This is a genomic window from Microbacterium sp. NPDC019599 (assembly GCF_040632175.1).
Classification (GTDB): domain Bacteria; phylum Actinomycetota; class Actinomycetes; order Actinomycetales; family Microbacteriaceae; genus Microbacterium.
In genome coordinates this window covers 127,213-184,154 of record NZ_JBEYBL010000006.1, presented here as the reverse complement: position 1 = coordinate 184,154, position 56,942 = coordinate 127,213, and the positions used below count along the sequence as shown (strand labels likewise).

At 71.8% G+C, this 56,942-nt stretch carries 49 protein-coding genes (1 of these 49 running past the window's edge); 29 read left to right on the top strand and 20 right to left on the bottom strand.

Features of this window, described 5'->3' with window-relative positions; translation table 11 throughout:
- On the top strand, positions 1-1,032 hold the 3' end of the coding sequence (gene katG, locus ABZ477_RS12510; RefSeq protein WP_360133196.1) for a catalase/peroxidase HPI. 1,236 nt of this gene lie to the left of the window's left edge; 1,032 of the gene's 2,268 nt are visible here — the last part of the coding sequence; the start codon falls outside the window, past its left edge; the stop codon is at positions 1,030-1,032.
- Between the two features lie 92 nt (positions 1,033-1,124).
- On the opposite strand, the gene aqpZ is transcribed toward katG, so the two are convergent.
- From aqpZ to ABZ477_RS12480, 6 genes are all read right to left on the bottom strand, one after another.
- Positions 1,125-1,922, bottom strand: coding sequence for an aquaporin Z (gene aqpZ, locus ABZ477_RS12505; RefSeq protein ID WP_360133193.1), 798 nt, complete (start codon positions 1,920-1,922; stop codon positions 1,125-1,127).
- Positions 1,923-2,023: 101 nt separating this feature from the next.
- A complete protein-coding gene (locus ABZ477_RS12500; protein ID WP_360133190.1) occupies positions 2,024-3,325 on the bottom strand; it encodes a DUF58 domain-containing protein in 1,302 nt (433 codons plus the stop codon).
- A gap of 114 nt (positions 3,326-3,439) precedes the next feature.
- Positions 3,440-4,429, bottom strand: coding sequence for a MoxR family ATPase (locus ABZ477_RS12495; protein ID WP_360133187.1), 990 nt, complete (start codon positions 4,427-4,429; stop codon positions 3,440-3,442).
- Positions 4,426-5,619, bottom strand: coding sequence for a DUF4350 domain-containing protein (locus tag ABZ477_RS12490; RefSeq protein WP_360133184.1), 1,194 nt, complete (start codon positions 5,617-5,619; stop codon positions 4,426-4,428). Before ABZ477_RS12490 ends, ABZ477_RS12495 begins: the two co-directional genes overlap by 4 nt.
- On the bottom strand, positions 5,616-6,290 hold the full coding sequence (locus ABZ477_RS12485) for a DUF4129 domain-containing protein (RefSeq protein WP_360133181.1): 675 nt from the start codon (positions 6,288-6,290) through the stop codon (positions 5,616-5,618). Before ABZ477_RS12485 ends, ABZ477_RS12490 begins: the two co-directional genes overlap by 4 nt.
- Positions 6,281-7,738 carry a glycerophosphoryl diester phosphodiesterase membrane domain-containing protein gene (locus ABZ477_RS12480; protein ID WP_360133178.1) on the bottom strand — a complete coding sequence of 486 codons (1,458 nt, stop codon included), beginning with the start codon at positions 7,736-7,738 and terminating at the stop codon, positions 6,281-6,283. Before ABZ477_RS12480 ends, ABZ477_RS12485 begins: the two co-directional genes overlap by 10 nt.
- Positions 7,739-7,950: 212 nt before the next feature.
- On the opposite strand from ABZ477_RS12480, the gene mtrA reads away from it, so the two are divergent.
- The 5 genes from mtrA (at position 7,951) to raiA (ending at position 13,550) form a co-directional block, all read left to right on the top strand.
- Positions 7,951-8,631, top strand: coding sequence for an MtrAB system response regulator MtrA (gene mtrA / locus ABZ477_RS12475; protein ID WP_360133175.1), 681 nt, complete (start codon positions 7,951-7,953; stop codon positions 8,629-8,631).
- A 7-nt stretch (positions 8,632-8,638) separates the two neighbouring features.
- The gene (gene mtrB, locus ABZ477_RS12470) at positions 8,639-10,327 is read left to right on the top strand and encodes an MtrAB system histidine kinase MtrB (RefSeq protein ID WP_360133172.1); all 1,689 of its coding nucleotides are present in this window, start codon (positions 8,639-8,641) and stop codon (positions 10,325-10,327) included.
- The gene (locus tag ABZ477_RS12465) at positions 10,324-11,994 is read left to right on the top strand and encodes a hypothetical protein (RefSeq protein WP_360133169.1); all 1,671 of its coding nucleotides are present in this window, start codon (positions 10,324-10,326) and stop codon (positions 11,992-11,994) included. The genes mtrB and ABZ477_RS12465 overlap by 4 nt, the downstream gene beginning before the upstream one ends.
- Before the next feature lie 133 nt (positions 11,995-12,127).
- Positions 12,128-12,802, top strand: coding sequence for a phosphoribosyltransferase family protein (locus ABZ477_RS12460; RefSeq protein WP_360133166.1), 675 nt, complete (start codon positions 12,128-12,130; stop codon positions 12,800-12,802).
- A gap of 88 nt (positions 12,803-12,890) precedes the next feature.
- Complete coding sequence (gene raiA / locus ABZ477_RS12455; RefSeq protein WP_360133163.1) at positions 12,891-13,550, top strand: ribosome-associated translation inhibitor RaiA; 660 nt, start codon at positions 12,891-12,893, stop codon at positions 13,548-13,550.
- A 92-nt stretch (positions 13,551-13,642) separates the two neighbouring features.
- On the opposite strand, the gene ABZ477_RS12450 is transcribed toward raiA, so the two are convergent.
- Positions 13,643-15,013 carry a hypothetical protein gene (locus tag ABZ477_RS12450; protein WP_360133160.1) on the bottom strand — a complete coding sequence of 457 codons (1,371 nt, stop codon included), beginning with the start codon at positions 15,011-15,013 and terminating at the stop codon, positions 13,643-13,645.
- A 191-nt stretch (positions 15,014-15,204) separates the two neighbouring features.
- Between ABZ477_RS12450 and ABZ477_RS12445 the strand changes: the two genes are divergently transcribed.
- On the top strand, positions 15,205-16,890 hold the full coding sequence (locus ABZ477_RS12445) for a SulP family inorganic anion transporter (RefSeq protein ID WP_360133157.1): 1,686 nt from the start codon (positions 15,205-15,207) through the stop codon (positions 16,888-16,890).
- Here ABZ477_RS12445 and ABZ477_RS12440 read toward each other — a convergent pair whose 3' ends face one another.
- Complete coding sequence (locus tag ABZ477_RS12440; RefSeq protein WP_360133154.1) at positions 16,891-17,490, bottom strand: PadR family transcriptional regulator; 600 nt, start codon at positions 17,488-17,490, stop codon at positions 16,891-16,893.
- A 233-nt stretch (positions 17,491-17,723) separates the two neighbouring features.
- Between ABZ477_RS12440 and secA the strand changes: the two genes are divergently transcribed.
- From secA to ABZ477_RS12425, 3 genes are all read left to right on the top strand, one after another.
- Positions 17,724-20,561 (top strand): preprotein translocase subunit SecA, encoded by a 2,838-nt coding sequence (secA, locus tag ABZ477_RS12435; protein ID WP_360133151.1) that lies wholly within the window; start codon positions 17,724-17,726, stop codon positions 20,559-20,561.
- A 247-nt stretch (positions 20,562-20,808) separates the two neighbouring features.
- A complete protein-coding gene (locus ABZ477_RS12430) occupies positions 20,809-22,044 on the top strand; it encodes a pyridoxal phosphate-dependent aminotransferase (RefSeq protein WP_360133148.1) in 1,236 nt (411 codons plus the stop codon).
- Between the two features lie 74 nt (positions 22,045-22,118).
- Positions 22,119-22,472 (top strand): hypothetical protein, encoded by a 354-nt coding sequence (locus ABZ477_RS12425; protein ID WP_360133145.1) that lies wholly within the window; start codon positions 22,119-22,121, stop codon positions 22,470-22,472.
- Between the two features lie 44 nt (positions 22,473-22,516).
- Here ABZ477_RS12425 and ABZ477_RS12420 read toward each other — a convergent pair whose 3' ends face one another.
- On the bottom strand, positions 22,517-22,945 hold the full coding sequence (locus ABZ477_RS12420; protein ID WP_360133142.1) for an Rv3235 family protein: 429 nt from the start codon (positions 22,943-22,945) through the stop codon (positions 22,517-22,519).
- A gap of 127 nt (positions 22,946-23,072) precedes the next feature.
- On the opposite strand from ABZ477_RS12420, the gene ABZ477_RS12415 reads away from it, so the two are divergent.
- Positions 23,073-23,672, top strand: a complete 600-nt coding sequence (locus ABZ477_RS12415; RefSeq protein WP_360133139.1) for a hypothetical protein — start codon at positions 23,073-23,075, stop codon at positions 23,670-23,672.
- A gap of 39 nt (positions 23,673-23,711) precedes the next feature.
- Here ABZ477_RS12415 and ABZ477_RS12410 read toward each other — a convergent pair whose 3' ends face one another.
- Positions 23,712-23,993: a helix-turn-helix domain-containing protein gene (locus ABZ477_RS12410; protein WP_360133136.1), complete on the bottom strand. Its 282-nt coding sequence runs from the start codon at positions 23,991-23,993 to the stop codon at positions 23,712-23,714.
- Positions 23,994-24,092: 99 nt separating this feature from the next.
- Between ABZ477_RS12410 and ABZ477_RS12405 the strand changes: the two genes are divergently transcribed.
- The 3 genes from ABZ477_RS12405 to ABZ477_RS12395 all read left to right on the top strand — a co-directional run bounded on the left by ABZ477_RS12405 (position 24,093) and on the right by ABZ477_RS12395 (position 27,623).
- Positions 24,093-24,722, top strand: coding sequence for an SAF domain-containing protein (locus tag ABZ477_RS12405; protein WP_360133133.1), 630 nt, complete (start codon positions 24,093-24,095; stop codon positions 24,720-24,722).
- Complete coding sequence (locus ABZ477_RS12400) at positions 24,719-26,032, top strand: hypothetical protein (RefSeq protein ID WP_360133130.1); 1,314 nt, start codon at positions 24,719-24,721, stop codon at positions 26,030-26,032. Before ABZ477_RS12405 ends, ABZ477_RS12400 begins: the two co-directional genes overlap by 4 nt.
- 103 nt (positions 26,033-26,135) lie before the next feature.
- Positions 26,136-27,623 (top strand): histidine kinase N-terminal domain-containing protein, encoded by a 1,488-nt coding sequence (locus ABZ477_RS12395; RefSeq protein ID WP_360133127.1) that lies wholly within the window; start codon positions 26,136-26,138, stop codon positions 27,621-27,623.
- A 76-nt stretch (positions 27,624-27,699) separates the two neighbouring features.
- Here the strand turns inward: ABZ477_RS12395 and ABZ477_RS12390 are convergent, their stop codons facing one another.
- The gene (locus ABZ477_RS12390) at positions 27,700-27,948 is read right to left on the bottom strand and encodes a WhiB family transcriptional regulator (RefSeq protein WP_360133124.1); all 249 of its coding nucleotides are present in this window, start codon (positions 27,946-27,948) and stop codon (positions 27,700-27,702) included.
- 254 nt (positions 27,949-28,202) lie between these two features.
- Between ABZ477_RS12390 and ABZ477_RS12385 the strand changes: the two genes are divergently transcribed.
- On the top strand, positions 28,203-28,604 hold the full coding sequence (locus tag ABZ477_RS12385) for a histidine kinase (RefSeq protein WP_360133121.1): 402 nt from the start codon (positions 28,203-28,205) through the stop codon (positions 28,602-28,604).
- A 6-nt stretch (positions 28,605-28,610) separates the two neighbouring features.
- Here the strand turns inward: ABZ477_RS12385 and bcp are convergent, their stop codons facing one another.
- The 3 genes from bcp to aroA are packed head-to-tail and all read right to left on the bottom strand — an operon-like array spanning position 28,611 to position 31,517.
- Positions 28,611-29,084, bottom strand: coding sequence for a thioredoxin-dependent thiol peroxidase (gene bcp / locus ABZ477_RS12380; RefSeq protein WP_360133118.1), 474 nt, complete (start codon positions 29,082-29,084; stop codon positions 28,611-28,613).
- A 16-nt stretch (positions 29,085-29,100) separates the two neighbouring features.
- Complete coding sequence (gene rsgA, locus ABZ477_RS12375) at positions 29,101-30,144, bottom strand: ribosome small subunit-dependent GTPase A (protein WP_360133116.1); 1,044 nt, start codon at positions 30,142-30,144, stop codon at positions 29,101-29,103.
- Entirely contained in the window at positions 30,141-31,517 is a 1,377-nt protein-coding gene (aroA, locus tag ABZ477_RS12370; RefSeq protein ID WP_360133113.1) for a 3-phosphoshikimate 1-carboxyvinyltransferase, read from the bottom strand. Before aroA ends, rsgA begins: the two co-directional genes overlap by 4 nt.
- 48 nt (positions 31,518-31,565) lie before the next feature.
- Between aroA and ABZ477_RS12365 the strand changes: the two genes are divergently transcribed.
- Both ABZ477_RS12365 and ABZ477_RS12360 read left to right on the top strand, forming a co-directional pair.
- The gene (locus ABZ477_RS12365) at positions 31,566-32,270 is read left to right on the top strand and encodes a sigma-70 family RNA polymerase sigma factor (protein WP_360133110.1); all 705 of its coding nucleotides are present in this window, start codon (positions 31,566-31,568) and stop codon (positions 32,268-32,270) included.
- Positions 32,267-32,509, top strand: coding sequence for an alpha-ketoglutarate decarboxylase (locus tag ABZ477_RS12360; protein ID WP_360133107.1), 243 nt, complete (start codon positions 32,267-32,269; stop codon positions 32,507-32,509). The genes ABZ477_RS12365 and ABZ477_RS12360 overlap by 4 nt, the downstream gene beginning before the upstream one ends.
- Before the next feature lie 10 nt (positions 32,510-32,519).
- On the opposite strand, the gene ABZ477_RS12355 is transcribed toward ABZ477_RS12360, so the two are convergent.
- Positions 32,520-33,425 (bottom strand): diacylglycerol kinase, encoded by a 906-nt coding sequence (locus ABZ477_RS12355; RefSeq protein ID WP_360133104.1) that lies wholly within the window; start codon positions 33,423-33,425, stop codon positions 32,520-32,522.
- Positions 33,422-35,038, bottom strand: coding sequence for an FAD-binding oxidoreductase (locus ABZ477_RS12350; protein WP_360133101.1), 1,617 nt, complete (start codon positions 35,036-35,038; stop codon positions 33,422-33,424). The genes ABZ477_RS12355 and ABZ477_RS12350 overlap by 4 nt, the downstream gene beginning before the upstream one ends.
- Positions 35,039-35,073: 35 nt before the next feature.
- Here ABZ477_RS12350 and ABZ477_RS12345 point away from each other — a divergent pair, with 35 nt between their 5' ends.
- From ABZ477_RS12345 to ABZ477_RS12335, 3 genes are all read left to right on the top strand, one after another.
- A complete protein-coding gene (locus ABZ477_RS12345; RefSeq protein WP_360133098.1) occupies positions 35,074-35,673 on the top strand; it encodes a TetR/AcrR family transcriptional regulator in 600 nt (199 codons plus the stop codon).
- Positions 35,670-37,226, top strand: a complete 1,557-nt coding sequence (locus ABZ477_RS12340; RefSeq protein WP_360133095.1) for a glycerol-3-phosphate dehydrogenase/oxidase — start codon at positions 35,670-35,672, stop codon at positions 37,224-37,226. Before ABZ477_RS12345 ends, ABZ477_RS12340 begins: the two co-directional genes overlap by 4 nt.
- Positions 37,227-37,437: 211 nt before the next feature.
- Complete coding sequence (locus ABZ477_RS12335) at positions 37,438-38,790, top strand: amino acid permease (protein ID WP_360133092.1); 1,353 nt, start codon at positions 37,438-37,440, stop codon at positions 38,788-38,790.
- Here the strand turns inward: ABZ477_RS12335 and ABZ477_RS12330 are convergent.
- Entirely contained in the window at positions 38,765-42,484 is a 3,720-nt protein-coding gene (locus ABZ477_RS12330) for a multifunctional oxoglutarate decarboxylase/oxoglutarate dehydrogenase thiamine pyrophosphate-binding subunit/dihydrolipoyllysine-residue succinyltransferase subunit (RefSeq protein WP_360133089.1), read from the bottom strand. The two genes, ABZ477_RS12335 and ABZ477_RS12330, sit on opposite strands and share 26 nt — an antisense overlap.
- Positions 42,485-42,661: 177 nt before the next feature.
- On the opposite strand from ABZ477_RS12330, the gene ABZ477_RS12325 reads away from it, so the two are divergent.
- Positions 42,662-44,122, top strand: a complete 1,461-nt coding sequence (locus ABZ477_RS12325) for a GuaB1 family IMP dehydrogenase-related protein (protein ID WP_360133086.1) — start codon at positions 42,662-42,664, stop codon at positions 44,120-44,122.
- A gap of 52 nt (positions 44,123-44,174) precedes the next feature.
- Here ABZ477_RS12325 and ABZ477_RS12320 read toward each other — a convergent pair whose 3' ends face one another.
- A complete protein-coding gene (locus ABZ477_RS12320) occupies positions 44,175-46,295 on the bottom strand; it encodes a M1 family metallopeptidase (RefSeq protein WP_360133083.1) in 2,121 nt (706 codons plus the stop codon).
- Between the two features lie 204 nt (positions 46,296-46,499).
- Between ABZ477_RS12320 and ABZ477_RS12315 the strand changes: the two genes are divergently transcribed.
- Positions 46,500-47,825 (top strand): hemolysin family protein, encoded by a 1,326-nt coding sequence (locus ABZ477_RS12315; protein WP_360133080.1) that lies wholly within the window; start codon positions 46,500-46,502, stop codon positions 47,823-47,825.
- Positions 47,822-48,904 carry a hemolysin family protein gene (locus tag ABZ477_RS12310; RefSeq protein WP_360133077.1) on the top strand — a complete coding sequence of 361 codons (1,083 nt, stop codon included), beginning with the start codon at positions 47,822-47,824 and terminating at the stop codon, positions 48,902-48,904. The genes ABZ477_RS12315 and ABZ477_RS12310 overlap by 4 nt, the downstream gene beginning before the upstream one ends.
- Positions 48,905-49,008: 104 nt before the next feature.
- Here ABZ477_RS12310 and ABZ477_RS12305 read toward each other — a convergent pair whose 3' ends face one another.
- Positions 49,009-50,082 (bottom strand): NADH:flavin oxidoreductase/NADH oxidase, encoded by a 1,074-nt coding sequence (locus ABZ477_RS12305; RefSeq protein WP_360133074.1) that lies wholly within the window; start codon positions 50,080-50,082, stop codon positions 49,009-49,011.
- A gap of 27 nt (positions 50,083-50,109) precedes the next feature.
- On the opposite strand from ABZ477_RS12305, the gene ABZ477_RS12300 reads away from it, so the two are divergent.
- The 5 genes from ABZ477_RS12300 to ABZ477_RS12280 all read left to right on the top strand — a co-directional run bounded on the left by ABZ477_RS12300 (position 50,110) and on the right by ABZ477_RS12280 (position 55,088).
- The gene (locus tag ABZ477_RS12300) at positions 50,110-50,940 is read left to right on the top strand and encodes an ADP/ATP-dependent (S)-NAD(P)H-hydrate dehydratase (protein ID WP_360133071.1); all 831 of its coding nucleotides are present in this window, start codon (positions 50,110-50,112) and stop codon (positions 50,938-50,940) included.
- A 198-nt stretch (positions 50,941-51,138) separates the two neighbouring features.
- On the top strand, positions 51,139-52,353 hold the full coding sequence (locus ABZ477_RS12295) for a hypothetical protein (protein ID WP_360133068.1): 1,215 nt from the start codon (positions 51,139-51,141) through the stop codon (positions 52,351-52,353).
- A 17-nt stretch (positions 52,354-52,370) separates the two neighbouring features.
- Positions 52,371-52,679 (top strand): thiamine-binding protein, encoded by a 309-nt coding sequence (locus tag ABZ477_RS12290; protein WP_360133065.1) that lies wholly within the window; start codon positions 52,371-52,373, stop codon positions 52,677-52,679.
- Positions 52,680-52,763: 84 nt separating this feature from the next.
- Positions 52,764-53,984 carry an MFS transporter gene (locus ABZ477_RS12285; protein ID WP_360133062.1) on the top strand — a complete coding sequence of 407 codons (1,221 nt, stop codon included), beginning with the start codon at positions 52,764-52,766 and terminating at the stop codon, positions 53,982-53,984.
- Between the two features lie 264 nt (positions 53,985-54,248).
- Positions 54,249-55,088: an NUDIX domain-containing protein gene (locus tag ABZ477_RS12280; protein WP_360133059.1), complete on the top strand. Its 840-nt coding sequence runs from the start codon at positions 54,249-54,251 to the stop codon at positions 55,086-55,088.
- A 1-nt stretch (position 55,089) separates the two neighbouring features.
- Here the strand turns inward: ABZ477_RS12280 and ABZ477_RS12275 are convergent, their stop codons facing one another.
- Positions 55,090-56,295: a homoserine O-acetyltransferase gene (locus tag ABZ477_RS12275; protein WP_360133056.1), complete on the bottom strand. Its 1,206-nt coding sequence runs from the start codon at positions 56,293-56,295 to the stop codon at positions 55,090-55,092.
- 82 nt (positions 56,296-56,377) lie between these two features.
- Between ABZ477_RS12275 and ABZ477_RS12270 the strand changes: the two genes are divergently transcribed.
- Positions 56,378-56,632: a hypothetical protein gene (locus tag ABZ477_RS12270; RefSeq protein WP_360133053.1), complete on the top strand. Its 255-nt coding sequence runs from the start codon at positions 56,378-56,380 to the stop codon at positions 56,630-56,632.
- Positions 56,633-56,942: the final 310 nt, after the last annotated feature.

Below are 56,942 nucleotides of genomic sequence, written 5' to 3'. Positions count from 1 at the left end.
GCGGACGACCCGGACGCCTTCGCCGACGCGTTCGCCCGCGCGTGGTTCAAGCTGACCCACCGCGACATGGGGCCCATCGAGCGCTACCTCGGTCCCGAGGTGCCCGCCGAGGAGCTCATCTGGCAGGACCGCGTGCCGGCCGTCGACCACGAGCTCATCGACGCGGCCGACGCGGCGGAGCTCAAGGCTCGCATCCTCGCCTCGGAGCTCACGGTCGCCGAGCTCGTCTCGACGACGTGGGCCGCGGCATCCTCGTTCCGCGGAAGCGACAAGCGCGGCGGCGTCAACGGCGCGCGCATCCGGCTCGCCCCGCAGAAGGACTTCGAGGCCAACAACCCCGCGCAGCTCGCGAAGGTCCTCGAGGTGCTCGAGCGCGTGCAGGAGGCGTTCAACGCCGACCGCACGGACGCCAAGAAGGTCTCGCTGGCCGACCTCATCGTCCTCGCTGGCAACGCCGCGGTCGAGAAGGCTGCGAAGGATGCCGGCGTCGACGTCGAGGTGACGTTCCACCCCGGCCGCACCGACGCCTCGCAGGAGCAGACGGACGTCGAGTCCTTCCACTACCTCGAGCCCGTCGCCGACGGCTTCCGCAACTACTACGGCCCGCTCGCGGAGCTGCCCGCCGAGTACCTCCTGCTCGACAAGGCCAACCTCCTGACGCTGAGCGCTCCGGAGCTCACGGTCCTCGTCGGCGGCCTGCGCGTCCTCGGCGCGAACTGGGACGGCTCGCAGCTCGGCGTCTTCACGGAGCGCCCGGGCTTCCTCACGAACGACTTCTTCGTGAACCTCCTCGACCTCGGCACGACGTGGAAGCCGCTCGACCCCGGCTCGCACGCGTTCCTCGGCACGAAGGACGGCTCGGGCGAGCAGGTCGGCATCGGGACGCGCTCGGACCTCGTCTTCGGCTCGAACTCGGAGCTGCGCGCCGTGGCCGAGGTCTACGCCTCGGACGACGCCCGCGAGAAGTTCGTGCGCGACTTCGTCAAGGCGTGGGGCAAGGTCACCGAGCTCGACCGCTTCGACCTCGTCTGAGCGCCTGACACGCAAGAGGCCCGCTCCCCGTGTGGGGAGCGGGCCTCTTCCGTCGTTGCGGCGCTTGCTCGGCGCGTGTCGTCGTCCCGCGCCTACTTCACGCGAGCCTCGGCCTTCGCCGGCGGCAGGGCACCCTTGGGCTCGAAGAGAGCTCGGTGCAGGACTCCTGCGAGGAGGCCGCCCACGATCGGGAAGACGATGAAGACCCAGAGCTGCAGCAGGGCGTCGGGGCCGCCGTAGATGGCCGTCGCGATCGAGCGCGCGGGGTTGACCGACGTGTTGTCGATCGGAATCGAGATGAGGTGGATGAGCGTCAGCGTCAAGCCGATCGCGAGCGGCGCGAGCGCCGCCGTGCCCCGCGAGGAGCTGGTGACGCCGAGGATGACGAGCACGAAGAACGCCGTGAGGAGGACCTCCGCGACGATCGCGGCGCCGAGGCCGAAGCCGCCGGGCGAGCCGAAGCTGCCGGTGCCGTACCCGTTGGAGGCGAAGCCGCTGTCCTGCGCGTTCTGGAGCCAGCCCTCGGGGCCGAAGAGCCCGATGAGGACGATGAAGGTCGTCGCCAGTGCGCCGCCGAGGATCTGCGCGACGATGTAGCCGGTCGCGTTGCGCCATTCGAAGCGACCGGATGCTGCCAGCCCGAGTGTGATGGCGGGATTGAAGTGACCGCCCGAGATGGGGCCCCACGCGTAGGCGCCTGCGACGACCGTGAGGCCGAAGGCGAGCGCGACGCCGACGAAGCCGACGCCGAGCGGGTTGTCTGCGGCGTCCGCGGGGAAGTTGGCCGCGAACAGCGCGGTGCCGACGCCGCCGAAGACGAGCAGGAACGTTCCGAGCGCCTCCGCGACGAGCTTGTTGGAGGTGCTCGGGGGCGAGGTGTTGTCCGACATGACGTGCTCCTTTCCTCGTCGCGAGGCTACCGGCGCCCGTATCCGACCGCGAGGGAGCAGTCGCGGAGTGTCCGCGCATTGCACGACGGCGCGTCGAAGCCTCAGAGCCGTCCTGCGGCCTTGAGCGCGAGGTAGCGGTCCGCGATCCGGGGCGGGAGCGCGTCGGGGGTGTCGGCGATCGCCTCAGCCCCGGCGCGCCCGATCGCGGCGGCGACGGCGGCTGCATCCCGCTCCGTGCGCGCCGCGGCGGCCTCGCGATACACGTCGGCGGCATCGGGCCGCGGCTCGGACTCCAGCGGAGCGTCCGTGACGGTGCCGACCAGGACATGCGCGCGATGGGCGAGAGCCGGCAGCGATCCGAGGAAGCCGCGCGCCGCGTCGGGCGCGTCCTGCGCCGTCAGCAGCACGACGAGCGAGGGGCGGGACGTGAGGGAGCGCACCTGGGCGAACGCGGCATCCCAATCCGTGTCGATGAGCTGCGGTTCGACGGGCGCCATCGCGTCCACGAGGCTCGGCAGCAGCGCGGGGCCGTCGACGCGCGTGACGCGCGCGCGGATGACGCGGTCGAACATCAGGAGGTGCGTGTGGTCGCCCGCGCGGGATGCGAGGGCGGCGAGCAGGAGTGCCGCCTCCATCGCGGCGTCGAGGCGCACGCCGTCTCCGACTCGGGCGGCGGCCGTGCGGCCCGTGTCGATCACGATCACGACATGGCGATCGCGCTCGGGACGCCACGTGCGCAGCATCGTCGTGCCGGCGCGTGCCGTCGCGCGCCAGTCGATCGAGCGGACGTCGTCACCGCGGACGTACTCGCGAAGGCTGTCGAACTCGGTTCCCTGCCCGCGCACCTGGACGCTCGTCGATCCGTCCAGCTCGCGCAGCCGAGCCAGGCGCGAGGGCAGGTGGCGGCGCGCCGTGAAGGGCGGGAGGACCCGGATCGCGCCCGGGGCGTCCAGCCGCGCCTGCCGGCCCGCGAGGCGCAGCGGTCCGTCCGAGCGGACGACGACGAACTCCGAGCGCAGCTCTCCGCGCCTTCGGGGCAGCAGCGGCACGACGAGCCGGCGGCCCTCGCCGCCGGGGAGGTCGAGTGCAAACCGGTCGGCGGGCGCCCCGGCCGTCGGCTGCCACGCGTCGCGCACGCGTCCGCGGATCCGTCGCGCGACGACGCTGCGCAGCACGAGCTCGGTCTCCACGCGCTGGCCGAGGAGGACGCGGCCCGGCACGCGCCGTTCGACGCGGATGCCGCGCGGCGACGGTGCGGCCGCGGCATCCCCTCCCGCCGCCAGGGCGCACAGCGCGATCCAGGCCGCCGCCGCGGCCCACGCGTCGACGCCCGCGAGCGAGAGCAGCACGACAGGCACGACGCCGAGGGCGACGAGGAGCGGAAGGCGGCCGGTCACGTACATGGCGGGGTCTCTTCGTTGGTTCGGGAAGGTTTCGATACGCGTCGCTTCGCGAGGCTGCTCAACCTGACCCGAGCCGCATCAACGCGGGCTTCGCTCGCATTGATCCGGCTCGCGTCAGATCGGGACGCGGGTCTGCTGCAGTACCGAGCCGAGCACGGCGTCGACCGAGACGCCCTCGAGCTCGGCGTCTGCGCGCAGCCGGATGCGGTGGCGCCACGTCGGCACGAGCATCGTCTGCACGTGGTCGGGCGTGATGGCCGGGTAGCCGCCGAGCCACGCCCACGCCTTGCTCGCCGCGAGGAGGGCCGTGGCAGCGCGGGGGCTCACGCCCAGCTGCACCGAGGGGCTGCGCCGCGTCGCCTGCGCGAGGTCCACGACGTAGCCGAGCACGTCGTCCGCGACCGTGACGGATGCCGCGGCCCGCTGCGCCGCGCGGATCTCGTCGGCCGTCACGACCTGCGCGAGGCCCGCCCCGGCCAGATCCCGCGGGTCGAATCCGCTCGCGTGGCGGCGCAGCACCGCGAGCTCGGCATCCCGAGGCGGGATGTCGACGATGAGCTTGAGCAGGAAGCGGTCGAGCTGCGCCTCGGGGAGCGTATAGGTGCCCTCGTGCTCGATGGGGTTCTGCGTCGCTGCGACGAGGAACGGGTCGGGCAGCGCCCGCGTCACGCCGTCGGTCGAGACCTGGCGCTCCTCCATCGCCTCGAGGAGGGCCGCCTGCGTCTTGGGAGGAGTGCGGTTGATCTCGTCGGCCAGCACGATGTTCGTGAAGACCGGACCCTCGCGGAACTCGAACTCGCCCGTCTTCGCGTCGTAGACGAGCGATCCCGACACGTCGCCGGGCATGAGGTCGGGCGTGAACTGGATGCGCTTCGTGTCGAGGCCGAGCGCCGTCGAGAAGGCGCGCACCAGGAGCGTCTTCGCAACCCCGGGCACGCCCTCGAGCAGCACGTGCCCGCGCGACAGCAGTGCGATGAGCAGCCCCGTCACGGTGCCGTCCTGACCGACGACTGCCTTGCCCACCTCGCTGCGGACGCGGGTCATGGCGTCGCGCAGCTGGTCGGGGGAGGGGGATGCCGCGGCGCCGGGCGTCGGGTCGGTCATGGGGTGTTCCTTTCCGGGCGGACGGCCTGGCGTACCGCCTCCTCGAGATGGCGGAGCCGGTCGCGCAGCGCGACGAGTTCGGCGTCGTTCGGGGGGAGATCGTCGATGAGGATGCCGCGGACCGCGCGGCGGTCCCAGCCGAGGCGGTCGGCGGCGGCGTCCGCGATCTCGTAGGCGCTCGCGGCGGGGCCGAGCCCCAACACGCGGCCGACCCGGCCGAGCGCCGACATCCGCAGCTGGTCGGCGGCGTGCAGGGCGTCGCGCGAGCGAGCGTAGAGGCGGGCGCGGCCCTCCGTCGTCTCCGAGGCGCGGACCGTGACGGGCAGTCGCTCGGCGACGAGGGGACCGAACCGCCGACCCTGCCACACTCCGGCCGCGATGCCCGCGACGAGCAGGACGACGATGACGGGGCTCACCCAGGGCGGCGTGAGGTCGGCGAGGGTCGGGCTGCCGGCGAGATCGGACTCGCCGAGGCCCGGGACGTACCAGACGACGAGCGGATGCCGTCCCATGAGGTTGACGCCGAGGGCCGCGTTGCCGCCCTCGGCGAGCGACTCGTTGGCGAACAGGGTACGGCCGTCGACGGCGCTCACGCGGTGGTCGCCGTCCTCTGCGACGAGCAGGCCGTAGGAGTCGGCGGAGGGGTAGCAGGCGAGGACGCCGGCACCCGGGTCGTACACGGCGCCGGGGGCTATGGCACCCGCGCGGTGCGCCTCGGCGAGGTCGCAGTCCGGGTCGACGGCGATGTCCGCCGCGAAGCCGGCGGGGACCGAGCCGTCCAGCAGCAGGCGCAGCGTCCGGGCGCGGGGCTCGATGAGGACGACCTCGGCGGCGGTGTCCGTGAGGGTCGTCACCGCCGCGTCGGACAGGGCGGGCATGTCCGGCAGCACGAGCGTCGCGTCGGGGGTGAGCGCGTCGCGCGCCGCGTCCCGATCGCGCACGACGAGGACCTCGACGCCGTTGTCCCGCAGGATCTCGGCGAGCGCGAGCGCGCCCCCGGGCGCCGGCGAGTCGGGATCGAGCGCACCCCGATCGGCCCACTGCGAGAGGCTTGCGAGCACGGCGCCCACCCCGCCGACCGCGAGCAGCACGACGGCGATCGCGATCCACACGCCGATCCGGCGCCCCCGTGTCCGTCCGTCCGCGGAGGTGGGGACGGATGCCGCCTCCCGCACGTCCTGCGCCGTCACCGCGCCGCCTCCGCGAGGACGAGCGGCCGAGCGGCGGCGACGGCGTCGTCGACGTCCGCAACCCGCCGGTAGAGCTCGGCCGTCCCGGGACGTCGGAGGTACCGCACGTCGTCGAACGCGCCCGCCGCATGCTCGAGGGCGTCGGCGTGCGCGGGGAAGGCGCGCGCCGCGCGTCGCGCGAAGCCGTGGACCGTCGCTCCGGGCGGCGTCTCGACGACGCCCCGCTCGGCGAGTCCGCGGGCGAGCGCCCGGAACCTGAGGACGATCGCGGCATCCCACTCCTGTAGCGACGCGTGCTTGGCCGCGGCGGCGCGCAGCTCGGAGGCGGCGCGCGACTCGGCCTCGCCGAAGAGCTCCGCGACCGCGACCCGCGAGCGCCTCGTCGCGCGGGGCATGCCCCACACGAGGAACGCAGCCACGATGAGCACGACCACGACGACGGCGGCGATGACGGCGAGGGTCGGGGCCCACGGCCCCTCGAGCTCGGTGTCGAACAGGCTCGCGATGAAGTCGCCGATCGTGCGCGCGATGCGGTCGAAGAGCGTCGGCTCGGCCTCGGCGTAGACGGGCTTGGACAGCTCGCGCTCCGCCCACTCGCGCGCTTCGTCGCCGTCCGGCGTGAGCGGCGGCGCGGCGGCGAGAGCCGCCTGCACGACGGCGGTCAAGCCCACGGCGACTCGCGGTCCGTCCCGTCGGCGGGCTGCCCGGGAGCCGTCCAGCCCTTCGGGGCGGCGGGCTCCTCGGCCGGCGGGGCGGCTTCGGGGGTGGGGGATGCCGACGGGTGCGCGGGAGCCGCCGGGTAGGCGGGCGCGGCCTCCGCGTAGGCCGGCGTCTGGGTGGGCTGGTCGTACGAAGGCTCGTTCTGCCCGTATGCCGGGCCGGCGGCGTACGCCGGCGCCTGCCCATGGGCCGGTGCCTGTCCGTACCCGGGGTTCTGAACGTGCGCCGGTGCCTGCCCGTACGGCGAGCCCTGCGCGTACGCGCCAGGTCCGCCCGGGTAGGCGCCGGCATAGGCGCGTGCCTGCCCGTACGGATATCCGGGGGCGGGGTAGGGCTGGGGATAGGCGCCGCGCGGTGCGATCTCGCGGCCGATGTGCTCGAGGTAGGGGTCCGGGAGAGGCGTGATGCCGGCATCCCGCCGTTCGACATATGCGAGGAGATCGAGGTCGAGCCCCTCGTGGCGCATGCGGCAGTCGATGTAGATGAGCGCCGCGGCCGTCGCCTGCACGACGCTCGCGACGGCTTGGATGAGCAGCACCACGGCCTGCGTGAGCAGTGCCGAGATGACGAGTGCGATGAGGCTCGAGACGTTCGGATCGCCCGTGGGGGCGATGACGGTCGTCAGTCCCGCCGAGACGAACGAGAACGGCAGGCTCACGACCTGTGCGATGCCGCTGAAGATGAGGTTCAGCAGGACCAGGATGCCGAGCGTCGACCAGAACCGCCCGCGCGTGAGCCGCCAGGACCGCGCGATCGCGTCGCCGATCCGCGCCCTCTCGAGGATGATCGCCGAGGGCACGGCGACGAGCTTGACCGAGATCCACAGCACGAGGGGGATCGCGGCGAGGAAGGCGAGGACGGCGACGGCGACGGCGGCGGGAGGCGCGCTGACCCCGAGTCCGAAGATCGCGACGCCGACGACGGCGAAGCCGACGATCATGACGGCGATGAGGAGCAGCGAATAGCCGATGAGTCGCCAGGCGACGGGCTTGATCTGCTGCCACAGCGCGCGGAGCGTGAGCTTCTCGGCGACCGCCGCGTGGGCGACCTCGGCGACGACGACGCCCTGGACGATGACGCTCAACGCCATCGCAGCGATTCCCAGCACGATGCCCGCGACGGCGGTGATCGCGATCGAGCCGGCCAGGATCGCCTGGTAATCGTCGGTTCCGGGCTGGAGCGTCCCCAGCCGCGAGAACGACGCCCACGCGATGCCGCCGAGGGCGACGATCATGACGACGTAGGCGAGCGACTGCACGCAGAGTGCGAATCCCAGCAGGACACGCGGGTTCTGCCGCAGCGCCGCGAACGACCGGCCCAGGATCGTCCCGAACGTCAGCGGGTGCAGCGGGATGATCCCCGGGCGGGACGCCGGTGTCCAGGCCGGATACGCGGTCACAGCTCCTCCTCATGCCCTCGACCCGCGCCCCACGGCAGGCGTTCGGCAGATCCCTATCGTGTCACACACGGCACGGCGCGTTCGGCGGCTCCCCAGGCGGCTTCAGCGCTCTGCCCAGGGAGTGTCGACTAGTCTGTCGGCAGTGCGCCTCGGGGAAGGCGGCGGCCGGCGGCCGCGGCGTCCGGGGCCGGACGTAAGGACGACAACGCGCGATGACTTCCCGCATCCTGGTGGTCGATGACGACACCGCTCTCGCCGAGATGATCGGCATCGTGCTGCGCACGGAGGGCTTCGAGACCGCCTTCTGCGCCGACGGCGCGAAGGCCGTCGACGCGTGGCGCGCGGAACGGCCGGACCTCGTGCTGCTGGACCTCATGCTTCCGGGCATCGACGGCATCGAGGTGTGTACGCGGATCCGCGAGGAGAGCGGCATCCCGATCATCATGCTCACGGCCCGCACCGACACGGCGGACGTCGTGAAGGGGCTCGAGTCCGGCGCCGACGACTACATCGTGAAGCCCTTCAATCCGAAGGAGCTTGTGGCCCGCATCCGCACGCGTCTGCGGCCGGCCTCCCAGCCCGCCAACGACACGCTGCGCATCGGCGACCTGACGGTCGACGTCGCCGCGCACGAGGTGCGCCGCGGCGACGACCCGATCGCGCTCACGCCCCTCGAGTTCGAGCTCCTCGTCGCCCTCGCGTCCAAGCCGCAGCAGGTCTACTCCCGCGAGATGCTCCTCGAGCAGGTCTGGGGCTACCACTACAAGGCCGACACGCGGCTCGTGAACGTGCACGTGCAGCGCCTGCGGGCCAAGGTCGAGCTCGACCCCGACAACCCCAAGATCGTCACGACGGTCCGCGGAGTGGGCTACCGGGCCGGCGCGGTGGTGTGAGGCGTCCGTGACGACGGCGCGCACCGCGACCGTCACGCCGACAGGACGGGCGTTCGGCAGCTGGCGTGAGTGGCGCGGCTGGCCCGACGACCTGACCCGGCTGTGGCGGAGGTCGCTGCGCTTCCGCATCGTCCTCGTGACGCTCGGGCTCACCGCCGTCGCGGTCCTGATCGCGTGCGTCTGGATGGCTCTGGTCATCCAGAACGACCTGTTCGTCTCGCGCAAGGAGCAGGTGCTCGGCGACGCGCGCCGCGCGACGACCGCGGCGCAGGAGACCCTCGACAACGCCGCCGTGCAGAGCGGCGACAGCGTGCAGCTGCAGAGCCTCATGAACAGCGTGCGCGCGATCCTGATCCAGCAGTCCTCGACGGACATGATCGCCGCGTTCCGCGTCGACCGGGCCGCGACCCAGGCGCCGCAGGACTTCACGGTCGGCGGCTTCGACGAGTCGCTCATCACGGACGGGATGCGCGCGGCCGTGCAGTCCAATGCCGAGCCGCAGTGGTGGCAGTCCGTCGCGCTGCCCGCGCCGAACGGCGGCACGATGCCGGGCATCCTCGTGGGCCAGCAGCTCGTGCTGCCCGAAGTGGGCGCCTACGAGCTGTACTTCGAGTACGACCTCGGCAGCGCCGCGCAGACGCTCGGCTTCATCCAGGGCATCCTGTGGGTCGTCGGGATCGGGCTGATCCTCCTCATCGGCGGCATCGCCTGGTTCGTCCTGCGCTCCGTCACGACGCCCATCAGCGAGGCGGCCGAGACGAGCGAGAGGCTCGCGGCGGGCGAGCTCACGGTGCGCCTCCCCGTCCACGGCGAGGACGAGCTCGCGACGCTCGGGCGCTCCTTCAACGCCATGGCCGACAGCATCGAGTCGCAGATCAAGGAGCTCGCGGAGCTCTCGCTGGTCCAGCAGCGATTCGTGTCGGACGTCTCGCACGAGCTGCGGACGCCGCTCACGACGATCCGCCTCGCGGCCGACATGATCAACGACCAGCGCGACGAGTTCGACCCCGCGACGGCGCGCGCCGCGGAGCTCCTCAACGCGCAGGTCCAGCGGTTCGAGACGCTCCTGACGGACCTGCTCGAGATCAGCCGCTACGACGCCGGCTCGGTCCAGCTCGAGCTCGAGGCGACGAGCCTCGCGCATCTCGCGGAGGACGTCATCGCTTCCATGCACCAGCTGGCGGAGCAGCACGGGACGGATGTGCGCCTCGTCGCGCCCGGCGGCTACACGCCCGTCGACATGGACCCGCGGCGAATCCGGCGCATCGTCCGCAATCTGCTCGGCAACGCCATCGAGCACGGCGAAGGGCGCCCGATCGTCGTGACCGTCGACAGCGATCAGCAGGCGGTGGCGCTCGGCGTGCGCGACTTCGGCCTGGGCATGCGGCCGGGCGAGGTCGAGCACGTCTTCGACAGGTTCTGGCGCGCCGACCCCTCCCGCACACGCACGATCGGCGGCACGGGGCTCGGCCTCTCGATCGCGCTGGGGGACGCGCGGCTGCACGGCGGCGAGCTCGCCGTGTGGTCCGAGCTCGGTCGCGGCTCCAACTTCGTGCTGACCCTGCCGCGCAGCGGCGGCCGGCTCGCGACCCCCTCGCCGATCCGCCTCGAGCCCACCGATGAGTCGCCGGACGAGCTCGGCCGGACGCAGCCGATCCCACTCCCGGACGCCGCAGCACAGGGAGGTGCGTCGTGAGCCGCCGTCGGGGGATCGTCGCCGCGCTCGTCGCGGGCGCTCTGCTGCTCGCGGGCTGCGCCGGGCTGCCGACAGCCGGTCCCGTCACGCCGGGACTGCCCGCGGATGCCGAGGCCGGAAGCCCCGACTTCGCCTTCAAGCCCGACAGCCCGCAGCCCGGGATGAGCCCCGAGGAGATCGTCGACGGCTTCATCCGCGCCGGCACGGGACCGGGCGTGGACGGCACGTGGTCCGTCGCGAAGGAGTACCTCGCACCCGACACGCCGTGGGACCCGCGGGCCGGAGTGACGATCGACCGACCCGGCGACCGCGTCTTCTCGACTCCCGCCGAGGACGAGGTCGTGCTGACGGTCGCCCCCGTGGCGAACATCGACGACATCGGCGCCTACGCGCCCTCGGAGGAGCAGTCCACGCCGCTGCCGTTCCGGCTCGCGCTGCAGAGCGATGGCGAGTGGCGTATCACCGAGGCGCCGGACGGGCTCGTCCTGGACACGTCGCAGTTCTCGACCGTCTTCCGCCGCGCCTCGCTCATGTACTTCGACGCGACGTGGGAGTTCCTCGTCCCCGACGTCCGGTGGTTCCCGGCGATCAACGCCGCGACCTACGTCGCGGACGCGCTCGTCGACGGGCCCCGTGCACCGTGGCTCGCGGCATCCGTCGGCTCGGCGTTCCCCGACTCGGTCTCGATGCGCCCGTCGGTGCCGGTCGACGAGGGCGTCGCCCAGGTCGTGCTCGACAGCGCCGCGATCGAGCTGAGCCCCGACACGCTGTCGCGCATGCAGGCGCAGCTCACGGCGAGCCTGCGGTCGGTGGGGGTCACCGCCGTCGAGATGTCGGCCGGAACGACGCCGCTGGACGTCGAGCCGGCCTCCACCCGGTCGACCCGCGTCAACTCGCTCCCGCTGGTCCTCACCGAGGAAGGCTTCGGGTTCCTCAGCGGCGACCAGCTCGAGCCGATCGAAGGGCTTTCGGAGGCGATCGAGGGGACCGACCCCGTCGCCATCCAGGTCTCTCCCGACCGCGACTTCGCCGCGGTGAGGCTCGTGGGCGGATCGGTCGCGCGCGTCGAAGCCGGCGGCGACGTCCTCGAGTTCGACCAGCGCCAGGGGCTCATCGACCCGACGGTCGATCCGTCCGGCTACAGCTGGAGCGTCCCGCGCGACCGGCCCAGCGCCCTGTCGGCCTTCGCGGCCGGCAGCGAGGAGTTCCCGATCGACGGCGCCTGGCCGGAGGCGTCGCAGGTGACCGCCATGTCGATCTCGCGCGACGGCTCGCGGCTGGCCGCGATCCTCGTGTCCGGCGGGCGCACATCAGTATGGGTCTCCGGCGTCGTGCGGGACACCGAGGGCGTCCCTTCTGCACTGGGCGAGCCCTCGCTCGTGCTGGCGAACCTCGACAGTCCCGGCACGGCGATCGGGTGGCTCGACGACGTCACGGTCGGCGTGCTCGACGGAACCGGCAGCGACGCCGAGATGATCGAGTTCCTCGTGGGCGGCCCGGCCGTGGCGACGGCGGCCCCCGCATCCTCGGTCCAGCTCGCGGGCGCGCAAGGCGCGGTCCGGGTCAAGGACGCCGACGGCCGTCTCTACGCCAAGCGGGGCGCCACCTGGCCGCAGATGGCGTCCGGCATCCTCGTCCTCGCGACGCAGCAGGGGTCGCCCCAGTGAGGTCGGATCGCCTCTAGAACGAGGGATGCCGCTCCCGTGGCATCCCTTCCTCCACGGCGCGGCCGGCACGGCGTCGCTGCACAGCCTCGCGCCTGTCAGGCCTCCGGCCGCGCCCCGCGAGGGAGAGTGGGGCATGCCCGCACTTCTCGCCGATGTCCGCACAGCCCTCGCCGACGCCCTCGCCCTGCTGCTCCCCGTCGACTGCGCCGGGTGCGATGAGCCCGACACCGTCCTGTGCGAGCTTTGCCGCGACCGCCTCCGTCCTTCGCCGCAGTCGCGGGTCGTCGACGGAGTGACGATCTGGAGCGGGCTCGCGTTCGACGGCGTCCCGGCCCGCGCCATCCGCGCGCTGAAGGAGGAGGGGCGGACGGGTCTGGCTCGCGAGCTGGGGCCCGCGCTCGCGGCAGCCGTCCGTGCGGCCTCGGCCGGCGCGCCCGTCGTCGCGGTGCCCGTGCCGACGTCGCGTGCCGCATTCCGCCGGCGGGGCTTCCGCGCGCCCGATCTCATCGCGGCCCGGGCGGGACTCCGCGTCGCGCGCCTCCTCGTGCCGGCCCGCCGGACGGCGGATCAGCGGGGTCTGGACCGCGACGGCCGGCGTCGCAATGTCGAGGGCGCGTACCGCGTCCGCAGCCTGTCAGCGCAACCCCTCCGGGCGGTCGTCGTGGACGACGTCGTGACGACGGGCGCGACCCTCGTCGAGGCCGTGCAGGTCCTTCGGCGCGCCGGCGTCGACGTCGTGGGGTGCGCCACCGTCGCCGCAACGCCCAAGCGCGGAAGTCATCGAATAATCATGGCGACACACACGTGACATGTCGGAGGGGCGGGGCTACCTTTGGTTGGACAAGGCGACTGAAGGTCCGCCCTTGACCGGGAGGACCGGAACAAGGAGGTCAAGGATGGAAACCAGCATCGTCGGCGTGGGAGTGGGGATCACTGATCGCTTCCGCAGCGTCCTCGAGGAGAAGGCCCTCCGGATCGAACACCTCGCGCCGCGCGCCCAGCGTGTCGACGTCAAGGTCACCCATCGCGCCTATCACAACGGGCGCGTCGAAGACGACACGGTCGAGCTGACGCTCACCGGCAAGGGGCCCGTCGTGCGGGCCGAGGCCACCGACGGCGACAAGTTCGCCGCCCTCGACCTCGCGGTCGACAAGCTGTGCGAGCAGCTGCGCCGCGCGAAGGACAAGCGCGTCGACTCGCGCAACCACCCGCGGGGTGCGAAGTTCGAGAAGGAGAGCGGCGCCATCCAGGGCATCGATCTCCAGCCCGCTTCGCTGGAGGTGATCCGGTCCGTCGCGACCGGCGCGATCCCCGTCATCAACGGCGAGGCGGAGGACGAGGCGTACACGCCCGTCGTCATCCGCCAGAAGAGCTTCGACGCGGAGTGGATGACGGTCGAGGAGGCCGTCGACCGCATGGAGCTCGTCGGACACGACTTCTTCCTCTTCATCGACGCCCGCAGCGACCACCCGAGCGTCGTCTACCGACGCAAGGGCTGGGACTACGGCGTCATCGCGCTGACGACGCAGGCGGCGCCCGCCGAGCTGGCTTCGTAGCAGACCACGAAGAAGAGACGGGATGCCGCGCTCGCGGCATCCCGTCTCTTCTTGTCCCGAAGGCCGCTGCCGGGTGGGCGGCGGCATAGACGTCAGTCGAAGATGCCGTCCAGGATGCTGCCGATCACGAGACCGCCCATGATGCCGCCCATGAGGTCGCCCGCGCCGCTGCCGCGTCCGCGACCGCCCCAGCCGCTCTGGCCCTGACCCCACGACCCGGTGTTCGGATCGCCCCAGCCCTGCGGGCGATACGCCTCGATGTCGCGCTGGGCCAGCTGCAGCCCCTCGCTCGCGAGGAACGCCGCGCGGCGCGCGATCGCGAGCGCCTGCTCGCGCTGCTCCTCGGGGATGCCGGTCGCGGCGGCTGCGGACGTGCCGAGGAAGCGGTCGAGGTCGATCCGGATGCGCTCGGCCTCCGCGAGCCGCGTGCGCGCGTCGGCGCCGATCCAGCCGCGGTGCCCCGCGATGACGTCGCGCGCGACGGCGAGCTGCCTGTCGGCGTCGTCGATGGCGTGGCGCACGTGCGCGAAGTCGGGGACGGGGTGCGCCTCGCGCTCACGGGCGGCGGCGATCGCGGCATCCAGTCCCGCATTCGCCTCGCGCAGGCGTGTCAGGAGCGAGAACGGGTCGGTGTTGACGCCCGCGGCCGGCAGCGCCACGAGAGCGGCCTCGAGCTCGCGTGCCGCGGTGAGGACGGCGGGCGCCTGAGGCGCCTGGCGCGCGGCGACGAGATCGCCCCGCGAGTCCTCGACGACGGCCGCGAGCGTCGACTCGGCGCGCAGCGCCTCGACCTCGAACGTCTCGACGGCCTCGATGAGCGTCCCGGCACGGCGCACGGCCTCCGTCGCGGCTTCGAGGGCGAGGTTCGCCTGCTCGCGCTGGCCCGCATCGCGGCGGCGCTCCGAGACCGCGGCGCTGTGCTCGGCGAATCCGATGAGCTGCTCGGCCTCGGCGGGGTTCGCGTCGATCTGACGCAGCGCCTCGGCCGAGTAGCGCGCGCTCAGGCGGCCCAGGGTCTCGCGCGCTTGGGGGAGGAGGGCGCGCTGGCGCACAGCATCCGCCCGCACCCCGGCGACGATCTCGGGCGCCCGCCGAGCGCGCGCGATGCGCTCCGCGAGCGACTCCGTGCGGTCGTCGAGCAGATCCTCGGCCCACTCGCACAGCTGCACGATGCGGGCGTTGCGGGTGCGCAGCTCCTCCGCCGTGTCGGGGATCTCGTCGTGGTTGAGCTGGTGGAGCTGGAACGCCTCGCCGAGATGCTGGCGCACGGCGTCGAGCGCTTCGCGGAGGTCCTTCGTGGCATCGGGCCCGAGCTCGGCGTCGGCGAAGACGAGCTCGTCGGTCGTGACCCGGATGCGCTCGTCCGCCGCCACGAGCGCTGCGCGCGCGCGGCGGGCGAGGTCCGCGTCCTGCGCCTCGAGCTTGTCGCGGTCGCGCTTTCTCTTTCCCCAGAATCCGGCCATGGATCGATCCTATGATTCGGCGCGACGGCCCGGCCGGGAGTCCTCCCAGAGCGCGCCTCTGGCGGCCGGTGCGCACGATGCAACAGAATGAGCCATCGTCGCCCGTCGCGGGGTGCGGACGGCGGCGAGCCCCTCGTCCACGAGGCCGCCTGCGGGCGAGCCGTGCGCCGCGCCCCGTGAACGGAGGCGTCATGCCCTTCCCGAAAGCACTCGTGCCCGTCTCGCTGCGGGGCTACCAGGCGTCCTGGCTCGGACGAGACGTCATCGCGGGCGTGACGCTCGCGGCGGTGGCGATCCCCGAGGTCATGGGGTACACGTCGATCGCGCAGACGCCCATCGTGACGGGCCTCTACACGATCCTCCTGCCCCTGCTGGCCTTCGCCCTCCTCGGAGCCTCGAAGCTCCTCGTGGTGGGCGGCGATTCGGCGACGGCGGCGATCCTGGCGGGCGGCCTCATCGCCGCCGGCATCCCGGGGCTCACGCCCGGGTCGCCGCAGTGGGTCGCGCTGTGCGGTCTCACGGCGCTCGTGTGCGGCGTGCTGCTCATCATCGCGCGGGTGCTGCGCCTCGGGTTCATCGGCGACTTCCTCTCGGCATCCGTCCTCATCGGCTTCCTGACCGGCGTCGGCATCCAGGTCGCGACGGGCCAGATCCCCGACCTGCTCGGCGTGCCGAAGGGCTCGGGCAACTGGTTCCAGCAGCAGTGGGCCTGGATGACGTCGCTCGGCGAGGTGTCGTGGCCGACCATCGCGTACGGCGCCGCGACGATCGGGATCATCCTGGGCTTCAAGTACCTGCTGCCGAAGGTGCCGGGGGCGATCGTCGCGGTCGTGGGCCTGCTCGCACTCGCGACCTTCACGGACGCTCCGAGCTACGGCGTCGAAGTCGTCGGCGCGATCCAGGGCGGGCTGCCGCCGATCGGATTCCCGACGGGCATCTCGTGGTCCGACATCCCCGCCGTCGTCTCGACCGCGTTCGCGTGCTTCATCATCATCATCGCGCAGAGCGCCGCGACCTCCCGCGGTTTCGCGATGAAGCACGGCGACCGCGCCGACGTGAACCGCGACATCGTGGGTCTGTCCGCCGCGAACCTCGCGGCCGGTCTGAGCGGAACCTTCGTCGTCAACGGCTCGCCCACCAAGACGCAGATCCTCGACGGCCAGAAGGGGCGAACGCAGGTGGCCAACCTCGTCGTCGTGGTCGTCGTGCTCATCGTCCTGCTGTTCCTGACGGGGCTGCTGACCGACCTCCCCAAGGCGGTCCTCGGCGGTGTCGTGTTCGTGATCGGACTCGAGCTCATCGACGTCAAAGGCCTCGTCCGCGTCTCCCGCGAGCGCCGGCGCGAGTTCTTCATCGCGGCGGCCACGGCTCTCACGGTGTTCATCGTGGGAGTCGGGCAGGGCGTCATCCTCGCGATCGTGCTGTCGCTGCTGGACGTCATCGAGCGCCAGTACCGCGCGCGGGACTTCGTGCTGGGCGTGCGGGCGAAGACCGGCTACACGTACGACTCCGCGGCGGCGGGCCTGCAGTCCGAGCCCGGGCTCATCGTCTTCCGCTACGACGCCGACCTCTTCTACGCCAACGCCTCCCGCTTCGTCGACGAGGTGCAGACGCTCGTCCAGGCAGCCCCTGACAAGGTCCGCTGGCTCATCCTCGACAGCGCCGGCATCTCCGACATCGACTATTCGGCGGCCCAGAACCTCGCCGGTCTCCTCGACTGGCTCGACGCCCGGGGGACCAAGCTCGTCCTGGCGCGGCCCGAGCCCGACATCCTGGCGAGCCTGCAGCGCTACGGCCTTCGCGGACGCTTCCCGGACGAGGCGGTCTTCGACGACCTCAGCACCGCCGTGAAGGCGTTCCCCGCGTCGACCGCCTGATCAGGCCGCGGTCGCCGCGGCGCGCACGGGCCGTCCGCGCTTGGGGCGCTCGTCCGACAGTTCGAGGGCGAGGGAGTCGGCGGGATGCTGTGCGAGGCGGTCGGCTGTGCGGTCGAGCCAGCGGAGCTCCGCCTCAGCGGCGCACACGAGCGCATCCAGGACGAGGGCGCGGGCCATGCCCTGCGCGCTCGACGCCTCCGGGTCGGCGGCGCTGCGCGTCAGCGCCTCCAGGCGGGCGGCGGATGCCTCGCGCTCGGCGGCCACGAGGCCTCGGGCGTCAACGCCGGGGAGGGTCGCCGCGACCGCGAGCTTCACCGCGAGCTCGTCGCGGGCTGCCGCGGGGCGCTGGACGGGCGAGCGGAGCCAGCGCCGCACCTCGGCGCGTCCGGCATCCGTGATCTCCCAGTAGACGTGCCCATGCTCGTCCTGATCGCCCTTGGCCGCGAACCCGTCCCGCTCGAGCCGGTCGAGAGTGTTGTAGATCTGCCCGACGTTGAGGGCCCACGTCCCGCCGGTCCGGCGCTCGAACTCCGCTCGCAGCTGATAGCCGTAGCACGGGCCCCGGTCGAGGATCGCGAGCAGGCTCTGGCGCACCGCCATGGTCGTCTCCTTCTGCATACCCGGTATGCAGTTCGACCCTAGGCAGACCCGTCGACAGGGGAGTGGATGCCTCGCCGTCAGCCCGGGGATCCCTGCGAGCGCGCCGAGAGCCGTGGCATCCCCAGCCCGTTTCAAGGTCACGGACGGGTAACATGGGCGGGTATGCCTGCGCGCTGGGGCGCCGGGCTGCATCGGTGCCGTTCTGCACCGAAACCGACAGATGGAGACACTCCGTGGCCAATCCTCTCGAGAAACTGCTTCGTGCCGGCGAGGGACGCATCCTCCGCCGCCTTCAGCAGGTCGTGAAGGCCGTCAATGCCCTCGAAGAGGACTACGCGCACCTGACCGACGAGGAGCTGCGCGGCGAGACCGCCGAGCTGCGTGCACGGTATGAGGCCGGCGCGACTCTCGACCAGCTCATGCCCGAGGCCTTCGCAGCCGTCCGCGAGGCCGCCAAGCGCACGCTCGGACAGCGGCACTACGACGTCCAGATCATGGGCGGCGCGGCCCTGCACCTCGGCAACATCGCCGAGATGCGCACGGGTGAGGGCAAGACGCTCGTCGCGACGCTGCCCGCGTACCTCAACGCGATCGCGGGCAAGGGCGTCCACGTCATCACGGTCAACGACTTCCTCGCGTCGTACCAGGCCGACCTCATGGGGCGCATCTACCGCACCCTCGGCATGACGACGGGCACCATCGTCGCCGGCCAGACGCCCGCCGTGCGCCGCGAGCAGTACAACGCCGACATCACGTACGGCACGAACAACGAGTTCGGCTTCGACTACCTGCGCGACAACATGGCGTGGCGCAAGGAGGACCTCGTCCAGCGGGGTCACTTCTTCGCGATCGTCGACGAGGTCGACTCGATCCTCATCGACGAGGCCCGCACGCCGCTCATCATCTCGGGCCCGTCGTCTGGCGAGGCGAACCGGTGGTTCATGGAGTTCGCGAAGATCGCGCGGACGCTCGAGGTCGGCGTCGACTACGAGGTCGACGAGAAGAAGCGCACGATCGGCGTGCTCGAGCCCGGCATCGAGAAGGTCGAGGACTACCTCGGCATCGACAACCTGTACGAGTCCGCGAACACGCCGCTCATCTCGTTCCTCAACAACTCGATCAAGGCGCTCGCGCTGTTCAAGCGCGACACGGACTACGTCGTCATGAACGACGAGGTCATGATCGTCGATGAGCACACCGGCCGCATCCTCGTCGGGCGCCGCTACAACGAGGGCATCCACCAGGCGATCGAGGCCAAGGAGGCCGTGCCGGTCAAGGCTGAGAACCAGACCCTCGCGACCGTCACGCTGCAGAACTACTTCCGCCTCTACGACAAGCTCTCGGGCATGACGGGCACCGCCGAGACCGAGGCGGCCGAGTTCATGTCGACGTACGAGCTCGGCGTCGTCCCGATCCCGACCAACAAGCCGATGATCCGCAAGGACCAGCCGGACCTCGTCTACAAGAACGAGCAGGCGAAGTTCGTCCAGGTCGTCGAGGACATCGCCAAGCGCCACGCGACGGGACAGCCCGTCCTCGTCGGCACGGTGAGCGTCGAGAAGAGCGAGTACCTGTCGCGCCTGCTCGCCAAGAAGGGCATCAAGCACGAGGTCCTCAACGCGAAGAACCACGCTCGCGAGGCCGAGATCGTCGCCCGCGCCGGACGCCTGGGCGCCGTCACGGTCGCGACGAACATGGCCGGTCGAGGCACCGACATCATGCTCGGCGGCAACGCCGAGTTCCTCGCTGTGCAGGAGATGAAGGCCAAGGGCCTCGACCCCGTCGAGACGCCCGACGAGTACGAGGCCGAATGGGATGCCGTGTACGAGTCCACGCGCGACTACGTCGCGAAGGAGGGCGCCACGGTCGTCGAGGCCGGCGGCCTGTACGTCCTCGGCACGGAGCGCCACGAGTCGCGTCGCATCGACAACCAGCTGCGCGGCCGCTCGGGCCGTCAGGGCGACCCCGGCGAGAGCCGCTTCTACTTGTCGCTGACCGACGACCTCATGCGCCTGTTCCAGTCCGGCGCGGCCGAGGCGATCCTCGCGCGCACGAACTTCCCGGACGACGTCGCGATCGAGTCGTCGATGGTCTCGCGCGCCATCAAGAGCGCGCAGTCGCAGGTCGAGGCGCGCAACGCCGAGATCCGCAAGAACGTCCTCAAGTACGACGACGTCCTCAACCGCCAGCGCGAGGCGATCTACTCCGACCGCCGGCACATGCTGCAGGGCGACGACATCGCCGACCGCGTGCAGCACTTCATCGAGGACGCGATCGAGGCCGTCGTCGAGGACCACACGGCGACGGGCCACACCGAGAGCTGGGACTTCGACGCCCTCTGGACCGAGCTCAAGACCCTCTACCCCGTCTCCGTCACGATCGACGAGGTCGTCGCCGAGGCCGGCACGAAGGGCCGCATCACGGCAGACGGCCTCAAGCGCGAGCTGCTGTCGGACGCCCGCATCGCGTACGGCAAGCGCGAGGAGACGCTCGGCACCCCCGCGACGCGCGAGCTCGAGCGCCGCGTCGTGCTCCAGGTGCTCGACCGCCGCTGGCGCGACCACCTCTACGAGATGGACTACCTCAAGGACGGCATCGGCCTGCGTGCCATGGCCCAGCGCGACCCGCTCATCGAGTACCAGCGCGAGGGGTATCAGATGTTCCAGGCGATGATGGGGCAGATCAAGGAGGAGTCGGTCGGCTACCTCTACAACCTCGAGGTCGAGGTCCGTCGCGCCGACGGCGAGGCCGCCGAGGTCGACGCGAAGGGCCTGGGCGCCCAGCCGATCGAAGGCCAGCGCCTCCAGTACTCCGCCGCGAACGACGCCGGCGAGGTCGAGGTGCGCAACGAGCGCGGTCAGGTGCAGCAGTCGGAGACGACGCGCCTGCGCCAGGCGGCCGCCGCAGCCGCGGCATCCGATCCCGGGCAGGCGGCGCCCGCCGCACAGCCCACGCGGCAGGCGGAAGCGCCCCGCGGAGCCTTCGGGCAGAAGACGGATGCTGCTCCCCCCGCAGGTCAGTCGGCTCCCCTGAACCGCGCACAGCGCCGCGCCGCCGAGAAGAACAAGTGACGCGTGACGGGTCAATGCGAGCGAAGCACGCGTTGACGCGTCACGGGTCAGGTTGAGTAGCCCCGCGAAGCGGCGCGTATCGAAACCCTGCAATCCCGCTCGTTGAGCGGAGGAGCGAAAGCACCACGACGAAACGCCCGAGCCTCCGTTATGGAGCTCGGGCGTTTCGTCTCGATGGCTCGCTGGGCGGCCGTCCGGGGCCACCCGTGGGCGATTGGCTCGGACGCGCCCCGGCTATTCTGATCCGATGAGCACGACCGCGAACCTCCGAACGCTCGATCAGTCGAGCAAGCTGAAGAACGTCCTCTACGAGATCCGCGGTCAGGCACTCGTCGAGGCGGACCGGCTGGAGTCCGAGGGTCACACGATCCTCAAGCTCAACACGGGGAACCCGGCGGTCTTCGGGTTCGAGGCGCCGTTCCAGATCGTCCGCGACATGATCGAGGCCATGCCGTACGCGCACGGCTACAGCGACAGCCGCGGCATCGCCTCGGCTCGACGCGCCGTCGTGTACCGCTACGAGCAGGTGCCCGGCTTCCCCAAGGTCGACCCCGACCACGTCTACCTCGGCAACGGGGTCTCCGAGCTCATCACGATGACGATGCAGGCGCTCCTCGACGAGGGCGACGAAGTCCTCATCCCCGCCCCGGACTATCCGCTGTGGACGGCCATGACGAGCCTCGGCGGGGGTACGCCCGTCCATTACGTGTGCGACGGGAACGACGACTGGCAGCCCGACCTCGAGGACATCCGCTCCAAGGTGACGCCGCGCACGAAGGCCATCGTCGTCATCAACCCGAACAACCCGACGGGCGCCGTCTACTCGCGGGAGGTCCTCGAGGGCCTCGCCGAGATCGCGCGCGAGAACTCGCTCCTCATCCTCGCCGACGAGATCTACGACCGGATCCTCTTCGACGAGGTCGAGCACATCCCCATGGCGACGGTCGCCCCCGACCTCCTGTGCCTCACGTTCAACGGCCTCTCCAAGACGTATCGCGTCGCCGGCTACCGTTCGGGCTGGCTCGTCATCACGGGTCCCACCAGGCACGCCTCGGGGTTCATCGAAGGCATCACCCTCCTGGCGTCGACGCGACTGTGCCCCAACGTCCCCGCGCAGCACGCCGTCCAGGCGGCGCTCTCGGGCGTGCAGTCGATCGACGCGCTCATCGCGCCGACGGGGCGGCTCCACGAGCAGCGGGATGCCGCCTGGGAGGGCCTCGAGGCGATCCCCGGCGTCTCGTGCTTCAAGCCGCAGGGCGCGCTGTACGCGTTCCCGCGCTTCGACCCTGAGGTCCACGAGATCCGCGACGACCAGAAGCTCGTGCTCGACTTCCTCATGTCGGAGCACGTCCTCCTCGTGCCGGGCACCGGCTTCAACTGGCCGACGCCCGACCACGTCCGGATCGTGACGCTCCCCGAAGCGCGCGTGCTGACGGAGGCGATCGAGCGGCTCGGGAACTTCCTGTCGTCCTACCGGCAGTGATGCGGGACGTGCCCCGCGGCGCGGCATCCGTCAAGCCCCTCGGCCGTCTTGGCAGGGGCTCCTAGCCTCGCCGCATGGCGATCGAATTGAACGAACCTGCGCTGCGCAACGCGAGGGCCCTCGTCCGCGGGGGCGACGTCGTGCGCGATGAGCGCGATGACTGGTCGGAGGCTGCGCCGACTCCCGACGAGGAGAACGCCTTCATCGAGCGGGAGGGCTGGACCGAGTACTCCCACTGGCACCTCGGCGTCGACAAGAGCGAGGACCGGGAGACGAAGGGCGCGTACTCGTTCCCATTCGGAGACTTCCGACGCGTGCATCGCGGCGGCGTCATCGCCGGTGAGAGCCGTGCCGGTCAGTACGACCACACCGAGATCCGCGACGCGCTCAAAGCGCTGCTCGAGCTGATCGACGCGGACTCCGACTAGGCAGGCGAGCGGGCTGCCACGACGCTGGGGCAGTCCGTCGCCGGTCAGAGGAGCGCGAGCGAGGTCGCGCGCCAGCGGCCGTCCATGCCTTCGAGGCGCATGGCGACGGCGCGTGTGCGCGCGGGGCCGGCCACGATGACGACGGCCTCCACGACACCCTCGGCGGGTGCCGAATGGTGCACGGAGAGGATCGAGTGCACAGGGCGCTTGGCGGGCACGCCGCGGGCGCTGCGTGCGCGGGCCGCGAGGTTGGACCGGACCACGAGCTTGCGGAACGCATCCTCGGTGACCCACCGAGCGAGCTGTTCGACCTCGCGGACGCCTGAGAAGACCTCGAGGACGCCGATCGTCAGGTTGCGCAGGAACGGCTCGGGTTCGGGCAGCTGCGCGGAAGGGGTGCGCTGGGGAGCGAAGTAGTCCTCATACGCGTCGTCGGTGAAGCGGCGCGGGTGGACCGCAGGCATCGTTGCCATCAGTGGCCTATCTCGTCGGGGGAACGATCTGGAAATTAGAACACACTCATAATTCGAAGGAAGAATCCAGCAACGGGCCTGTGGATAACTCCGTGGCGGTGTCGAGGCCGTGCCCTAGCCTCGCTGGGTGCGCTGGGACCGGTTCTTCGACGATCTCGAGGAGCAGCTCGCCTCCGAATGGGAGGCGGAGCGCGCCGTGCTCGACAGCGAAGCGGAGCGGCTCCGCCTCTCGCGCGTGCCGCTGCGCGACCGCCTCACGGTCCTTTCTGAGCCCGGCGCGGAGGCGTCGCCCGCGTTCGAGCTCCGCGACGGCACGGTCCTGGTCGGCCGCGTCACCGGCGTCGGCGCGGACTGGACGGCGCTCGATCCTGCCGAGAGCCGGGCGGGTGCCGTGCTCGTGCCGCTCTCCGCGATCGTGAGCATCGGGATGCCGCATCCCGATCTCCTGCGCAGCGCGCGGGCGGTCGCCCCGTCGCCGCTGCGCGAGCGCATGACGCTCGGCTTCGCCGTGCGCGACCTCGTCCGTCGGCGCGTCGGCGTCACGATCCACCTGTCGAGCGGACGGGTGCTCTCCGGGACGGTCGACCGCGCGGGCGTCGACCACCTCGACCTCGCGCTGCACGATCCCGGCGCGCCGCGTCGCGCGGGCGACGTGAGCGGTCATCGCATCGTGCCGTTCGAGGCGATCCTGTGGATCCGGCTCGAGCCGGGCGCGCGGACGCTCTGAGCGCCGACTCGGGCGGTCGGTGAGCCGGACAGCCCGCGGTCAGTCGCCGTGCCGCACGGGGCCGGTCCCCCACAGCTCGGGGAAGCTCGCCTCATTCGCCTGGCGCCACAGCGCCATGCGGCGGGCCTCCTCGGCGCGGTCCGCGATGTACTGCTCGAGCGAGGCGGCCTCGATGCGCCAGCGCGCGGGAGAGCCGACCCGGATGCCCCTCAGCTGCGCCGCGTCGACGAGCGCCATGACCTCGTCCACGGACACTCCGAGCAGCTCGGCTGCCTCCGCCGGTGAAAGCTGGCGCAGGGCGGAAGCCGGGCTGTCGGGCATGGTCCGATTATCCTCCCGCAACCGGACAGCCCGGGTCGCCTGGGGGAGCTTGTGGATAATCGGGAGGGCCGTGGTGACGCCTGAGCGACCATGTATGGCATGACGGCACTAGACTCCGCGCGACCTCGCCCGCGCGCCTTCTGGGGCGATGCGCGGTTCTTCCTCGGCATCCTCCTCATCGCGGCATCCATCGCCGGCGTGTGGTTCGTCGTGTCGGCGGCGCGGCAGTCCGTGCCGGTCTTCGCGGCGACGCGCACGATCGTCCCGGGCGACGCCGTCGCGGCCGACGACGTGCGGCTCGTGGAGGTCGCGCTCGGGCAGGTCGGAGAGGCGTATCTCACCGCGGAGGCGCTCGATGAAGGGCTCGTCGCCACCCGGACGGTCGCTGAGGGCGAGCTCGTGCCGCAGAGCGCCGTGGATGCCGCGTCGACCGCCGCGACGACGACCGTCGTCGTGCACAGCGCCGTCGAGGTGCCGTCCTCGGTCGCGGCCGGATCGGTCGTGGAGGTCTGGGAGGCGCCGCTCCTGGAGCATGGGGGTTACGACGTTCCGAGGATCCTCGTCGCCGATGCCACCGTCGTGGCCGTGACGAGCGACGACTCCATGATCGGCGGAGGAGCCGCCTCCCTCGAGCTCGTGATCCCGCGGGCCGACGTCGCGGCAGTCCTCGAGGCGATGGCCGACGAATCGGCGCTGTCGGTCGTGCCGACGGCAGGAGCCGCGCGATGACGATCCTCGTCGCCGTCGACGAACCGCGGGCGACGGCGCTGACGGCGGGCATCGAGCGCGAAGGGCTCACCGTCGTCACGGCGATCCCCGCCGCGGCCCTCGCCGCCGTCGCCGCCGACCAGGAGCGCGGGCTGGAGGCCGAGCGGACACTCCACGCCCTCGCCGCCGCCGAGACGGTCATCCTGCAGGCGGACCGGACAACGCTGACCGCCCAGGCGGTGTCGATGTGCGACCGTGCCGGCGTGCGGATCGTGCCCCTCGTGGAGGACGATGCCGCCGCCGCTCTGGTCGCGGCGTTCGGGCTCTCGGCCGCGCTGCCGATCGACGTCGAGCCGTGGCGACTCGTGGGCGAGCTCACGACGCCACCGGCGGCGGCGACGGAGGAGCCGTCGCCGCGCCATCCCCGCGTCGTCGCCGTGTGGGGTCCCGCAGGCGCTCCCGGGCGCACGACCGTCGCGATCGAACTGGCCGTCGAGCTCGCGCGGGGCGGACGGCGAGCGGCGCTCGTCGACGCCGACACGCACGCACCCTCCATCGCGCTCCAGCTGGGCCTGGCCGACGAGGGGCCGGGTTTCGCCGCGGCGTGCCGCTCGGCGCAGCTGGGCACGCTGGATGCGCGGGAGCTCGCACGGATCTCGACGCCGCTCGGCCGCACGGGGGTCGACGTCCTGACGGGTCTCAACCGGCCGTCGCGCTGGCCGGAGCTCAGCGCCGCGCGCGTCGCCGGCGCCCTCGCGGTCTGCCGCGAGTGGGCCGACTACACGGTCGTCGATGTGGCCGCGCCGCTCGAGCGCGACGAGGAGATCGTGAGCGACCTCGACGGCCCGCGGCGCAACGCCGCGACCCTCGCGACCCTCGAGAGCGCCGACCTCGTCGTCGCGGTCGCCGCCGCCGATCCGATCGGCGTTTCGCGGTTCCTCCGCGCCCATGCCGAGCTGCGCGCCGTCATCGGCTCGACGCCCGTCGCGGTCGTCGCAAACCGGCTGCGCCCGGGAACGCTCGGCATCGACGCGCGCGGCCAGGTCCGCCGGACGCTCGACCGCTTCGGCGGCGTCGCGGATCTCTGGTTCCTGCCCACCGACGCGAGGTCTGCGGATGCCGCGATCCTCGCCTCCCGCCCCATCGCCGAGGTCGCCCCCAAGTCGCCGTTCACGGTCGCGGTGCGCCGCTTCGTCGGCGAGGCGATCGCCCCGGCGCCCGGGCTCGCGGCGCCGGCCCCGCGCGGCGGACGGGTCCACGCGTTTCGAGGCTCCGCCCGCGACGCGCGGAGAGGCCGTCGGGACCGGCGGGCCGCTCGCGAAGCCGCCTGATCTCCGCGTGCGCGGCGGCGCGACAAAGGCCGGCGCCCCGTGCCCGCAGCCGCGTGCGGCGGTCGCCCAGGAAGACGCATCGGGTCGGCCCTAGGCTGAGTCCGTGTCGACCCTCAGCGATCTTGTCTATGCCCAAGGCCGATCCAGCGAAGCCGACGTCGAGTGGCTGCATCGGCTGGCCGGCGACGGGCAGCTCCTGGCCGATCTGGCGTTCGCCGACATCGTGATCTGGGTGCCGACGGGGGATGACTCGTTCATCGCCGTCGCGCACACTCGGCCGAGCGGCGCGGCGACCCTCTTCTATCGCGACATCGTGTCCGACCGCGTGCGGCCGCAGTGGCGCACGCAGGTGCGCGACGCCTTCCAGACGGGCCGCATCATCGACTCGGCTTCGCCCGACTGGTTCGAGGAGACCCCGACGCGCGTGCGCGCCGTCCCCATCGTGCGCGCCGGCAAAGGGGAGCAGCCCCGGCCGATCGGCGTCCTCACTCGCCACACGAACCTCGGCGAAGCGCGGACGCCGTCACGCCAGCAGATCACCTTCAACGACTGCGCCGACGAGCTGTTCGGGATGATCGCGTCCGGCGACTTCCCCGACCTCACGGCCCCGACCTCGCCGCGCCGCGGCGCGCCGCGTGCGTCGGACGGCCTGATCCGGCTCGATGTCGACGGCGTCACGACGTTCGCAAGCCCCAACGCGCTCTCGGCCTTCAACCGGCTCGGGTTCGACGACGAGCTCGAGGGCGAGTCGCTCGTGCAGGTGGTGACGAGCATCCTGCCCACCAAGCGCCAGTTCGACGAGTCGCTCCCCGTCGTCGTGACCGGCCGCGCACCGTGGCGCGCCGACCTCGAGTCCCGTGGTGTCACGGTGAGCCTCCGGACGATCCCCCTTCGCGACCGCGGCACGCGCATCGGGGCGATCGTCCTGTGCCGCGACGTCACCGAGATCCGGCATCAGGAGCAGGAGCTCATCACGAAGGACGCGACGATCCGCGAGATCCACCACCGCGTCAAGAACAACCTGCAGACCGTCGCGTCGCTGCTGCGCATCCAGGCTCGACGCTCGCACACAGACGAGGCCCGCGACGCACTCACGCAGGCGATGCGACGCGTCTCGGCCATCGCCGTCGTGCACGACACCCTCTCGGAGGGTCTCGCGCAGAACGTCGACTTCGACGACGTCTTCAACCGCGCCCTCAAGCTCGTCGCCGAGGTCGCCGCCGCGCCGAACACGCGCGCCCGCACCCGGACGACGGGGCGCTTCGGCACGCTGCCGAGCGAGTACGCGACCCCCCTCGCGCTCGCTCTCACCGAGCTCGTCACCAACGCCGTCGAGCACGGGCTCGCAGGTCAGGAAGGCGACGTCGAGGTCATCGCCGAGCGCGGCACCGACAGCCTCGAGGTGCGCGTGCGCGACACGGGCTCCGGCCTGCCCGAGGGTCAGGTCGGGCGCGGCCTGGGCACGCAGATCGTGCGCACGCTCATCCAGGGCGAGCTCGGCGGCACGATCGACTGGCACACGATCATGGGCAGCGGCACGGAGGTCACGATCGACATCCCGCTGCGCTACATCGAGCGCGGCGCGGCCTGACGCGGCCGGACAGAAGGGACGGGATGCCTCGAGTCGAGGCATCCCGTCCCTTGTCGTCAGGAGGCGCGAAGTCGCGTCAGGAGGCGCGGCGGGCGCGCGCGGCGCGGCGCTTGAGGGCGCGGCGCTCGTCCTCGGAGAGGCCGCCCCACACGCCCGAGTCCTGACCGGTCTCGAGGGCGTACTGGAGGCAGATCTCGGTCACGGTGCAGCGTGCGCAGACGCCCTTGGCCTTCTCGATCTGGTCGACGGCCGGTCCGGTGTTCCCCACGGGGAAGAACAGCTCGGGGTCGACGGTGAGGCAGGCGGCTTTGTCGCGCCAATCCATGGTTGTGCTCCTTGTGACGGGAAGTGTCGGGTCTGGTCCAGAGCCCGGATTCGGGTCCGATACCCTGTGGGAGATGCGAGCAGATGCTCGCCCCACGTCGCTGTGGGAGCACACGGCTTCACCTATGATCCCATGACGGGGCGCTTCCGATCAAGGGTCGGGCGTCCGGATTCTGTTGAAGTGGCTGAGTATTCCCTCTATGGCATGGAGGATCCGTACAAGCCGACGCCGCCCGAACGAGGAACCGTCGAAGCATGCGAACAACCACCCCTGCCCGCGCTGCGGCTGCTCTCCTGGTACTCGAGGGGTTCGCGCTCTTCGCGATCGTCGCGTGGCAGCTGGTCGCCCTCGTCACGGGCGACACAGGCTCGATCGAGAGCGCGATCGCGCTCATGGTCCTGACCGCGGTCGGCGCCGTCGCGCTCGTCGCGTTCGGTGCGGCGGTCTGGCGCGGGCGGTCCTGGGGCCGTTCCGGAGGCATCGTCGCGCAGCTGCTGATCCTCGCGGTCGCCCTCGGCGCCGCGACGGGTGCCTATGCGCACCCCCTGACGGCCGTCGCGATCGCTGTGCCCGCGATCATCGGGCTCGTGCTGCTGGTGGTGTCTGCACGCCGCGGCGCACGGGATGCCTCGGACGAGGCATCCGACCGCTCCTGACGCGCGTCAGCCGACCTTGAGCAGCGTGCGCAGGCGACCGACGTGCCCCGTCGCGCGCACGTTGTAGAGCGCGTGCTGGATGCGGCCCTTCGCGTCGATGACGAAGGTCGAGCGGATGACGCCCTTGATGACCTTGCCGTAGTTCATCTTGTCGCCCCACGTGCCGTACTTCGCGTGCACCTTGTGGTCGGGGTCGCTCAGCAGGTCGTACGTGAGGCCGTCGCGCTCGCGGAACCGCACGAGCTTCTCGGGGAGGTCGCGCGAGATCCCGAGCACCGTGTACCCGGCGGCCTGGAGGGGAGCGAGGCTGTCGCGGAAGTCGCAGGCCTCCTTCGTGCACCCCGGCGTCATGGCCTCGGGGTAGAAGAAGAGGATGACCGGCCCTCCGCGCAGGTCCCTCAGCGTCACGGGCCGCTCGTCCTGATCGAGGAGCGTGAAGGCGGGCGCGAGGCGACCGGGTTCGAGGCGCGCGGAGGTCATCCCTCCAGCCTAGGCGTCAGGACTTGTCGGCGAAGGTCTCCAGCAGGCGCTGCAGCGAGTCCAGCCGCGCCGCGCCGCGCGGGCCGAGCCGGCCCTCCTCGAGCGCCTCGATCATGGCGCAGTCCGGCGCGTCCGGAAGGTGCGTGCAGCCGCGCGGGCAGTCCTCGGCGATCTCGGCGAGCTCCGTGAAGGCGCGCAGGATGTTCGCGGGGTCGACGTGACCCAGGCCGAACGACCGGACGCCCGGTGTGTCGATGACCCAGCCGCTCCCGCCCGGGCCGCGGTACCGCAGCGACACCGTCGAGCTCGACGTGTGGCGCCCGCGTCCCGTCACGACGTTGACATGTCCCGTCGCGCGCTGTGCGGACGGCACCAGGGCATTCACGAGCGTCGACTTGCCGACCCCCGAGTGCCCGACGAACACCGTCGAGTGGCCGACGAGCGCCGCGCCGATCGCGTCGACGGGCATCTCTCCACGGGCGCTCGTGAAGACCTCGAGGTCGAGTCCGTCGAAGTGCGCGAGGAAGGCGGCCGGGTCGGCGAGGTCGGTCTTGGTCACGACGAGGAGGGGACGGATGCCGGCATCCAGCGCCGCGACGAGATAGCGGTCGACGAGGCGGGGGCGCGGCTCGGGGTCGGCCGCGGCCACCACGACGAGCATCTGGTCGGCGTTGGCGACGATGACGCGCTCGACCTGATCGGTGTCGTCGGCGCTGCGGCGCAGGAGCGACGTGCGCGGCTCGATCCCGACGATGCGGCCGAGGGTGCCCTCGTCGCCCGACGTGTCGCCCACGACGCGGGCGAGGTCGCCCGTCACGATCGGCTGCTTGCGCAGTTCGCGCGCGCGCATCGCGACGGCCTCGTGCTCGTCGGGGGCGTCCTCGTCGATCAGCACGGCATAGCGGCCGCGGTCGACGCCGAGGACGCGCGCGATCTCGGCGTCCGTGTGGGCGGGACGCCGTTTCGTGCGCGGGCGGTTGGCCTTCGGATTGGGACGGACCCGGACGTCGGCTTCGTCGAACTCGGGTTCGTCGTCGTCGGAGTCGTCCAGCCAGCTCACGATGCCTGCAGCGCCTCCGAGCGCGGGGCCGCGTCATCCGATCCGCCTTCGAGCATGCGCTGCCACAGCTCGGGGAACTCGGGCATCGTCTTGGCGGTCGTGCCGATGTCGTCGATCTCGACCCCGGGCACGGCCAGGCCCACGAGGGCGCCCGTCGTCGCGAGGCGGTGGTCGTGGTGAGCGCGCCAGCGTCCGCCCTGCAGCGGCCGCGGGATGATGCGGATGCCGTCGGGCAGCTCCTCCGCCTCGCCGCCGAGCGCGCGCAGCTCGCTCACGAGCGCCGCGATGCGGTCGGTCTCGTGGCCGCGGATGTGCCCGATGCCGTAGAGCGTCGTGGGGCTCTCGGCGAAGGCCGCGAGGCCCACGATCGTCGGCGTGAGCTCGCCGGCCGCCGAGAGGTCGAGGTCGACGCCCTGGATGCCGTTGGCGCCGGCGGTCACGGTGAGGGCGCCGCCGCGGCGGACGACGCGCGCGCCCATGAGCGACAGGATGTCGCCGAGCATCGCGCCCGGCTGCGTCGAGTGCGCCGGCCAGCCGGTCACCGAGACGGAGCCGCCCGCGACCATCGCGGCTGCCAGGAACGGCGCGGCGTTGGAGAGGTCGGGCTCGATCGCGATGTCCTTCCCGCGCAGGGGGCCTGCCGGGACGACCCATTCGCCCGCCGTCGGGCGCTCGACGTGGACGCCGCGGTGCGAGAGCGCCTCGACGGTCATGTCGATGTGCGGCATGCTCGGCAGGCGCTCGCCGTGGTGGATGAGGTGCAGGCCGACGTCGAAGCGGGGGGCGGCGAGCAGGAGCCCCGACACGAACTGGCTCGACGCGCTCGCGTCGATGACGACCTCGCCGCCGCGCACGTGGCCATGGCCGCGCACCGAGAAGGGCAGGGCCCAGTGCCCGCCGTCGTCGATGTCGACGCCGACGTCTCGGAGCGCCTTGATCATGGCGCCCATGGGGCGATGCAGGGCGGTCTCATGGGCCGTGAGCGTGACCTCGCCGTCGGCGAAGCCCGCGAGCGCCGCCACGAACCGCATGACCGTGCCGGCCTGGCCGCAGTCGACCGTGCCGCCGCCGCGCAGCGGCCAGCGGGGGGTCACGAGGAGGTCGGGGCCGAAGAGGCCCGGTCCCTCGTCGGGGGTGATCGCGACGCCTAGCGACTGGAGCGCCTCGATCATGCGCGCCGAGTCGTCCGAGTGCAGCGGCGCCGCGATGCGGCTCGGCGTCTCGGCGAGGGCGGCCAGGATCAGCTCGCGGTTCGTGAGCGACTTCGATCCGGGCACCGTCACGGTGGCGTTGAGCGGACCGCTCGCGGCAGGGGCGCTCCACGCGCCGCGCGCACGGCGCTGGGGGACGGGGGAATACATGTCGCCTGTCATCGGTTCCTACCCTACTGAAACCCCTCGTCGAAACCCCCAGAGGAGCACATGTTCGCCACGCTCGATCGTGCCGTCATCGGTGCACCGGAGGCCCTTCAGGACCCCGGCATAGACTGGCGCGTGATGAACGATCAGGCCCCGGCCGCGACCGACGCACGCACTCAGTTCGAGGAGCAGGCGCTTCCCTTCATGGACCAGCTGTACGCCGCGGCGATGCGCATGACGCGCAATCCCGCGGATGCGGCGGATCTCGTGCAGGAGACGTTCGTGAAGGCGTTCGCCTCGTGGGCGACGTTCACGCAGGGGACGAACCTCAAGGCGTGGCTGTACCGCATTCTCACGAACGCGTACATCAACACCTACCGCAAGAAGCAGCGCGAGCCGTACCAGGGCACGATCGACGACCTCGAGGACTGGCAGCTCGGCGGCGCCGAGTCCACGACGGCGACGAGCACGCGGTCGGCTGAAGCGGAGGCGATCGACCGGATGCCGGCATCCGTCGTGAAGGATGCGCTGCAGTCCATCCCGGAGGACTTCCGGCTGGCGGTGTACCTCGCGGACGTCGAGGGATTCGCCTACCAGGAGATCGCCGACATCATGAAAACCCCCATCGGCACCGTCATGAGCCGCCTGCACCGTGGCAGGCGCATGCTTCGTGAGCTGCTCGCCGATTACGCGAAGGAGCGCGGCATCGACACCGCGCCCGCCAAGGAGCGCGGCGGGAAGACCGCCGCATCGAGGAGCACGACATGACCGACTGCGGCTGTGAGAAGGCGCGGCGCGATCTCGAGGAGTACCTGCGGCACGAAGTGTGCAAGACGCAGCACTCCGACATCGCCGAGCACCTGGCCAACTGCGCCGAGTGCAGCGACGAGGCCCTCGTCGCCCGCACCCTGACCGATGTCGTCGCCCGGGCGTGCAAGGAGTCCGCGCCCGAGGAGCTGCGCGACCTCGTCCTCACCCGCATCCGCGAGGTGCAGGCGACGCACTGAGCCGCGGCCGTCAGGCCGGCGGTGCGAACACCTCGAGCGCGCCTGGGACGACATCGATCGTGAGCGGCAGCGTGCCAACCGGGTCTCCGTCGGCGTACGCCGTCACCCCCGGCGAGGCGAGACGCACCCGCCTGGCACGGTAGGTCGACACCTCGTCGAAGCTCGTGTGCGTGCCCTTGTAGGCGCGCAGGAGTATCCGCAGCAGCTGCACGCGGCCCGCGGGGCGCACGAGCGTCACATCGAGCAGGCCGTCCGACGGATTGGCATCCGGACAGATCGGGATGCCGCCGCCGTACATGCGCGTGTTCCCGACGGTCGACATCAGGAGCTGTCCGTCGATGCGCTCGGTCGCACCGTCGGCGAGCTCGAGCTCCAGATCGAACGGCATGGCGCGCAGGCGCAGGAATTCCAGCAGGATCGCGATCGTGTAGCGCGAGCCCCCGCGCGGCCAGGTCATGGCGTTGGCGCGGTCGTTGACCTTCGAGTCGAACCCGCTCGCGAGCACCGACGCGAAGTGCCGCGTCGAGCCGTCGGCGCGCGTGATGAGCGCGAGGTCGACGGTCCGCGTCGACCCCGCGATGACGAGGTCGGCGGCCGCGTCGACGTCGAGGTCGCGCAGTCCGAGCGACCCCGCGAAGTCGTTGCCTGTCCCGGAGGGGACGATTCCGAGCGGAACGCCGGTCCCGGCGAGCTCCTGTACGGCGAGGCTCACAGTGCCGTCGCCGCCTGCCACGACGACAGCATCCGTCCCGAGCTCGACGGCCGTGCGCAGCAGCGCGCTGGACTCTGCCGCACTCCCGCCGCTGACGATCGTGGTCTGGATCCCGTGGGCGCGCAGCCGCTCGGCGGCGCGTGAGGCGGCCCCCGCGTGGGCGCCCGAGCGTGCCGCGGGGTTGGTGAGCAGCGCGATGTTCACGAGTCCGCGGCCGGTGCCACGAGGACCCCGGGGTTCATGATCCCGGTCGGGTCGAGCGTGTCCTTGACGGCGCGGAGCACCGCGACGCCGAGGGGCCCGATCTCGTCCTCGAGGTACGGGCGGTGATCGCGCCCCACGGCGTGGTGATGGCTGATCGTGCCGTCCGCGGCTCCGATCGCGCGGGATGCGGCATCCTTCGCCCGCTGCCATTGCGCACCCGGTTCCGTCGTGAGCGCCGCGACGACCGTGAAGTACAGCGAGGCGCCCGCGGGATACACGTGCGAGATGTGGCACATGACGATGGGCTTCGTGCCCTCGGCTGCGAGCGCCTCGGTGAGGGCGTCGGTGACGGCGCCCTTGAGCTCCGCGAGCTGCGCCCACGTCGTCGCCGTCTCGAGCGTCTCGGCGAGGACGCCCATGTCGAGCAGCGTGTCGCGCAGCGCGGGCGACGCGAAGCGGCCGCGCTCCCACGAGCGGGCCGGGTCCTCGCCGCGGGACTTCGCGCCGTGGTTCGTGAAGACCGCGTCGAGCGCGGCGCGCGCTGAGTGGGCCTCCGCCTCCGTCGCCCCTTCGAACGTCGCGACGGCGAGGGCGCCGCGCATGCGTGTGAGGTGCCCGCCGAGGGCCGCGTTGACGCGCGTCTCCGATTCGTCGCTCAGCCGCAGGACGGTCGGGCGGATCCCGCGCTGCGTCGCCTCGCGGAACGCGGCGGCGCCCGACTCGAAGTCGGGGAACGTCCACGCGCCGTACGCCGTTTCGGCGGGGATGGGGCGGACGCGGACCGTCACTTCGGTCAGCACCCCGAACGCGCCCTCTGAGCCGAGGAACAGCTGCCGGAGGTCGGGCCCGGCGGCGCTCGCGGGCGCCCGGCCGAGGCGGAGGTCGCCCGCGGGCGTCGCGACCCGCAGGGCGTGCACGAGGTCGTCGAACCGGCCGTAGCCGCGGGATGCCTGACCGCTCGAGCGCGTCGCGGCGAAACCGCCGATCGAGGCGTACCGGAAGCTCTGCGGGAAGTGCCCCAGCGTGTAGCCGCGTGCGTTCAGCAGCTCCTCCGCCTGCGGCCCCGTCGTCCCGGCGCCGAGAGTCGCGAGGAGCGAGACCTCGTCGAGCGCGAGGAGCGCGGCCGTCCGCGAGAGGTCGAGCGCGATGACCGCGCCGTGCCGGCCGCGCAGCGGATCCACGCCGCCGACGACGCTCGTGCCGCCGCCGAAGGGCACGACGGCGATGCCGCGGTCGGCGCACAGCCGGAGGACGGCGAGGACGTCGTCGTGCGTCGCAGGCGAGACGACGGCGTCCGGCGCGGGCTGCGGGTCGCCCAGGCGGCGGGCGAGGAGGTCCGGTGTGCTCTTCCCGCCGAGGTGCAGCATCCGGATGCCGTCTTCGGTCGTCGCGGGAGCGATCGCCGTCAGCGCGGCGAGGTCGCCGTCCCCGAGCCGGGATGGCGTCAGGGTCGGGCGCTCGCGCCGGGGGACGGGGTGCGCCTTGCCGGGGAGGACCGCCGCGACGATCGCGCGGGCGCCTGCGGGAAGCCGTGCGGGCTCGTCGCCCCACGCGTCCCAGTCGGATCGGCCGGCGGGCGACGGGACCGCGAGAGGCGGGGTCGTCGATGACATGGGCGACAGTATGACACATTCTGTATGGTTGTCACATGGCACTGGAGCCGACCGACGCGAGATCCTCGCGGACGCCCGAGACGGAGGCGCTGCTGCTGGACGCCGCGCTCGCGGAGCTGCTGGCGCACGGCATCCGCCGGACGACTGCATCCGACATCGCCCGGCGAGCGGGCGTCTCGCGTCAGACGCTCTACCGCTACTGGCCGGACGCGCAGTCCGTGTTCGCCGCGCTGGTCACGCGCGAGGTGCTCTCGGCCATGCCGGCGTCGGGGGCCCCGGCCGACGACCTGGACGCCTTCGCGGCACTCCTTGTGGCGACCGCCGACGTCCTGCGGCGGATGCCGCTCCTCGACCGGCTGCGGACCACCGACCCCGAGCTGTTCGGCCGGTACGTCCTGACGCGGCTGGGCACGAGCCAGCGGGCGATGCACGCCGATCTCGCCGCGCGCATCGCGCGGGGGCAGGACGACGGGTTCATCCGCGCGGGCGATCCGGGCACCCTGGCCGCCATGGTGCTGCTCATCGTGCAGTCGGCCGTGCAGTCGGCGCCGCTCGTCGCGGAGTGGCTCGGCGGCGACGAGTGGGCCGAGGAGCTGCGTGCGGCACTCACGGGGTACCTCGGAGGTGCACGGTGACGGCACGCATCGCGGGGAGGACCCCGTTCCCGTCCGCGCTCGACGCAGCGCGGCGGCGGAGGGAGCTCGAGCGCCTCGGCGACGAGCCCTTCGTCGACGTCCTCGTGATCGGCGGGGGCATCACGGGCGCGGGGATCGCGTTGGATGCCGCCAGTCGCGGCCTGCGCACGGTGCTCGTCGAGCGGCACGACCTCGCGCACGGCACGAGCCGCTGGAGCTCGAAGCTCGTCCACGGCGGCCTGCGCTACCTCGCCTCGGGCCAGTTCGGGATCGCGCACGAGAGCGCGGCGGAGCGTCACCTGCTCATGACGCGCATCGCGCCGCACCTCACGCGGGCCGTCGCGCAGGTGCTGCCGCTCTACGCGCCGGACCACATGTCGCAGGGCGCCCTCATCGGCGCCGGGTACGGCATGGGCGACGGGCTGCGGCGCTTCGTCGGCACGCCCGACGCCGTGCTGCGCTCGCCGGGTCCGATCGGGCCGGGCGAGACCCTCCGCCTCGCACCCGGCGTGCGGGCGGACGACCTGCGGGGCGCGATGCGGGGCTGGGACGGGCAGCTCCTCGACGACGCGCGGCTCGTCGTCGCCGTCGCGCGCACGGCCGCCGGGTACGGGGCATCCGTCCTGACGCGCGTCGAGGCGCTCGAGGCGACGGGGGACTCGGCGCGCCTGCGCGACACCCTGACGGGCGCCGAGCTCACGGTGGGCGCCCGCGCCGTCGTGAGCGCCGCGGGGGTGTGGGCCGCCGAGCTCGACGCCGGCATCCGCCTGCGGCCGAGCCGCGGCACGCACCTCATCGTCGACACGGCGCGCCTGGGCGGATCCGACGTCTCGCTCACCGTGCCCGTGCCGGGCTCGCGCAGCCGCTTCGTCTTCACGCTGCCGACGCAGCACGGCAGGACGTACATCGGGCTCACGGACGTCCCGGCGGACGGGCCCCTGCCCGACGTGCCGGAGGCGACCGACGCCGAGATCGACATGCTCCTCGACGTCGTCGGCTCGGTGCTCGAGCGGCCGCTCACGCGGGACGACGTCATCGGCACCTTCGCGGGGCTGCGGCCGCTCCTGACCTCGGCGCACGACGAGGACCAGACGAGCGACCTCTCCCGCAAGCACGCGATCCTCGAGTCGGACGACGGCGTCCTGAGCGTCGTGGGCGGCAAGCTCACGACCTACCGCCGCATGGCGCAGGACGGCGTCGACGAGGCCGTGCGTCGCCGCGTCCTGCCCGCCGCGCGCCCCGCCGTCACGCGCTCGCTGCCGCTCGTCGGGGCGTGGCCCCGGCATCGGCTGCACGAGATCGCCGCGCCCGCGCGGCTCGTGCGCCGGTACGGGGCCGAGGCGCCGTTCGCGGCGGGCCTGCCCGATGGGCCCGGCGCGGCGCGCGGCGTGACGGCTCAGGAGCTGCAGTGGGCGGTCGCGGTCGAGGGCGCCCTCACGCTCGACGACGTGCTCGACCGCCGCACGCGGCTCGGGCTCGTCGCGGCCGACCGCGCACAGTCGACGGATGCCGCGGTCGCGGCCTTCGAGCGCGCCGGCGTCGACCCGGCCTGACGCCTGCCGGACGGCATCCCGCTCCCCGCGCCTCCCCGGTCGACCTCCCCTCGCGAGAACGCGCTCGTGACCTCTGCGCCCGGCGTGTTGAGGACGTGGACGCGTTCTCGCGGTGGACCTCGACGCGACGGCGGACCAGGTTGGCAGGAATCCTGTGCTCGAAGGCGGGCGGACACGCGCAGGGGTCGGCGGCCCGGACCAGACTGGACGGGTGACATCGACCTCGCCGGCCGCGGGCCACGGCCGACTCGGGCTCGTCCAGGGCACCGCTCTCTACATCGCCTCCGTCCTCGGGACGGGGCTGCTCGTGCTGCCGGGACTGGCCGCAGCGGTCGCGGGGCCCGCGAGCATCGTCGCGGTCGTCGCCGTCATCGTCCTGTCGGTCCCGCTCGCCGGCACCTTCGCCGTGCTCGCGGCCCGCTACCCGGACCCCGGCGGGGTCGCGAGCTACGTGCGGCGAGCGCTCGGCGACACCGCCGCCCGCATGACGGGGTACTGGTTCATGTTCGGCGTGTGCGCGGGTGCACCCGTGGTCGCGGTGCTCGGCGCCGAGTACGTGACCGCCGTCGCGGGAATCGACCACGCCCTCGTGCCGGTCATCGCGGCGGCGATCTTCGTGCCGCCGTTCGTCTCGAACGCCTTCGGCGTGCGCGTGGCGGGCGGCGTGCAGTTCGTCCTGACGGCGCTCCTCCTCGCGGTCGTCGTGGGCGTCGTCGCGCTCGCGGCGCCCGCTGTCGAGCCCGCGAGCTTCACGCCGTTCCTGCCGCACGGCTGGGCCGGCGTGGGCACGGCGATCAGCCTCTTCGTGTGGGCCTTCGCCGGCTGGGAGGTCGGAACGCACATCTCGGGGGAGTTCCGCGATCCGCGCCGCGCCATCCCGCTCGCGACCGCCATCGCGCTCGTCGTGACAGGCGCGTGCTACCTCGTGCTGCAGATCGTGACGGTCGGCGCGCTCGGCACGGCCGCGGGCGAGGGTCAGGTGCCGCTCCTCGAGCTCGCGCGCCTCGGCTCTCCCGGCTTCGGCGCGCCCGCCGTCGGAATCATCGCAGCCATCGTCGCCCTCGGCGTCATGAACGCGTACCTCGCGGCCTTCGCGAAGCTCGGGGCGTCGCTCGCCTCGAATCGCGACCTGCCGCGCTGGTTCTCCAAGGGGGTCGAGTCCGGCGGCGTTGCGCGCCGCGCGCTGGCCCTCACGGGCGTCGTCGCACTCGGCTACTTCGCACTGATGGTCGTCTCGGGACTGGACCTGACGCCGTTCATCCTCGTCCACACGAGCAGCATGGTCGCGATCTACACGCTCGGCATGGTCGCCGCCGTGCGGCTGCTCGAGCGCCGCACGTTCGGCTGGTGGCTTGCGCTGGTCGCGGCCGTGCTCTGCGGCGGGATGCTGGTCCTCGCGCTCGGATCGCTTCTCCCTGCCGTCCTGCTCGCCGCCGCGGCCGTCGTCGTGACGCTCGTCCGCCGCCGCCGCGGACAGCTGGAACGCCGCGGGCCGCGCCCGGAGATCCGGACGCGGCCCGCGGCGACGCAGTCGGCGACTACAGAGTCAGCGCCTTCTGCATGAGCTTGGCGTGCTCGACGGCGTGGACCTTCGGCGAGCCGGTCGCCGGTGATGCGGCCGAGTTGCGCGAGATGCGCCGGATCGTGCGCCCGTGGAGGTGCTTGACGACCTCGAGGGAGATGAACGGCCAGGCGCCCTGGTTCTCGGGCTCGTCCTGCACCCAGTAGAGCTGGGCGTTCGGGTACGCGTCGATGACGGCGTTGAGCTCGTCGACGGGCGCCGGGTAGAACTGCTCGAGGCGCACGAGCGCGATCTCGGGGTTCGGGTTCTTCTCCAGCTCCGCGCGCAGATCCCAGTGGATCTTGCCGGCGTGCAGCAGCACGCGCTTGACGGCCGACTTGTCCAGGCCGCGAGCGTCGTCCAGGACGGGCTGGAACGTGCCGTTCGTGAAGTCCTCCACCGCGCTGGTCGCACCACGGAGGCGCAGCATGGCCTTCGGCGTGAAGACGATGAGCGGGCGGCGCGGGCGGGCATACGCCTGGCGGCGCAGCAGGTGGAAGTACGACGCCGGCGTCGAAGGACGCGCGACCGTCATGTTGTCCTGCGCGCACATCTGGAGGTAGCGCTCGATCCGGGCAGAAGAGTGGTCCGGTCCCTGGCCCTCATACCCGTGGGGGAGCAGCAGCACGACGCTCGACTGCTGGCCCCACTTCTGGTCGGCGGCAGAGATGTACTCGTCGATGACCGACTGCGCGCCGTTGGCGAAGTCGCCGAACTGCGCCTCCCAGAGCACGAGCGAGTCGGGACGCTCGACCGAGTAGCCGTACTCGAACGCCATCGCGGCGTACTCGCTCAGCAGCGAGTCGTACACCCAGAAGCGCGCCTGGCTCTCCGAGAGATTGGAGAGCGGGATCCACTCCTGGCCGTTGGACCGGTCGTGCAGGACCGCGTGGCGCTGCACGAAGGTGCCGCGGCGCGAGTCCTGGCCGGCGAGACGGACGTTGGTGCCCTCGAGAAGGAGCGAGCCGAACGCGAGCAGCTCGCCGAAGCCCCAGTCGATGCCGCCGTTGCGGCTCATGTCGTTGCGCTTGTCGAGCAGCTGCTGGAGTTTGGGGTGGACGGTGAAGTCGTCGGGCTTGTTGACGAACGCGTCGCCGATGAGGTGGACGACCTCGGTCGACACGGCCGTCGACTCGGGTACGCCGTGCGCGGGCGTCTCGGCCTCCTGCGTCGGGGTCACGACCGAGTGGGCGCCGGTCTCGGCGGCGTGCGTCTCGGCGAAGGCGATCTCGAGGCCGTTCTGGAAGTCGAGCTTGGCCTTCTCGTACTCCTCCTCGGTGATGTCGCCGCGGCCGACGAGAGCCTCGGTGTAGAGGCGCCGCACCGAGCGCTTCGCCTCGATGAGGTTCGTCATGAGCGGCTGCGTCATCGACGGGTCGTCGCCCTCGTTGTGGCCGCGGCGGCGGTAGCAGACGACGTCGATCACGACGTCGCGGTGGAACTGCTCGCGGTAGGCGAAGGCGACCTGCGCGACGCGCACGACGGCTTCCGGGTCGTCGCCGTTGACGTGGAAGATCGGCGCCTGGATCGTCTTGGCGACGTCGGTCGCGTAGACCGATGAGCGGCCGTCGACGGGGATCGTCGTGAAGCCGACCTGGTTGTTGACGACGACGTGGATCGTGCCGCCCGTGCGGTAGCCGCGCAGCTGCGACATCTGCAGCGTCTCGACGACGACGCCCTGTCCCGCGAACGCGGCGTCGCCGTGCACGAGGATGGGCAGCCACGTGAAGGTGCCGACGGGCTTGCGGTCCTGCTTGGCGCGGACGATGCCCTCCAGCACGCCGTCGACAGTCTCGAGGTGCGACGGGTTGGCCGCCAGCAGGACGGGCAGCTCCTCGCCGCGGTCGTCCACGAACGTCCCCTCGGTGCCGAGGTGGTACTTGACGTCGCCCGATCCGCTCTTGCTGCCCACGTGGACGGCGCCCTCGAACTCGCGGAACACCTGGCCGTACGTCTTGCCGGCGATGTTCGTCAGGACGTTGAGGCGTCCGCGGTGGGCCATGCCGATCGCGGCTCCGTCCAGACCCGCCTGCGCGGCGCCCTGCAGGATCTCGTCCAGCAGCGGGATGAGCGCCTCGCCGCCTTCGAGGCTGAAGCGCTTCTGGCCGACGTACTTCGTCTGCAGGAACGTCTCGAACGCCTCGGCCTGGTTGAGCTTGGACAGGATGCGCAGCTGCTCGTCGTGACCGGGCTTCTGGTACTTGATCTCGACGTGCTCCTGGAACCACGCGCGCTGCGCGGGATCCTGGATGTGCATGTACTCGATGCCGATCGTGCGGCAGTACGAGTCGCGCAGGACGCCGAGGATGTCCCGCAGCTTCATGAGGCGCTTGCCGCCGAAGCCGCCCGTGACGAACTCGCGGTCGAGGTCCCAGAACGTCAGGCCGTGGTTCTCGATCTCGAGGTCGGGGTGCAGTCGCTGCACGTACTCGAGCGGGTCGATGTCGGCCATGAGGTGGCCGCGGACGCGGAACGCGTTGATGAGCTCCTGGACGCGGGCGGTCTTGTCGACGCGCTCGGCGAGGTCGACGTTGATGTCGCTGGCCCAGTGGATCGGCGCGTACGGGATGCGCAGCGCCGCGAAGATGTCCTCGTAGAAGTCGCGCTGCCCGATGAGCAGCTCGTGGACCTTCTTGAGGAACTCGCCCGAGCCCGCGCCCTGGATCACGCGGTGGTCGTAGGTGCTCGTGAGGGTGATCGTCTTGCCGATGCCCAGCTCGACGAGCGTCTTCTCGCTCGCGCCCTGGAACTCGGCCGGGTACTCGAGGGCGCCCGCACCGACGATGCATCCCTGCCCCTTCATGAGACGCGGGACGGAGTGGACCGTGCCGATGCCGCCCGGGTTGGTCAGCGAGATCGTGGTGCCCTGGAAGTCCGCCGCCGTGAGCTTGCCGCCGCGGGCGCGCGTGATGAGGTCCTCGTACGAGGCCAGGTACTCGCCGAACGTCAGCATCTCGGCCCGCTTGATGCTCGGGACCAGCAGCGAGCGCGTGCCGTCCGGCTTGGGCAGGTCGATCGCGATGCCGAGGTTGACATGCGCGGGCGCGACGACCGACGGCTTGCCGTCGACCTCGGCGTAGAAGACGTTCTGGCTCGGGAACTCCTGGATCGCCCGGATGATCGCCCATCCGATGAGGTGCGTGAAGCTCACCTTGCCGCCGCGCGTGCGGGCCATGTGGTTGTTGATCACGATCCGGTTGTCGATCATGAGCTTGGCCGGCACGGTCCGCACGCTCGTCGCGGTCGGAACCGTGAGCGACTCGTCCATGTTCGCGGCGAGCGTCTTCGGCATCCCGCGCAGGACCGTGACCTGGTCCTCCTCGCTGGACGCCTCACCCGTCGACGGGATCGCAGCGGGAGCCTGAGCCGGGATCGGCTGCATCGCAGCGGGCTTGGCCGTCGTCCGCGCGACCGGCTGCGCGCCGATCACCGGGATCGGCGCCGTGACGGGCCGAGGCTCGGTCGCCGGGGCGGCAGCGGGTGCCGCCGCCTCCGACACCGGCTGCGTCGGCACGGCGGGTGCGGCGGGCTGCGCCGGCGCATCCACGGGGTGGTAGGACTCGAGGATCGGCCACCATGCCTTGTCCACGGAGTTCCGGTCGACTGTGAACTGCTCGTACAGTTCCTCGACAAGCCATTCGTTGGCTCCGAACTCGCCTTCGCTCGAAACCCCGACGCCTGTCACCTGGCTCGACACGCTGGATCGCCTGCTTTCATCGGTGAAGATCTGCTGGACATGCGGGGCAGGATGCCTCCCACATGCACGACTGTTAAGCCTAACCCAGTCTTCCGTGCCGTTCCCGGGCTCGGAAGGCCGCAGCATGCATGAATCGGCATCATTATTCGCACAGGCAAGAATCACTAACCTTGATGCGTGGAGTTCTACGGTGAGCGGCCCGACGTCGATCTGACCTACTCTGACGTCTTCCTCGTGCCGCGAAGGTCTGCGGTCACGAGCCGCCTCGACGTCGATCTCGCACCCGGCGACGGCACGCCTGCGACGCTTCCCATCGTCTCGGCGAACATGAACTCCGTGACCGGCGCGCGCCTCGCGTCCACGCTCGCGCGCCGCGGAGGGCTCGGCGTCCTCCCGCAGGACATGCCCCTGCAGGAGCTGGATGCCGCGATCCGCTGGGTCAAGGCCCAGCCCGTCGTGTGGGACACGCCGCTCGTGCTCCCGCCCGAGGCGACCGTCGCCGACGCCGCACGACTCCTGCCGGCGACCGACGGCCACGGCATCGTCGTGGCGCCGGCGGCAGGCCATGACGGGCTGCACGTCGACGACATCCTCGGCATCGTCCCGGCCAAGCGCCTCGGCACGGCGCTCCCGGACGCGCGGCTCGGCGACCTCGCGCGCGGCCACGCGGCCTCGATCGACGCCGACGACGTCGAGAGCCCGCGGCACGCCTTCGACCTCATCGTCGGGGCCGAGGCCGAGACCGTGTGCGTGCTGCGGCACGGCCACCTGGTCGGAACCCTCTCGCGGCGCAGCGCCCTGCGGTCCAACATCTACCGGCCCGCCGTCGATCGCGACGGTCGCCTGACGGTCGCGGCCGCGGTCGGCATCAACGGCGACGTCGCGGGCAAGGCGCAGGCGCTCGCGGCCGCCGGTGTCGACGTCCTCGTCGTCGACACCGCCCACGGTCACCAGGAGGGGATGCTGGCCGCCCTGCGCGTCGTCGCGGGCCTGGACCTCGGCATCCCGATCGCGGCAGGCAACATCGTCTCGGCCGAGGGCGTGCACGACCTCGTGACGGCGGGCGCCGACATCCTGAAGGTCGGCGTGGGCCCCGGCGCCATGTGCACGACCCGCATGATGACCGCCGTCGGGCGTCCGCAGTTCTCCGCCGTCCTCGAGACCGCCGAGGCGGCGCACGTCATGGGCGCCCATGTGTGGGCCGACGGCGGCGTCCGCTACCCCCGCGACGTCGCGCTCGCGCTCGCGGCGGGAGCGGCATCCGTCATGATCGGCTCGTGGTTCGCGGGCACGATCGAGGCGCCCGGCGAGCTTCAGGTCGATGCAGCCGGTCGGTCATACAAGGAGTCGTGGGGCATGGCGTCGACCAAGGCCGTGCACGAGCGATTCGGACGGCTCGACCCGTACGAGCTCGCCCGCAAGGAGCTGTTCGCGGAAGGCATCTCGTCGTCCAAGATCTACCTCGACCCGCTCCGCCCGGGGCTGGAGGACCTGCTCGACATGATCACCTCGGGCGTGCGGTCCTCGTTCACGTACGCGGGCGCCGCGACGGTCGCGGAGTTCCACGACCGCGCGCGCGTGGGCCTGCAGTCGGCGGCCGGCTACGAAGAGGGCAAGGCGCTGCCGGTCAGCTGGTGAGAATCCGGTTGCCGGGGGTCCCGGCATCCGTCAACCTCCTCGGTCGCGGCGCTCAGTACTCGCGCAGCTCCCGCGGAAGAGTGACCTTCGGTGCGCCCCCAGCGCCGAACCTCTGCACGTCTGTGTTCGGCACCTCCGCGGGACGCTCGCCCGTGTACAGCCACGCGTCGAAGAGCTTCCCGAGCTTCATGCCGGACACCTCCTCGGCCAGCGCGATGAACTCCTTGGTGGTCGCGTTGCCCTTCTCGTGCGAGTCGTGCCATCGGGGCAGCAGCTCGAAGAACGCGTCATCGCCGATCGTGTTGCGCAGTGCTTGCAACGTCATCGCACCGCGGTCGTATACGGCCCCGTCGAACAGGAGATCGGGGCCGGGGTCTCCGATCACGACGCTCCAGAACGGATCGTCGTCCGGGATGCCGTTGTAGTAGGCCTCGAAGTAGTCCTGCGGGGCCGGCCCGCCGTCGTACTCGCTCCACAGCCACTCGGCGTACGTGGCGAACCCTTCGTTGAGCCAGATGTCGGCCCACCGGTCCAGGGGGACACTGTCGCCGAACCACTGGTGCGCGAGCTCGTGCACGACGACCCCGTCGTTCTGCCCATCGGACCAGAAGTCCTTCGAGTACACCGGGCGCGTCTGGGTCTCGAGGGCGAAACCGAGACCCTCCAGGTCGTCGACGATGCCGCCCGCCTCGTCGAACGGGTAGTCGCCGAACCAGCTTTCGAGCGCTGCGATGATCTCGGGCTGCCGCGCGAAGGACGCCGCGATGTCGACGCCGATGGGCGGCGGACTCACGCTCGTCGCCATCCAGTCGGTCTCGTTGCCCGGGCTGCCGTCGGGTGCGCCCGGCACCGTCCACCCGTCGAGCGAGTCGCCGTCGTCCTCGAACGAGGTCGTCCCGTCACCGCCCGGAGCGACGACGTCTTCGACCGCGACTCCATCGAAGGAGAAGACGTCGTCCGTGACGTAGGAGATCGCGACGTCGACCTGCTGGCCGGCATAGGCGGACAGATCGAAGGCCCACTGCTCCCACCCGTCGCTCGCGCCCGTCGCCGCCCACCATTGGCCGGTCGATCCAACGGGGAGGCACGCGCCGTCGCCGTCGTGCGAGAGGTAGTGGGCGAGGAACGGGTGCAGTACCGCGAGGACGTCGCAGGCAGCCGTGAACCCCGGTGCAGAGAAGCCCGTGTACTGCGAGAGGATGCCGCCCGTGTCCCCGATGGTCGTCCAGTCGTCGGTGCCAGTGGGGGCGATCTCCACGAACGCGAAGTCCCAGTCCGCTTCCGTGTCGCGGTCGACCCAGAACGACAGCTCAGGGGATGCCGCGTCCACCTGGATCGTCCGCTGCAATCGGCTGTACGCGAGCTCCGACGAGCCGGAGTACGCGAACGATGTGCCCGTGCGCGGCACGATCGGCAGCGCGAAGAGGTCGGGGTCGAGGGCATCCCAGTACGCGATGCCGTCCTCCGTGTAGGCGTCGACGTCGAACTCGCCGATGTCGATCGTCGCGAGATAGCTCGCCATCGGCTCATCCACATTCCACAGCCAGATGGAGTCGCCGCCCTGATCCCGCTGCGAGATCAGCCGGCCGTTCGAGATCGCTTGGAGACCCTGCGGCACCGTGATGCGGATCGTATAGAGCGCCTTGTCGGACGGGTGGTCGTTGACGGGGAACCACGAAGAGGCGACGTGAGGCTGTCCGGCCACGAGGACCCCGTCATCCGTCGCGAGGAACCCCGCCCCCTCGAGCGATTCCGGGACACCCGAATACCGGACGATCGTGACGAAGGGCAGGCCCTTCTTGAGCTTCGAGGAGGGCGTGACGATGAGCTCACCGCCCGAGCGTTCGTAGCTCGCCGTCCGCGCATTCACCCTGACGCTGGAAACATCGAGTCCATCGAGGTCGAGGTTGAACGACGAGAGGCTCTTCGATGCCGTCGCCGTGATGACGGCCGTGCCCACGAGATTGTCGGTGGCGGGATCGTACGAGACGTCGAGCCCGTAGTGCCTCACGTCGTACCCGGGGTTGCCGTCATCGGGGAAGTACGGGTCGCCGACCCCGTCCTTGCCGGCGGCCGCCGCGCTGAGGGGCGCTGCGAGGGCGATCACCACCGCGACTGCGGCGGCGATCCCGACGCGCCTGCGGGTCCTGGGCATTCCGGTCGATGCGTTCACGGCGGGACCTCCTCGGCGAGCAGTGACGCGCTCATCGTGGCCCCAGGCATGGCCCGCGTCAAGGGAGTGCGCGGCATCCGGATGCGCACCACCCGGACGCCGTCCGCGGCACTGCCGTAGACTGTGGCGCACGATGGACGACCCTCCTAGTCACAGACGATCGCCCCACCGACCCGCACCCACCACGATGGGGGGTGATGCGTGATGGAGTACGTCATGTTGGGCGTGGGGCTCCTGCTCACAGTAGGGACCGGACTCTTCGTCGCGAGCGAGTTCGCCCTCGTCAATCTCGATCGCGCCGACCTCGAAGCGCGCCGCGAGCGGGGTGAATCCCGCCTCTCACTGACGATCAGCGCGCTGAAGATCACCTCCACGCACCTATCGAGCGCGCAGCTGGGCATCACGCTCACGACACTGCTCACCGGTTACACGATGGAGCCTGCGATCTCGAGCCTGCTCGCGCCGGTGCTCACCGCATGGGGCGTGCCGTCGGGCCTCGTCTCGCCGATCGCCGTCTTCGTCGGCGTGTCGGTCGCGACGATCCTCTCGATGATCCTCGGCGAGCTTGTGCCGAAGAACTTCGCCCTCGCGCTCCCGCGGCAGACCGCCAAGCTCGTCATGCCGTTCCAGGTCGGCTTCACGACCGTGTTCCGGCCGGCGATCGTCGTGCTCAACGGCAGCGCCAACGGCGTGCTGCGCGCAGTGGGCATCGAGCCGAAGGAGGAGCTCTCGGGCGCCCGGACCGCCGAGGAGCTCTCCAGCCTCGTCCGGCGCAGCGCGAGCGCGGGCGTCCTCGAGGAGGACACGGCATCCCTCCTCGACCGCAGTCTCACCTTCGCCCGGCTCTCGGCGGCCGACGTCATGACGCCGCGTCCCAGCATCCATGCCCTTGCGGCGGGGGACTCGGCCGAGGATGCGATCCAGCTCGCGCGCCGCACGGGCCACAGCCGCTTCCCCGTCTACGACGACTCGATGGACGACATCGTCGGCATCGTGCACCTCAAGGCCGCCGTCGCCGTCCCGCGCGAGCGGCGCCCCGACGTGCCGGTCGCGGCATTGGCGACCGAGCCGCTGCGGATCCCCGAGGCGGTCCACCTCGACGCGCTCGTCTCGGAGCTGCGGGCCCGCGGCTATCAGATGGCGATCGTGGTCGACGAGTACGGCGGCACAGCGGGCGTCGTGACGCTCGAGGACCTCGTCGAGGAGATCGTCGGCGAAGTGCTCGACGAGCACGACCGCCGCCGCGCGGGCATCGTGCGCGAGGCCGAGGGCGTCGTGTTCCCCGGCGAGCTGCGGCCCGACGAGCTGCTCGACCGCACGGGCATCCGCGTGCCGGAGGGTGAGGTCTACGACACCGTCGGCGGCTTCCTCATGAGCGAGCTCGAGCGGATACCGACGGTCGGGGATGCTGTCCAGGTCGAGGACGGGACCCTCGCGGTGCAGCGCATGGACGGCCGGCGCGTGGATCGAGTGAGGTTCACGCCCAAGCCGATGCCCCACTCCTCTGACGAGGAAGGGGGCGAGCGATGAGCGACTGGGCCGGAATCGCCTGGCTGTTCGTGCTGCTCGTCGCGAACGCCTTCTTCGTCGGCGCGGAGTTCGCCGTCATCTCGGCACGTCGCTCGCAGATCGAGCCGCTGGCGGAGCGCGGGTCGCGCTCGGCCAAGACTGCCCTCTTCGCGATGGAGCACGCGACGCTCATGCTCGCGACGTCGCAGCTCGGCATCACGATCTGCTCGCTGCTGATCCTCAACGTCTCGGAGCCGGCGATCCACCACCTGCTCGCGGTGCCGTTGGGGCTCACGGGCCTCGGAGAGGCGGCCGTCGACGTCATCGCGTTCATCGTCGCGCTCGTCCTCGTGTCGTACCTGCACGTAGTCTTCGGCGAGATGGTGCCGAAGAACCTCGCGTTCTCGGTTCCCGACCGTGCCGTCCTGATGCTCGCGACACCGCTCGTGTGGGTGTCGAAGATCTTCCACCCCGTGATCGTGTCGCTCAACTGGGCAGCCAACAGCGTCCTGCGGCTCTTCCGCGTCGAGCCGAAGGACGAGGCCGCCTCGACCTTCACGCTCGACGAGGTCGCGACGATCGTCAACCAGTCGCGCATCGAGGGCGTCCTGGACGACATGGCCGGCACGGTGGCGGCCGCCGTCGAGTTCACCGACAAGAAGGCGAAGGACATCGCGGTGCCGCTCGGCGACATCGTGACGCTCCCCGCCGAGACGACGGCAGACGAGATCGAGGGGGCCGTCGCCAAGCACGGCTTCTCGCGCTACGTCATCGTCGACGACGAGGGCGCGCCGATCGGGTACGTGCACCTCAAGGACGTCCTTCGGGCGGCCGAGGGACCGGATGCCGCATCCCGCGCAGAAGGGGCGGGGGAGGTGTCGCGGACCCTCCCGCGCAAGCGCATCCACCACATGGTGCCGGTGCTCGAGACGACCGACCTCGAGGACGCGCTCGCGCTCATGCGCCGTGCCGGACGCCACCTCGCCCAGGTGCGCAACGAGCAGGGTGAGACGACGGCGGTGCTCTTCCTCGAGGACATCATCGAGGAGCTCGTGGGCGAGATCCAGGACGCGACGCGCCGTCGCCGCTGGGCGGGCTGACGCCCGGCTCGGCGCGCCGAGAGGCCGGAAGTTCTGGCGTTTCGGCGTCGGTTCACCAGAAGTTCTGGTGAACCGGCGGCGCGAGCCGCGGCATCCGTCCCCTGTCAGTGGCGGCGGCGCGCCCGGACGTACTGCTTCGGCCAGTAGTCGATGTCGGCGCCGAGCTCGCCCGCCGCGCGGAGGGCGAAGTGCGGGTCGCGCAGCCACTCGCGGGCCGACATGACGGCGTCGGCCTCGCCGCGGCGCAGGACGTCCTCGGCGTGGCGGCCCGTGTCGATGAGGCCGACGGCGCTCACGGGAACGCCGGCGTGCTCGCGGACGTGGTGGGCGAGGCCGACCTGGTAACCCGGCGCAGGGACGATCCGCTGGTGCGCGACGAGGCCGCCGCTGGAGATGTCGAAGAAGTCGACACCGCGATCCGCCGTCCACCGCGCGACCGTCGCGGTCTCCTCGACGGTCAGTCCGCCGTCGGCCCAGTCGGTCGCCGAGAAGCGGATGAACAGCGGCACGTCGGGAGCAGCATCCCGGACCGCGTCGACGACGCGCAGCAGCAGGCGCGCGCGGTTCTCCAGCGAGCCGCCGTACTCGTCCGTCCGGTGGTTGGCCAGGGGCGAGAGGAACTCGTGGAGCAGATAGCCGTGCGCCGCGTGGATCTCGAGGATCTCGAATCCCGCGTCGAGGGACCTGAGCGCGGCCGCGGCGAAGGCGTCGACGATCGCGTCGATGCCGGCGAGGTCGAGGGCCGCGGGCTCGGCGTAGCCGTCGAATGCGACGGCGGACGGCGCGACCGTCGGCCAGCCGCCCTCGTCGACGGGGACGCTGCCCCGCTCGCCCGCGAACGGCGACCAGGTCGAGGCCTTCCGGCCCGCGTGGGCGAGCTGGATGGCGGGCACGGAGCCCCGCGCGCGGATCGCGGCGGCGATCGGCGCCCAGGCGTCGCGCTGCTCGTCGTTCCAGATCCCGGTGTCCTCCGGCGAGATCCGCCCCTCAGGGACGACGGCCGTCGCCTCGGCCATCACGATGCCCGCCCCGCCTGACGCGAACTGCGCGAGGTGGGTGTGGTGCCACTCCTGCGGCACGCCCGCCACCGCGCTGTACTGGCACATCGGGGCGACCCAGAGGCGGTTGCGCGCGGTGACCCCGCGGATCGTGAAGGGGGTGAACAGGGTCGTCGTCATACATGCTCTCCGGCGTAGTGTGTGGCCATGGGCGGATCGTGGACGGGCTCCGATGTCGCAGGACTCCTCCGAAGGCCAACCGCCGCCGACGACAAGTATTCCCGCGGTGTGCTCGGTGTCCGAACCGGGTCGGCCCAGTACCCCGGCGCCGCCGTCCTGGGCGTCGAAGCGGCGTGGCGCACGGGCGTCGGCATGGTCCGGTACGTCGGCGCGGCGCGCGATCTCGTGCTGCAGCGCCGCCCCGAGACCGTCACGGTCGACGGGCGCGTTCAGGCGTGGCTCATCGGCTCGGGAACGGATGCCGCGTCCCGCACCGGCGACGAGACGTATGCGCTGCGCGGCATCCTGTCCGGCGACGTCCCCGTCGTCGTCGACGCGGGCGCGCTCGATCTCGTGACCGACGCGACGGCGCCGCTCGTGGTCACGCCGCACGATCGGGAGCACGCGCGGCTGCGCGAGGCGCTCGGGCTCGACGAGCCTGCAGGCGGCGACGAGGCCCGCGCTGCGGCCGTCGCCGAGACGGCCGCAGCCCTCGGCGCGACCGTGCTCCTCAAGGGGCACCTGACGATCGTCGCGGCGCCGTCGGGCCCGGTCCGCACCGTCGACGCCGGCACGCCGTGGCTCGCGACGGCAGGGACGGGCGACGTGCTGGGCGGAGTCATCGGCGCGCTCGTGGCGGCCGCAGCGACCGACGGGGATCCGGATGCCGAGATGCTCGCCGATCTCGCCGCCTCGGGCGCGTGGCTGCATGGGCGGGCCGCCCACCTCGTCGTCGATGACCTGGGGCCGGCGGGCGGGCCATTGACGGCGCTGGACGTCGCGGAGGCCCTGCCCCGCGCTGTCGCCGAGCTGCTCTGACGCGCGGGGAGGAGCATCCCGACCCGTCCCACCGTGCGCCGTCGTCGGGCGGATGCCGCGGGTCGTTCGGCTGTCGCGGATCCACGCGATGACGGTGCTCCGCGTGGAACCGCGACAACCGAGTCGCGCGACCCGCGGCTCGAGCCCGCGGGCGCCCGGGTTCGGGGGCCTCGCGAGCCCGCCTTCTAGGATGGGGAGGTGTCGAGGCGGGCGGTGCTGTGGATCGCGTTCGCCGTCGTCCATGTCGGGGTCGCAGTGCTCGGCTTCGTCCTGCCGAACCAGCCGATGGGCGACGTCACCAACGTCTACGAGCCCTGGTCGACGCAGGCTCTCGAAGGTCGCGGGATCGTCGGAATCACCGAGCCGTGGGTGTATCCGCAGCTGGCGCTGCTGCCCATGGTGCTCGCGCACGCGTTCGCGTGGATCTCCGGCTACCTCGTCGCGTGGGCGATCCTCGTGACCCTCTGCGACGCCCTCGCCTTCGCGATGCTCATCGGGCGCGCGCGGTCGACGGGACGGTGGATCGGCGGCTGGTACTGGCTCGTCTTCATCGCGGCCCTCGGGCCCGTCGGGATGTATCGGCTCGACGGGATCACCGTCCCGCTCGCGCTCGCCGGGAGCCTGTGGTTCGTCGGCCGGCCCTGGCTCGGATCGGTCCTCCTCGGCGCGGCGACCTGGATCAAGGTGTGGCCCGCGGCGCTCCTGGCCGCAGCCCTCATCGCCGTGCGCCGGCGGCTCGCGGTCCTGGGCGGAGCCGCCGTCCTCTCCGCTGCGATCATCGCCGTCGTGATCGTTGCGGGCGGGGCGGCCAACCTGTTCGGCTTCGTGACCGACCAGGCCGATCGCGGGCTGCAGCTCGAGGCGCCGGTCAGTGCGTTCTACCTGTGGCGCGCCGTCGCGGGCATCCAGGGATCGTTCATCTACTACGACCAGGACCTTCTGACCTTCCAGGTCACGGGTCCCGAGGTGGACCCGCTCATCGCCCTCATGACACCCGTGCTCGTCGTCGCGGTCACGGCAGTCGCGGCGCTCGGCGCGTACAAGGCCTGGCGCGGCGCGACGTTCGCATCGCTCTACCCGAATCTCGCGCTCGGGCTCGTGCTCGCGTTCATCGTCTTCAACAAGGTCGGCTCGCCGCAGTACCTCACCTGGATCGTCGCGCCGATCGTGGTGGGCCTCGTGATCGACCGGCGCGGATGGTGGAAGCCCGCTGTCCTCGGCCTCGTCGCGGCGGGGCTCACGTTCTGGGTCTATCCGGGCATGTACGCGGGTCTGCTGCGCGCCGAGGCGTGGCCCGCGGCGGTTCTGACGCTGCGCAACGCCGTCCTCGCCGCAATGCTCGTCTGGATCGTCGTGCGCCTCGTCCGCGTCCCCGAACACCACCGCGCCGGACTTCCCTCACGCCTGGCCTGACCGATCTGGAGGATCACATGCTCGTCGCCTTCTCCGTCGCCCCGAGCGGCACCGGCAACGCCGACGGCTCGGTGCACGACGCCGTCGCCGCGGCCGTCCGCGTCGTGCGCGAGAGCGGCCTACCTGCCCGCACGACGTCGATGTTCACCGAGATCGAGGGGGAGTGGGACGAGGTCTTCGACGTCGTCAAGCGCGCCACCGAAGCCGTCCTGCCGTTCGGGTCGCGCGTCTCGCTCGTCCTGAAGGCCGACATCCGCCCCGGCTGGACGGGTGAGCTCGACGGCAAGATCGAGCGCCTCGAGGCCGCGCTCGACGACGGCGCCTGACTCGCTCCGGCCGCGGGAGCAGCATCCGGAGTCGCTCCTCGAATCGATTCGACAGGATGCTGTGCGAGCCGCTAGCATGACCGCGTGACCTCCTCGACTCTCTCGAGGGGTGCGGCGACGGGGGCGCTCCTCTCTCTCGCCGTCGGCAGCTTCGGCATCGGCATGACCGAGTTCGTCGTCATGGGCCTGCTGCCCGACATCGCGCGCGATCTGCTTCCCGCGCTCTCGAGCGCCGACCCCGAGGCCGCGATCGCCCAGACGGGCTGGCTCATCACTCTCTACGCGCTCGGCGTGGTCGTCGGCGCTCCGACGATCGCCGGGGCCGTCGCGAAGTATCCGCGGCACCGGGTCATGATCGGGCTCGCGCTGGCGCTCACGGCCTTCAATGCGCTGACGTTCGTCCTGCCGAGCTTCGAGCTCGTGGCGGCATCCCGCTTCCTGGCCGGACTCCCGCACGGCGCGTACTTCGGCATCGGCGCGCTCGTCGCGGCCGACGTCCTCGGGCCCGGCCGGCGCGCGAAGGGCGTCGCCTTCGTCCTCACGGGTCTCACGATCGCGAACGTCGTCGGCGTGCCGCTCGGAACCTACCTCGGACAGCAGGTCGGCTGGCGCGCCGCCTTCATGGTCGTCGCGGCGATCTTCGCGGCGGCCACCGTCTGCATCGGCTTCTTCGTCCCGGAGCACGAAGGCGATGCGGCGCGCACGTTCCGCGCAGAGCTCGGGGTGTTCCGGATCGGACAGGTGTGGCTCACGCTCGCCGTCGGTGCGATCGGATTCGGCGGCTTCTTCGCCGTCTACAGCTACGTCGCGCCCATGGTGACCGAGGTCGCCGGCTCGCCCCAGTGGGCGGTCCCGATCGTGCTCGTCGTCATGGGCATCGGCATGACGGTCGGCAACCTCGTCGGCGGCGTCGTCGCCGACCGCGACCTCAAGCGCACGATGCTCGTCGGGTTCGTCGCGCTCGCCGTCGTGCAGACCCTGCTCGCCCTGTCGGCGCAGGGCGTCTGGGCGCTGGCCGTCTTCGTCTTCGCGACGGGTTTCATCTCGTCGTGCCTCAGCCCCGCGATCCAGACCCGGCTCATGGACGTCGCGGAGGACAACCAGTCCATCGCGGCCGCCCTCAACCACTCGGCCCTCAACATGGGCAACAGCCTCGGGGCCTTCCTCGGCGGAACCGTGATCGCGATCGGGTGGGGCTTCACCGCCCCCGCGTGGGTCGGCGTCGCGCTCGCCCTCTCCGGGCTCGTGCTCGCCGTCGTGAGCTTCGCGGTCGACGCACGGCGCCGGGTCGCCGTCCCGGCCTGAGCCACGGCCTGCCGGATTGAGCCCCGGCATCCTCCGATCCTCCCGGCGGGCGGAGGAGAACACACCGGCGGAGGACGGAGCCCGGCATCCTCCGCTCCTCTCGGCGGGCGGAGGAGAACACACCGGCGGAGGACGGAGTCGCTGCATCCGTCCTCCCTGCGCCGGATGCCCTCCCCTCGTCGGCCGCCGCGCCGCCCAGGCGGTTCGGGATGCCGTACCCCGGCGGCTGCCGGACCCCGGCCGGGCCCCACGTAGGCTGAGCGGGTGACAGAGCCGACCCCACCACCGGGCGCTTCACCCGCCGACCGGGCCGTCCGGGCCCTCGCCGACGTCGTCGGCGAGTCGAGGCCGCGAGTGCCCGGCGACGGCACGGATCCCGGCATCCCTGTCGCCGCGACGGTCGTCGTCCTGCGGGACGGGCCGCGCGGGCCCGAGGCTCTCCTGATCGAGCGGCCGGACCGCGGCTCGTTCGCGGGGGCGTGGGTCTTCCCGGGAGGCAAGCTCGACGACGCCGATCGCGCGCCGGGCGGCGAGGAGGAGGATGCCGCGCGCCGCGCCGGCGTGCGCGAGGCGTGGGAGGAGACGGGGCTCGAGCTCGACCCCGGGATTCTCCAGACGATCTCGTGCTGGGATCCGCCGCCGGGCCTTCCGCTGCGGATCCGCACGTGGTTCTTCGCCGTCGAGGCGGACGCCGCCGAGCTCGTGCTGTCCCCGGGCGAAGCCGTCGCGGCGGAGTGGGTGCGGCCCGAGGACCTCCTCGCGCGGCACGCGCGCGGCGAGGTCACGCTCTACCCGCCTACGTGGGTCACGCTCCACTCCATCGCGGGCCAGCCGGACGTCGAGACGGTGCTCGGGATGCTGCGCCTCGCCGGATTCCGCCGCTTCGAGACGGTCGCCCGCCGTGGCGCCTCGGGGCCCCTCCTGCTGTGGCAGGAGGACGCCGAATACGAGGCGGAGGTCGGGGACGAGGCCGGGCCCACGCGCCCGGAGGCTCCGGGCGACGCGTCAGTTCTGCCTGGAGGGGGCGTGGGGACCCTCACCGCCGCCGCCCGCCACCGGCTGGAGCTCGGCTCCCTGCCCTGGGTCTATACGCGCAGCGGCTGACTCAGGCGGCCAGCAGGCGGCGCAGATGCGCGCCGACGGCGTGCGTCTCGATGAGGAAGCCGTCGTGGCCGAAGTCGCTCGTGAGCACGACCGCGCGGTCGCCGTCGAGCGTGTTCGGGATGCCGCGCGCGATGCGGTGCTGACCCTCGACGGGGAAGAGCCGGTCGCTGTCGATGCCGAGCACGAGGGTGGTCGCCGTGACGCGCGCCAGGGCGTCCTCGATTCCGCCGCGATCGCGGCCGACGTCGTGCGAGTTCATCGCCTCGACGAGCGTGATGTAGGTGTTGGCGTCGAAGCGACGCGTGAAGCGGTTGCCGTGGAAGTCGAGGTACGACTCGACGGCGAAGCGGCCGCCGTGACCGAGGGGGCTCACGCCCGACTGCCAGGAGCGCTGGAAGCGCTGATTGAGCTCGGTGGGGCTGCGGTAGTTCAGCAGGGCCATGCGCCGGGCGAGGGCGAGTCCCCGGTGGGGTCCGTCGCCCGCGTCGGCGTCGTAGTACTCACCGCCCTGGAACCGCGGGTCGATCGAGATCGCCTCGAGCTGCACGGAGTTGAGGGCGATCTGGTCCGCCGTGTTTACGGGCGGGGCGGACAGGATGCCCACCCGCGAGACGCGCTCGGGCAGTGAGACCGCCCACTCGAGTGCGTGCATACCGCCCATCGAGCCGCCGAGCACGGCGGCCCACGTGTCGATGCCGAGCGCGTCGGCGAGGCGCACCTGCGCTGCGACCTGATCGCGGATCGTCAGGTACGGGAAGCGGGAGGCCCACTCGTAGCCGTCCGGCGCGATGCTCGCGGGCCCGGTCGAGCCCTGGCAGCCGCCGAGCATGTTCGGCGCCACGACGAACCAGTCGTCCGTGTCGATCGGCGAGCCCGGGCCGACGATGTCGCTCCACCATCCGGCGGTGGGATGCCCCGGCCCGGCGGGTCCGCGGACGTGGCTGTCGCCGGTGAGGGCGTGCAGCACGAGCACCGCGTTGTCGCGGGCCGCGTTGAGCTCGCCCCACGTCTCGTAGGCGAGGCGGTAGCCGGGCAGCTCGCGGCCGCCCTCGGTGCGGAACGCTCCGAACGCCGCGAAGTGCCGGTCGCCCACGGGGTCGCCGTCACGCCACGCGCCCGTCGCGGGTGGCCGCCCGAGCAGGAGCCGGGCATCGGCCTCCGTCACGGGTGCCGACGGCACCGTGTCTTCGGAGGTCTGCCAGTCCATCGGTCCATTCTCCCGGGTCGGGATCGGATCGGGCGGTGTATTACACCCCCGCGCGGTCACCGAGGCATGCGATCATGCGGACATGCCGACCGCAGAGCCGTTCATGCCCGCCCATGAGTCGCCGGCGCCCAAGCCCGGCACCGAGCACGACCTCGATCACGACGTCGACGTCCTTCTCGAGGACGCCAGTGCCGACGCCCCGGACGGGGCCGTGCTCGACCCCGAGGCGCCCGCGCCGCCGTTCCGCGCGCCCGTCCCGGGCGAGCACCTCTCGCGCGAGGATCTGCTCGAGGACCTCGGCGGGGCCGACGACGTGGAGGACCACGCCGAAGGCTGACGCGCGGTGGGCGCACAGCATCCGCTTTCGCACACGACCCCCGGATGCTGCGCCGCAATGTCGCAGATAACCGCAATGTCGCAGGGATCGGGCTCGGATTGTGTGACGTTGTGGCGATCTGCGGCGCTGTGGCGCGGGCAGGCACGCGGGCCCGTCACGCGCGCGATCCCGGATGCTGCGCCGCAATGTCGCAGATAACCGCAATGTCGCAGGAATCGGGCTCGGATTGTGTGACGTTGTGGCGATCTGCGGCGCTGTGGCGCGGGCAGGCACGCGGGCCCGTCACGCGCGCGATCCCGGATGCTGCGCC

Coding starts and splice junctions, on each gene's coding strand:
- aqpZ (WP_360133193.1), bottom strand. CDS start 1,922: ATGTCGGACAACACCTCGCCCCCGAGCACCTCCAACAAGCTCGTCGCG.
- ABZ477_RS12500 (WP_360133190.1), bottom strand. CDS start 3,325: ATGTACGTGACCGGCCGCCTTCCGCTCCTCGTCGCCCTCGGCGTCGTG.
- ABZ477_RS12495 (WP_360133187.1), bottom strand. CDS start 4,429: ATGACCGACCCGACGCCCGGCGCCGCGGCATCCCCCTCCCCCGACCAG.
- mtrA (WP_360133175.1), top strand. CDS start 7,951: ATGACTTCCCGCATCCTGGTGGTCGATGACGACACCGCTCTCGCCGAG.
- ABZ477_RS12460 (WP_360133166.1), top strand. CDS start 12,128: ATGCCCGCACTTCTCGCCGATGTCCGCACAGCCCTCGCCGACGCCCTC.
- raiA (WP_360133163.1), top strand. CDS start 12,891: ATGGAAACCAGCATCGTCGGCGTGGGAGTGGGGATCACTGATCGCTTC.
- ABZ477_RS12450 (WP_360133160.1), bottom strand. CDS start 15,013: ATGGCCGGATTCTGGGGAAAGAGAAAGCGCGACCGCGACAAGCTCGAG.
- ABZ477_RS12445 (WP_360133157.1), top strand. CDS start 15,205: ATGCCCTTCCCGAAAGCACTCGTGCCCGTCTCGCTGCGGGGCTACCAG.
- ABZ477_RS12440 (WP_360133154.1), bottom strand. CDS start 17,490: ATGGCGGTGCGCCAGAGCCTGCTCGCGATCCTCGACCGGGGCCCGTGC.
- ABZ477_RS12430 (WP_360133148.1), top strand. CDS start 20,809: ATGAGCACGACCGCGAACCTCCGAACGCTCGATCAGTCGAGCAAGCTG.
- ABZ477_RS12425 (WP_360133145.1), top strand. CDS start 22,119: ATGGCGATCGAATTGAACGAACCTGCGCTGCGCAACGCGAGGGCCCTC.
- ABZ477_RS12420 (WP_360133142.1), bottom strand. CDS start 22,945: ATGGCAACGATGCCTGCGGTCCACCCGCGCCGCTTCACCGACGACGCG.
- ABZ477_RS12410 (WP_360133136.1), bottom strand. CDS start 23,993: ATGCCCGACAGCCCGGCTTCCGCCCTGCGCCAGCTTTCACCGGCGGAG.
- ABZ477_RS12405 (WP_360133133.1), top strand. CDS start 24,093: ATGACGGCACTAGACTCCGCGCGACCTCGCCCGCGCGCCTTCTGGGGC.
- ABZ477_RS12400 (WP_360133130.1), top strand. CDS start 24,719: ATGACGATCCTCGTCGCCGTCGACGAACCGCGGGCGACGGCGCTGACG.
- ABZ477_RS12390 (WP_360133124.1), bottom strand. CDS start 27,948: ATGGATTGGCGCGACAAAGCCGCCTGCCTCACCGTCGACCCCGAGCTG.
- ABZ477_RS12385 (WP_360133121.1), top strand. CDS start 28,203: ATGCGAACAACCACCCCTGCCCGCGCTGCGGCTGCTCTCCTGGTACTC.
- bcp (WP_360133118.1), bottom strand. CDS start 29,084: ATGACCTCCGCGCGCCTCGAACCCGGTCGCCTCGCGCCCGCCTTCACG.
- aroA (WP_360133113.1), bottom strand. CDS start 31,517: ATGACAGGCGACATGTATTCCCCCGTCCCCCAGCGCCGTGCGCGCGGC.
- ABZ477_RS12365 (WP_360133110.1), top strand. CDS start 31,566: ATGTTCGCCACGCTCGATCGTGCCGTCATCGGTGCACCGGAGGCCCTT.
- ABZ477_RS12360 (WP_360133107.1), top strand. CDS start 32,267: ATGACCGACTGCGGCTGTGAGAAGGCGCGGCGCGATCTCGAGGAGTAC.
- ABZ477_RS12350 (WP_360133101.1), bottom strand. CDS start 35,038: ATGTCATCGACGACCCCGCCTCTCGCGGTCCCGTCGCCCGCCGGCCGA.
- ABZ477_RS12345 (WP_360133098.1), top strand. CDS start 35,074: ATGGCACTGGAGCCGACCGACGCGAGATCCTCGCGGACGCCCGAGACG.
- ABZ477_RS12315 (WP_360133080.1), top strand. CDS start 46,500: ATGGAGTACGTCATGTTGGGCGTGGGGCTCCTGCTCACAGTAGGGACC.
- ABZ477_RS12310 (WP_360133077.1), top strand. CDS start 47,822: ATGAGCGACTGGGCCGGAATCGCCTGGCTGTTCGTGCTGCTCGTCGCG.
- ABZ477_RS12305 (WP_360133074.1), bottom strand. CDS start 50,082: ATGACGACGACCCTGTTCACCCCCTTCACGATCCGCGGGGTCACCGCG.
- ABZ477_RS12300 (WP_360133071.1), top strand. CDS start 50,110: ATGGGCGGATCGTGGACGGGCTCCGATGTCGCAGGACTCCTCCGAAGG.
- ABZ477_RS12290 (WP_360133065.1), top strand. CDS start 52,371: ATGCTCGTCGCCTTCTCCGTCGCCCCGAGCGGCACCGGCAACGCCGAC.
- ABZ477_RS12275 (WP_360133056.1), bottom strand. CDS start 56,295: ATGGACTGGCAGACCTCCGAAGACACGGTGCCGTCGGCACCCGTGACG.
- ABZ477_RS12270 (WP_360133053.1), top strand. CDS start 56,378: ATGCCGACCGCAGAGCCGTTCATGCCCGCCCATGAGTCGCCGGCGCCC.